Source organism: Orbus sasakiae, assembly GCF_039542345.1.
GTDB lineage: Bacteria > Pseudomonadota > Gammaproteobacteria > Enterobacterales > Orbaceae > Orbus > Orbus sasakiae.
Map to the genome: position 1 here is coordinate 1 of NZ_BAABHY010000003.1, position 57671 is coordinate 57671.

Consider the following 57671-nt stretch of genomic DNA (forward strand, 5'->3'; position numbering starts at 1 on the left):
CAGCTGCGCAAGGTAATTTGGATGCGATGAACAGTATTGGTTACATTTATGAAAATGGCTCTGGCGGTGAACCACCCAGATTATATATTTTTGATGAAAAAGGCAAAAATATTGATCCTGATTTACCCTTTATTGAAGCAAAATATGCGGCTTATGAATTTGGATTGCCAGTCAAAACGTACCCAAGAGAAATTTATCCAATGAGTGAATACGGTCAAGGGGTTGAATCGGATGTCTCATTGGCCGTCAGTTGGTATCAAAAGGCAGCAGCTCAGGGGCATGCATTGGCACAAACTAATCTGGCCTATTTTTACTTAATGGGGATTGCTGTTGATAAAGATGAGCAGCAGGCTTTTACACTTTACCAACGTGCGGCAGAGCAAGATTTTGCACCAGCATTAAGATCATTAGCGTTTATGTATATGCAAGGGTTAGGGACCAAGCAAGACATTCCTAAAGCATTTGCAGCCCTAGAACAAGCATACCGTTTACAGCCAGATAATAATATGTGGAAAACTATACGAATGACAATGAAAAGACGCTATGGGCTTAAAACAACACTAACAGAGTATAATGAAATTTTCCGTAATCAATTTGAATATGAAGATTCTAGTAATGAAGATCATCTTATTGAACGCTTTAAATTTTTCAATAAAATTTATCAATTAGATTTCTCAAATGCAAACGGCCTCACAGCACTGTTTGTTTGGACTAGGCCGACAGTAGGTATCTTATTGGGTGAGTCAGTCGGCGAAAACTCGATTTTTAAAGAACGTTATTTTATTAAGCGATCTATTCAAGGATATTATATTACGATGCGATTTTTGAGTTACTACTATATGGGTGAAGAGCTTGATATTGAGCGAGCCCAATTATGGCGAAAATATGCAATTCAAATGGGGGAAAGTCCCCATGAAAGTAATTGGCCGGATTATCCGCCTTTAACCGAGTAAAGTAATGGGCGCATAGCGCCCATTTTTAATTAGTTTTCAAGCCATTGTGTTGCTTGGTTTTGTACGTGTAATAAAATCGATTCATGTTCTAGTTGGATTTTTTCAAGTGATTGTTTGCTGAGCTCTGATATATTAATACCTGTTTTTTCTTCAATAGCGGCTTTAAATACATCAATTTGATTAAAGGCCTCCGATTGATGGTGACTATTTGAGTATTTTTGCTCACCTTTATGAATACCAAGGGCACTGTAACTTAACCATTTTTGGATATCATCATCGGCAAGCCAGTCATAAAGACATTCAATTACTAAGGCGACAATGCCGACGATGCCAGCCCAACGCAATAGCAAAACTCGTAAGGCAAAAAGGTTAAATGTTTTTTGAATTCCTTGGCTAATCACATAGTTTTTAGCCCCTTTTTCAAAAAAGATTCGAACCCATTCAAAACGATAAGTTAGTCCATATAACATACTCAGGCTGCTTGATGTAAAATAGAGGGCTGAGGAGACTAGCCCAGTAAAGCCAGCAAGTAAATTACCGCTTTTAAAATGTTCAATGGCACCGCCAGCCATTTTTATTCCTGCAAAAAAACCCACTAAACCACTAAAAACGCCAAATGCCATTTTGGCATAGTTAAATGAGTTTGTGATGATGCCTTTATTAAATGCCCGAATGCTGTACGCTGTAAAATCGGATACTGCTGCGAGTAGAGTACTAGTGGCTACCATTTTTTCCATTAAAATATCTTGATCATTAGCAAATATTGATGTTTTTTTATTCATCACATGATCCCAATTATAGATTTCAAAAGCGCCGACTAAAAAGGCTAAGCGTGCACTGCGTAAATGGATTTGTTTACGAGTAATTTTAGCCGTAGTGGCATCAGAAAAGATCATAAATGGAATATTCAATGCTTGTTTAAAGGTATGTTCAAGTTGAACTAATTGCTCGTTAAAACGACCATCCAGTAATTTTATTGCTGTGTTTAAATTATCGCGCAGCTTTTTGATTAAATACTTTGCTTGGGCAGGGTAAGCGGTTGACAGCAGTTTAAAGCCACCACCAGTATTGACGCCAGATGCAAAAGGCGCCTTAAAGGTAATCCATGCATCCATCAATTGGTACTTTGCATGAGCATATAAGACACCCGTTTTCCAGACTACCCCCGATATGGCTAAGGCGGCCACTTCAGCAATCATCGCACCTAAACTGTATAATCCATCTTTGATTGGTTCACAACGTGAAATTAGCTTATCATACAATTTTAATGTTTGATTTTTAAAAAAACCAACACTGTTATAGTTACTGAGCAATTTAATCATGAATTTTTTTTGCCCAAAGCTGGTATTCAGCGTAACCGTAGTTAATCCCTCTATTTTTTGCAGGCGCTGTAACTCCGTAATATATTCTAACATTAACGTTGCTGTGCGGAAGTTTGTTGTAATAAACGATAGCTTTTTAATTGTTATTTGTTGCAGTATGCTTAAGCTATACTCTATTTTTTTATTATTTTCAACTTGAGCAAATAGTTCTTTCAGTATTTTTAATGCATTTTCATGATCATAAAGTAATGCTCGCAATCCTATCACCCAAAATTTATTGCGAATATGGAGTTTTTGTTCAACATCGAGATCTTTTAATTGTTCAAGATCATACAGCTTATCAATAAATGCTCGCCCCTCCTCTGAGCTTTCCAAACCGTGTAAGACTTTGTTCACTAATGTATGAAAATATACGCCATTTAGATCAATTTTTGTCAATGCTTCAATATCTTCATCTTCAATTTCTTCTTGTTCTAGTGCACCTTGTAATTCTTGTTCAATCTTTGTTTTGTATGTTTGCCACAGAGCATGATCATCATCAATTTTAATATGATTTTCAAAAGAGAGATCATTAATCGTATCAAGGTAATGGCTGTTTTGTAACCATTGTGTTAAGAGTTTTGCTCGTTTTTCAGCAATGTTTGTTGTGGCATTATTTAGCTGTATTACAATCGCATCAAATTCTCCTGAATCAAGGCGTGAAGTGTATTTTTCAAGTTCTTTATCGACTTCTTTCTCAAACTGTTGGCTATATTCTTTAGTTTTTGAAGCGTATTCATCAACCAATTTTTGATAAAATTGATGTAATGTTTGAGCTGTGGATTTAATTTCATTATGTGACGCATCCTTTTCAAATGATGTATATTTTATGACTTGCTCATAAATACTGCCGATATAATAGCCTTTAGCTGGCATCCTAGGATCGTGGATCTCATAGATGTAATCTGTATCCTGCTTATATTTTAAGTAATTCATAAAACGTGCATAATATTTATGCCCGTACGGTTTACCGTAAAAGTGCTCTTTTACTAGTAAAATATAAGATTTTACAAGACCATAAAATTCGCGTTTGATCGGTGGTGTAAAATCAATATTTGTATCAATTCCCTGGTTTTTAGCCCTTTCTTCAATATCAAGATTGAAGTATTCTTGCAAAATTGGACTGTGTTTATATTTTTCAAGTTCATTATATAAAGCCGGATCTTTTTTATACATTAATGAATTAAGAATTTTGGTTTTATAATCCTGTGTATCAGGATTTAATGATTGACTTAAGATAAGATACAGATCATCTTTATATGGTGCGATATCAAAGTCTTTTTTAGCTACTTTAGATTCGGCTAATGCTCTAATTTTAGCCATATATTGTTTAACATCACATTCCATTTTAGCTTCTTTATGGAATTGCCCTAAATGCCCATGGATATCGTTATAGTAATTATTTAGATCCTCTGCAACGCCTAAGGCATCTTCTATCGCTAAAAGCATTGGAAAAGCTTGGCTATTATAATTTTTCATATTTTTAAATAAAGTATGAATATGTGTATTTTGTATCTCTTTTAGTATTGGCTTAGTATCTGTACCTGGGGCCGTCATGATTTGACCTAAATTAAATGGCGCCCACGATTGATGTGTTGTATTAAGTACTAAATATTTTTCTTGGAGTTTTAGATTGCGTTGATAGTTATCAACAGTAACACCTACCATGGTTCGAGATGTTTTGATATTTTGTTGCTCTAAAAGTCTACGACCAGGTTTTTGGGCTGCGCCGTATTTTGTATCGTGATAAACACCATTTTCTTGGTCATCTGATAACTGTTTTTCAAAAATAAAATCAAAATCAAAGTCTAAAATTTGGCTTAGTGTTTGTTCAGTTGCTACGGTTGTACTTGGCTGCTGTTGTCGATTTAGCCATGCTTGAATGTCTATTTCCTGCATTCGAGGTAATGGCGACTTGCGGTATTCTTGCATGGCCTCTACTGTCCATGGAAATTCACTATATGCAATATAAACTTTACTGTAGCGTGATGGATTTGCAATAGTAATAAATGAATTCAATGATGGATTTTGTTGTAAATTTGGGCAGCCAAAAGCTTCATCATTCTGCTCAGCCGGTTTCACTGATGCTAGTGATGTCTGTTTTACAAACCGTCCTTTCTCATCGATGCTGTAAATTAGCCAATGTTTATTTTCTAACTCTATTTTTATATCCTCGGGTAAATCCTGACTAACAGATTCAGTATCTGAGGCTGATGGTAGATAAATATAGATATATCCAGCTCTTACGCGTCTAACGTGATATTGATAATCTTCATTTAATGGGACACTTGTTACACCAGCTAGGGTTGCCCAAGATGGACGACTTTTATTGAGGTAAGTTGGTATAACGGTATAACGAGCTGGAAATATTGCCAGTCCTTCAGTGTGACAATTGCAGGTGACTAATTTATCTTTATTACTCATTCCTTTTTCCTTTTATAATGCTTGCCAGTCTTTATTAGTGAGTATTTGTAACTTATCTATAAGCGTATAATATTGCTGGCTATTTGATAATTTTTGAATTGTAGATTGTATTTTAGGGTGCATATCAAAATTATCGCCCAATTTTAAGGCCAGTTTAGCCCACTCTATCATTAATGACTCATCATCAATTTTTTTATCCATTAAGCGTTGTAGGCATGGCATTATTTTCTGTAATGACTTAAGTTCATCGATAGTTTGCGTTGGATGTATAATTTTTTGGCTATGAATAATTTGGTTGTTAATACCAATATAACGTAACTGCTGTAATTGTTGATTTGTTAGCGCTAATTGACCAGATAAAACTGGCATTGATGGTATTTTGGGCGAGTGAATGTTGAACGTTGAATCGTGATTTAGTATTACCCAATGGTCTATTTGGCCGAATAATCTTTGCTGCTGTGGTTGAGTAAGTAAAAACCGTAATTGTGACAAAACAGTAGGGTCATAAAACCGTAAAAAATAGGTTTTGTCATTAGTCCCTTTTTGTATAGCTAGTTTTGCTAAACCCGACGCGATTTTTGACGTACTAAGTTTGGTGAATAACCATGCACTATAATGTTGCCCATTACCTGAACGTTGGTAACTTGGGGTTGATTGCATTAATGCTTTACTCACAATATAGCTAAGTACATCAATTTCATATTGTATTGCTAAGTTTAGCTCAAGTAATAATGGCCTTTTGGCGGCTAAAATAGCCGCATGCATAATGGGAATTTGTTGTATTCGGCCTAATTTATCAAAATAATCGATAATGGGGTTATTGATTATCGATAAAAAGGGGTCAAGTATGATTAAACAGCGGTTTGCATAGTCTTGCGATAATGCAACAAGCTGCCCGCAAAGATCTATTGCATTTGCAGGTAGCTGGCTAATGTCGATCTTTGGTTGTTGGCTATCTAACATCACCAAACCTCACTAATCGAGCGACACGATGGCATGTTGTTTTTGTACTTGATCACTCATTGTTCGTTGACAATGTAACTCACCCGGTAGATTGGTTGAGGCCGCCATATTTGCTGGTGGCATTTTTTGCATTGCGGCACATTTTAGCGAGATATTTGATGCGGTGCCCAGTTCAATCCCTGATGGTGTGATCTTGATGTAAGCACCACCACTGGTGAGTGTAATCTCCTGTGGTGCAGTGATAGTGACATTACCATCAACACTATCAATGGTCATATCTTGTTTGGCGGCAAGATCCATGGCGGCATTTTGTGCCTGAATCTCAACCTTACCTTGGTTAGCAAACAGCTTCATACCTTGTGAATGGGCAAATACACTCACCGCATCACTGGCGGCCAGTGTCAGGTTTTTAGCACTGTTAATGTCTGTGTTACCCGCTGAGGTGGTGGTTAAGGTATTGCTGGATGATAGCTGAATGGTCTCATCACTGGTTAACGCAATGCCCTCTGGTGCATACGCTAGTATGCCCGATTGGGTTAACTGCGTTAGTGCATCTTTGAGTTGCTGTTGTGAATCGGTATCAGCCGGATGCGCCTGGGCATTATTCGCTGCATTTTGTAATGCCTTGGCAATCGATAATGCATTTTCAAGCTGGGTAATAGCCCCTTGCATGTCGAGCTGCTGACCCTGTGCTTTCGGCTCGGTTTGGGCAGTTAAGTATAGCCCTTTGTTGGCCGCAATCGCGCCCCACTCATCGGTGCGTAGCTCAAAACCCTGACCGCGGTTTTCTTTATTTTGGTCAACCAAGTGACCCATGTTAAGCTGGGTTTTACCATACTCTGTCGCCAGTTTGATGTGCTCTTGACCACGCTGGTCATCCATGCGCAGTTTGTTGTTAGCCGGCGTACGAATCACATTGCGGTGTTTATTGGCCGTCGTCACGTGGTCGGGATGTGTGCTGTCATGCATCGCATGGGCAATATAAGGCCTGTCCGGGTTACCATCAGTAAACGCTATCGCCACTTCAGTGCCATCAATTAATGGGAAGTGGAAACCATAAGTATCACCGGCATACGGCTTAGCCAGTCTCACCCATAAGCTCTCTTCACCACTGCGCCAGGTTTTTAAATCAAAGTCGAACTTAACCCGGTAGCGACCCATCGTGTCAATGTAACCATAGGTGTCATTATCCGGACTGGTGACGCGCGCTGGCAGTGTCCCGCCAATTTGTGGCCAGTCAATCGGCAGGGGTCGGTAGGGCTTTAACACATCATACGGTATCGCCGTAAACGCCAGCTCATAAGCCGCGCTGCGGTCACCGTGGCTTTGCGTACTTAAAATCATAATGCCTTCGCTCATCCCACCAAGCGGACTGCCGTCAATCACAATCCGTTGACCCGGCGCTAAGCGGTAGTCATTACACTTACCCCGGATTATCACTTTTTCACTGATGTGCTGTTGGTGGCGAATTGTGGCATACCAATGACCACTTTCAACCGACTCACCATCACCTTTGGCTTTGTAGTGCTCGCCATACCGGTAATCGGTGCCGACGGTGGTGCTGTCTTTCGGCTCGGTATTGACTAAACCATAACGGTCAGCCTCTGCATCTCGGTAGTTGTAGTCATTGACCATCACCTGACGCGTCACCGTTTTACCGGTTAACTGTAAATCCCACACACTGTGGCGGCTGTTATCACCCATGCCACTGGGCGTTTTATACACAATATGCCCAGCATTGGCCAGACCTTGTTCATAATCACTCAGGACCAACACATCGCAGTGATGCTCGGCGTGGCTTTCAAAGCGCAGCCATATTCCCACATCAGCAAGTAAACGCTGCACAAAGGCTAAATCACTCTCTTGCCACTGCGTGATAAACTCCCTTGCCGGGTAGGTCTCTTTAAGCTCTAAACGGTAATCCACACCGGTAAAGCCATGGCGGCGTAACACCGACTCCACCACACTGACCACACTTTGGTTTTGGTAAATCGCACTGGTGCAGTCGTTAGCAAGCAGCGCCAAACGTGGTGCAAGCACCACCCGATAATGCGCTTCGTCTTTGTTCACCGATAACTGACTGAATTCCGTCACCACCCCGTATAATGTGCGAGGCATGGCCGGCGTATCGAGTGAGCTGATATGCCGCAGCATGTCACTGACACTGTGTGGTTTAAAGGAGAAAGAGGCGGGTTGGGTTAATACAGAACTGACCCGAATATGCTTATCCAAACTGGTGAACGTCACCTCATAACGCCATGGCTTATCAAGCTGCTCATTAGCTTTCACTGATATTACTGAGATCTGAGAATGCACTGCCAGTTGATCGAATGAGAGTTGATATCGGTTATGTTCTATTTGATTTACCAATGCGTTAAGGCTTGCCGTCACCTGATTCATCGTATCCATCCTTAATTTTTGATTCTTATTTTAATTATTTTTAGCTTGTAAAGATAAGCGAATTCGATTCATTAAAATACGTGTTTTTAATCGATTTATCAACGATTTCTTGATGTTTTCTTTACAAATTTTCAGTATCAATCGGTTCGTGAAAGGGATGTTCATTCGACAAAAATAGTCGTATCAAATAAAAGAATAAAAAATTGAATAACTTAAGAAAGAATATGTGATGATTAGATCGAAATGATTGCGGGCTATAGCGCCCGCAACGTTTGGAAAGGATAAACATGCTTTGTTTATTTTTTTGACCACTTTAGCATTATTTAAAGTCGCCAAGTTTTTACACTATAATTGCCTAATATGACAATAATTTAACGAAAATTATAATGTTGTTGCGGCTTTCATACTTTTCACAAATTCCGTTAATTGGGCTAACATCAATGTCGGGTTGTCCTGATAGTGTTCGATGATTTTAACGGTTGCCGAACCTGCAATCGCACCTGCGGCACCCGCCTTAATGACCTCTGTGACTTGCTGTGGTGTTGAGATACCAAAACCTTGAATGGCCGGTGGTGCGGCCGCATGTTTGAGTTTGGTGAGTAAGTGACTTAATGGTTTATTTGCTTTGTTTTCTGTGCCGGTTACTCCCGCTCGTGATACTAAATAGGTATAACCTTGGCCATTGGCTGCAATACCCTCTATTACCTGATCATCCGCATTTGGTGGACAGATAAAAATGGGATCAATGCCATGTTTTAACGCTGCGGCTTTAAATGGTGCTGATTCGCTAAGCGGCACGTCTGCGACCAGTACCGAATCTACACCGGCTGCTGCGCAGCGGGCATAAAAATGGTCAATTCCACCCTTGAAGACTAAATTAGCATATACTAATAAGCCAATCGGAATCGTCGGATGCTTTTCGCGAATTTGTGTCAAAATTTCAAAGCATGTTGCGACATTAATGCCACCGGCAAAGGCTCGTAAATTAGCGTCTTGGATTGTTGGTCCATCAGCCAGTGGATCTGAAAACGGTATACCGAGTTCTAATGCGTCAGCACCCGCTGTAACGAGGGTGTCAATAATGCTGAGTGATAATGCAGGTGTCGGATCTCCGATAGCAACAAAGGGGACAAATGCACCTCGCTGTTGCTTAGCCAATGCCGCAAATAACGCATTATAACGATTGTGATGATTTAATGGGTTCATGCGACTTCTCCTCTGGCTTTTAAAATATCATAAACAGTAAAAATATCTTTATCACCACGTCCCGATAAATTAACAATCAATAGTTGTTCTTTTTGTGGATCGCGATGAATCAATTTCATGGCATACGCTAAAGCGTGGGATGATTCGAGTGCTGGAATAATACCTTCATTGCGCGATAAGGCTTTAAAAGCATCTAATGCTTCATCATCCGTAATCGAAACATAGTGTGCCCGACCAATACTGTCAAGGTAGGCATGTTGTGGTCCTACCGACGGAAAATCAAGACCCGCTGAAATTGAATAGGATTCTTCAATCTGCCCTTCATCTGTTTGCATCATTGGGGATTTCATCCCAAAATAGATGCCTAATTTACCGTGTTTTAATGATGCACCATGCTGACCTGATTCAATGCCATGACCACCGGGTTCAACGCCAATTAATTGTACTGCGGTGTCATCAATAAAGTTTGCAAACATGCCAATCGCATTTGAACCACCACCAACACAAGCAATCACGGCATCAGGCAGACGACCTTCTTTTTCAAGAATTTGTTGTTTAGCTTCGGCACTAATCATTTGTTGGAATTCACGCACAATGGTGGGGAACGGGTGAGGACCTGCTGCGGTACCGAGCATGTAATGTGCTTTTTCATAGCTACCAGACCAGTCGCGTAATGCTTCATTACACGCATCTTTTAAGGTGGCACTGCCTGATGTCACAGGAATAACTGTAGCACCCATTAAACGCATTCTAAATACATTAGGTGCTTGGCGTTGTACGTCTTTTTCCCCCATATAAATACGGCATTTTAGCCCTAACAAAGCACAGGCAAGTGCTGAAGCTACGCCATGTTGACCGGCGCCCGTTTCAGCAATAATTTCAGTTTTACCCATTCGTTTAGCGAGCAGTGCTTGACCTAATACTTGATTCGTTTTATGGGCGCCGCCATGTACTAAATCCTCACGTTTTAAGTAGAGTTTCGTTTTGGTTCCTGCCGTCAGGTTGCGGCATAACGTTAATGCTGTTGGGCGTCCAGCATAATTCTTGAGTAAATCATGAAATTCCTGCTGGAAAGCGGGGTCATTTTTAGCGTCCAAGAAAGCTTGTTCAAGTTCATCAAGTACCGGAATTAAAATTTGAGGTACATATTGTCCCCCAAATTCGCCGAAATACGGATCTAATTTTGACATAATGGTTGTTCCTTCTCATTAGTAGGTATAGGTTGATACCTGATAAATATCATTCATTATACGGTGTATTTTTGACCCGCAAAGATTCGCAAGCCTTAATAAAATCCGTGTTACTGTCTAAGCAAAAAGCCTCGGATTCATCCCTTGGTACTTTAGAACTCAAACGATACACTTGCCGCCTTACTGGCATTTAACAACCACGGCATTTGTGCGATTGATGACATCTCACCGCGAATGTCGCTATCGTGTAACAAGTGTTATTCATATTTCGTCTGTTACCACAGCATCATCATCAAAACAAAGCTAAAACCTTTATTTTGAGCGAGACTATTCATATCAATGATCTAAAAAAGAGTCAGTCCGTTTAACTATTCGGCCTGATGCATTCCCTAAAGTGGTATCGGCCGCCAGAGGCAACCGTTTTACGCCTCGGTTGCCTGAATATTTTCACTCATCTGTTTCACGGCGGTATTAAAAATAAACCGTATTCAATAATTTCATTGTCACCGATTAAGTGCGGGAATACGGATAATGTCTTAATATTGCGAATACTTGCTCTATTTTATTATGATCTTTGATACCCGGTGATATTTCAACACCAGAGTTGATATCAAGTCCGGCAACTCCCGTTTGAATCGCATGTTCTGCATTCTGCGGATTGATGCCTCCCGCTAATATCACATGATCACATTTTTGGTTGGCTAATAATTGCCAGTCAAATGGTATACCACTACCGCCAGTCCCGTGATCAAAGATATAACGGCTAACTAATGGGTTATTATGCTCAGGAATATATTCGTTAATACTGAGTGCTTGCCATATTTGACAGCACTTTGGTAGCCGTTGCCTGAGCTGTGCCAGATAGTGGTCATCCTCATTACCATGGAGTTGTACGGCATATAAATTGAGTGATTGCGCAACATGGGCGACATCTTCAATGTCTTCATCTTTAAATACACCCACCCAATTGAGTTTTGCTGCGGATAGAACTGAACGAGCTTTAATTGGCTGAATGTAACGCGGTGAATGCGTAACAAATATCAAACCGCCGTAGACGGCGCCGGCTCGATACGCTGCTGCGGCATCTTCTTTTTTGGTTAACCCACACACTTTGTTTTCACCTAACATGATTTTGCGAATGGCCAATTCAAGGTTATCTTCAGCCATTAGCGCACTGCCAATTAAAAAACCATCGGCATATTGACTTAGTTCAAGTATGTGTGGATGAGTGTGGATACCCGATTCACTGATGACAATACGATCATCTGGGATTTGTGGTGCGAGTTGTTTGACTCGATTGAGATCCACTGAAAGATCACGTAAATCACGATTATTGATACCAATCACTTTGGCATTTAGGGCAATTGCACGTTCCACTTCTTGCTGTGTGCTTGCTTCTGTCAGTACCCCCATATTTAATCGGTGTGCAATATCGCTTAAATAACGATATTCATCATCACTCAAAATCGATAACATCAATAGGATAGCATCAGCTTGATAATACCTTGCTAAGTATATTTGGTACTCATCAATAATAAAATCTTTACATAAAATCGGTTGCTGACAATGGGCTTTTACCCGTGGTAAAAAATCGAAACTGCCTTGAAAGTATTTTTCGTCAGTGAGGACTGAGATAGCATTCGCATGAGTGTTGTAGATTTTAGCGATAGCCACAGGATCGAAGTCATCACGAATCAATCCTTTAGAGGGGGAGGCTTTTTTACATTCCAAAATAAACACGCTTGATTGCTGAGTTAACGCCGAATAAAACGAACGATCACTGGGGGTAAGTTGCATTTTAAAGGTTGATAGGGGCTGAGCCTCTTTACGCGTGGCAATCCAGGTTACTTTATCAGCAACAATTTTTTTGAGTACAGTCGCCATTTCGACATTATTAACTAAAGATTCAATCGTCATTGTTTAACCTCTTTGTGCGAGTGCTGATAACAGCTGATAAGGTTTACCCGTTCGCATCATGGAGATTGCCTGTGTTGCATTGGCTTTTAAGTCATTATGCTCAAACAGTTTCATCAACATCGCAACGTTGACGGCAATCGCGGCCTCATGAGCGGTTTGTCCTTTTCCTTGTAAAATAGCGGTTAGGCTATCACGATTTTGTTCTGGTGTACCGCCTTCAATATCGTTTAAAGTGTATTGCGCTAAGCCAAAATCTTGTGGATTAACCTCATAATAATCAATTTCCCCATCAATCACTTCAGCAACATAGGTTGTACCATGTACGGCAACTTCATCCATTCCCGCTCCGTGTACCACCATTGCATGTTTATACCCTAACATACACAGTGTCTCAGCAATTGGTTTAAGCAGATCACGGTGGTAAACACCTAATAAGATTCGTTTTGGTTTGGCTGGGTTGATTAGCGGGCCTAAAATATTGAAAATAGTGCGAGTTTTAAGTTGCTGACGAATCGGGGCGGCATGACGAAAACCGGAATGGTACTGCTGAGCAAATAAAAAGCAAACGCCTAACTCATCAAGGGCCTCTCTAGCGGTGTCTGCCGACATATTCAGTTTTAACCCTAATGCAGATAAAACATCAGACGAACCCGATTTACTTGAAACGCCCCGATTACCATGTTTGGCGACTTTAAAGCCCATTGCCGCCGCAACAAAGGCACTGGCGGTTGAAATGTTAATGCTATTTGCTCCGTCACCTCCGGTTCCTACAATATCAGTAAAATCATAGTCGGGCGTGGTAAATGGATCGGCATCGCTGAGTAATGCTTGCGCAGCGCCTGCAATTTCTTGTGGTGTTTCACCACGCACTTTCATACTAATGATAGCTGTCGCTAATTTCGTTGGCTCAAGCTTACCTTGAATGATTTGGCTAAACAGTTGTTGGCTTTCAATTTGTGTTAGGACTTCACCTTGATAAAGTTTATTTAAAATCGGTTGAATCGCTATTTCGCTGGTTTGTGGTGTATGCGGGATATTGGTTTCCTGAACGCGGCGTGTATTATGCTGTGGTGCAGCTAAGGCGCATTCAATCGTTTGATTTAATAGTTGTGCACCATTGATTGTTAAAATTGATTCTGGGTGGAATTGGAAACCATATACCCGATCGTGATCATGGCGAACCGCCATGACAATATTGTCAAACATGGCATTAACCGTAAGCGTATTCGGAATATTTTCCCCTTTTAATGAATGATAACGTGCAACGGGTAAGGGGTTTGGTAAGCCTTCGAACATTAATTTACCATCATGCTTAATCAATGATGCTTTACCATGCAATATATCACCCGCCGGTACAATTAATCCGCCGTAAGACTCTACAATCGCTTGATGACCTAAGCAGATGCCTATAATCGGTAATTGGCCTTTTAGGCGTTTGAGTAATTCGGGCATACAGCCCGCTTGGCTTGGTGCACCGGGTCCCGGTGATAAAAATAAAATTGGGTCTTCAAGTTGCGAAAGTTTATCAATAATCACCTGCGCAGGGAGTGTATTACGGTATATAGTGACTTGATGACCACTGCATCTAAGTTGATCGACTAAGTTGTAAGTAAATGAGTCAATATTATCTAAAAATAGGATATTAGCCATTAGAAAGCTCCCGTTACATGATGGGCTTTAGCAATAGCTCGAATGACGGCTCGCGCTTTGTTGCGTGTCTCATCGGCTTCTGATTGAGGATTTGAATCAAGTACCACACCCGCGCCAGCTTGTACGGTTGCGATGCCATTTTCAACATACGCGCTACGAATGACAATACAGGTATCTAAGTCCCCGTTTGCCGTAAAATAACCAATTGCGCCACCATAACTGCCCCGACGTGTTTTTTCAGAATCAGCGATTAATTGCATCGCTCGTACTTTTGGTGCACCCGTCAGTGTTCCCATATTCATTGTTGCTTGATAGGCATGTAGTGCATCTAAATCATGGCGTAATTGGCCAACAACACGTGATACTAAGTGCATAACAAATGAATAGCGATCGACTTTTAATAACTCTTTGGTGTAGCGTGTGCCAGGCTGACAAATTCGTGCCAAATCATTGCGTGCTAAATCAACCAGCATTAAGTGCTCTGCCAATTCTTTTTTATCGGTGCGCATTTCTAACTCAAGGCGACTATCTAAATCATGATCAATCTCACCGTTAGCAAATAATCCGCGTGGCCTTGTTCCTGCTATTGGGTAGATCTCAACTTGATTTGATGATTGAGTGTATTTAAGTGCACTTTCTGGCGATGCGCCAAAAATCGTAAAGTCTTTATCTTGCATATAAAACATATAAGGACTTGGGTTATGTTGTTTCAATGTATGGTATGCAGCTAAGGGCTGTGGACAAGGTAATTGAAAACGTCTTGAGGGGACAGCTTGAAATATTTCACCTTGTTCAATAGCATCTTGCATCTTTTTTACAATCGTATTGAAATCATCATCGCTGAGATTACAGCTCGTCGTTAATTCCACAACTGATTGTTCTTTAATCGGTTTAAGCGGTTGGTCGAGCAGTTTAGCTAGCTCATCTAAACGGTGTTGTAAACGCTCTTGTTCTTCGCCATTCGCAACAAATACACTGGCCTTGAGTGAAGCACTTTGCGTTTTGTGGTTCATCTCCAATAATGTTTCAGCTAAATAAAAACAGTAATCATGGCAGTTTTGACTTGTTGGTAATTGAGGTAAATCTTCAAAGCTGGTAATTAAGTCATAGCCAAATAGACCCCCTAAAAATATGGCATCAGCGGGTAAGTCTTTATCGTGTGGTACTAACATCAAAATATGTCGTAACGCATCAAAAACAGACAGTGATTTTAATCGAGCATCTTCATCTTGGTGATGATCGATGACTGGAAATTCAAGTGTCAATTTATTGACATACTGGTGTTTTTTGACTGAACTTGGTAGCGATTGAGCCAGTAGTGGTAATAGTGCAGCACCATTTGGTGTTAATGCATCAACATTGACGGTACGTGCTAAGGCGGTAATACGTAATGCACTATCGATGATCATCACACTTTTTATGCCTTGTTTATTATCGATTTCGGCAGATTCTAATAGCAAGGTTGCTTGACGTTCTTGGCATAGTTGATTAAATATCTCTGTCGGATCATTATGATAACTGATGGGCTGTGTAAGTTGTTTTAGTTTAGACATTTCACCGATTCCTAATTGATTCATTATGTTCACAAGATGTGATAAAAAAACCCGCTATTGCGGGTTTTGTGAATTTTTTTGATATAGCAAAAGCACATTACCCGATAAGAGTTATGTGCCACCAAGAATTTAACATATTGATTATCTTTTTCATTTTTTGCTATTCATTGTATTCATGTTGTACTATTAAACTAGTATAGTGATTTTTTGTCAAGTGATATTGTTTATTTTTTAACAATCATGTTTACTTTCATTAATGTAAACTAAATAATTAATTTTTAGTTTACAAATTAAATATAATTGTTCATTATAGGCACCTTATCAATCAGTAAAGGTCAATTTATTATGAAACAACTCACAGCATGTTATCCGGCATTTGCCGCAACATTCATTAATCTTTCATCATGGCAGCGTAAGCTCATTGCGACATCAACGGCGACGTTGATTTTAGGTCTGGCTGCAAATATCAGTATTCCGACGTACCCAGTGCCTTTTTCCCTGCAATCACTGGCAGTATTGCTTGTTGGTGCATTTTTAGGTCGTAAGCTCGGTGCGCTGGCATTAATACAATACCTGCTTGTTGGTGCGATCGGTTTTCCTGTTTTTGCTAATGGAAATGGTGGGATTGCTGCATTAATGTCACCTTCTGCTGGCTACTTGTACGGTTATGTATTGAGTGCTTACATTGCTGGTTTTGCGGCAGAAAGAGGGTATGATCGCAAGTTATTAACCGGTGTTATTGCCTTTGCGATTGCCCATCAAGTGTTATTTATTTTTGGTGTCGTTTATTTGGCATTTTATTTCCAAACCAGTTTAATGGATGCGATCAAAGTGGGCTATTTACCGTTTGTGGGGATTGATTTTCTGAAGTTTGTACTGGCTACTATCATCATGTTTATGTTGTGGCGAGTGCGTGCAAAGACATCGTAATATGTTCGATATCGGTGATCTTATTTTCCAGAGCCTCAAGGAAGAGGCTCCATTTAATCAAGCGGTTAGCCATAGTGGCCAACAAACACCAACCGAAAGTATGATAAGTGGTATTAACCATGTTGGTATCTATATCGGGCAAAATGTAGTGATTGATTCCACACCCAAAGAGGGGGTTATCGAACAAACACTTCATGATTTTTTGGCATCAGGCCAGCGTCACATCGTGGCAAGTGTCAATGAGTCTATCGTTGCTTACCGTGCAGTTCAACGGGTTAAAACGTGCCTCGGAGCTCAATATAATCATAGTTTTTATCCTAATGATCCTGGTTTTTATTGCAGTGAATTAGTCACGTATGCATTTAAAACCGAGCATAATGAGGATTATTTTGAACAATATCCAATGAATTTTAATCATGTGACAACGAAAACATTATTACCGTTTTGGCATCATTACTACCAGTCATTACAACGTGCGGTACCACAAGGTATGATGGGCTCACACCCACAACAGCTGCTAAGACAACATCATCTGTTCCGTAGCCTTAGACAGTGGATTTAAGTGCAAATACGGACTTATAATTTACCATTAGATTTATAAAGATAATATAATTTGACGTATTTATTCATCGTATAAAAATAGTGATTAACCGATAAAATCCAGCCCAATTTTCCATCTAAAATGCCACCTTGGATGAAATAGACTTTGATAAATGCCCACAACGGTCTTAGGACAATATCTTTAAAAAAAGCGCATTTTTTATTTTTTTGTTTGTATTTTTCAGCCGATAATGTTGTGTATTTATTGAATTTATTAAAATATTGTTCCCAATTATCATAGGTATAATGATACAGGTAAGCGGATAGCTTTTGGGTTGGGTAAGGCGTCACAACTTGTTCGTGGACATAGCCTTCAACATAGGTATCTTTTTTGGGCATCAAACGACACACAAAGTCAGGACGTAAAATACCATGCGTTGCGCGATTGAATTGAAATTTGTTTTGGCGCTGTATCCAATATGCGATAGGCTGATTTGCGATAACGGCTTGTTCAATTTGTGTCGCTAGCTCAGGGGAGACGCGTTCATCGGCATCAATGAGGAATATCCAATCATAACTAGCTTGTTCAATGGCAAAGCTTTTTTGCCCACCCCAATCACCGTTAAGGGCTCGCTGAATAACTTTTGCACCGAGGCTTGTCGCGATGTTTGCTGTCTCATCTGTGCTGTAATCATCAATGATGATAATCTCTTTAGCAAATTGGCAACTTTTAATGCAATCCGCAATATTGTGTTGTTCGTTTCTAGCGACAATTAATACTGATAAATCAATCATTTTTTACCTCTGACGCATGAGTGTCAGTTAAGTGTTGGCGAATACCTGATTCACAATAGTTAACATTATTTTTAATGGCTTCAGCCAACTTCTGATCATTTTCATCAAGACTATTTCTTGCATTTTCATGATGATAGAGATGATAGGCAACACCACCAAAACGTAAATCCTGCCTTTGTACACCACTATTTAATAACCTGACCACAAATTCACTATCCTCACGTCCCCAGCCGACAAACTCTTCATTAAATCCGTTGGTTTTAATGACATCCTCTTTCCATACAGCTAAATTACAGCTACGAATTGATTGGTATGATTTTTTGGACAGTAAAGGGCTGAAAATCTGTGATAAGCAGGGTGAGCAGATTGCATTAAACTTATTTTTAACATCAGTAGAAAAAAAGGGAATAGTGAGGTTTTTAGTCTTAAACAGCTGCTCAGTAAAGGGTTTTGTTAGAATAACTCGACGACCTTGTGTAAAAAAATGTTGTTTAGCAATACGTTTATGATCGCGAATAAAGTGGCGATGCAACAGCATATCGCCATCAATCATGACGATATATTCACATTGCGATTTAGCCATCGCAAGATTACGTGAACGCGCTGCGCGAAAACCTAAATCCTCTTGCCAGCTATGAATCAACGGTACGGGAAATGAGGGTTGATAATTAGCGATTAATTGATGTGTTTCTTCTTTCGAACCATCGTCCGCGATAATTACCTCATTAGGTAGTACCGACTGTTTTTTAATTGATAATAGCACCATTTCTAATGCTTGTGGCCAGTTATAAGTTGTCACAATTAGCGTGACTGATTTTGGTTGCATAATATAATCCAGATAGTGGCGATGTTAAGGGAAATACAACGAATGTTAATAAAATTATAATGCTGCATAAATAAGCTGCATATTTGCTAACATTTCTAACTAAACTTAGGTATGATATAGCCCTTAATTTTTTTTATATCATACACAGGTTTGCAGATGAAAAAAATGCTTACGGCAATTTTTCCTGGTACATTTGATCCGATCACAAATGGTCATGTTGATCTGATATCACGCGCTGCCTTACTGTTCCCTCGCTTAATTGTCGCAGTGGCTGAAAGCCCGAGCAAAAAAACCTTATTTTCACTTAGTGAACGTGTGGCGTTGGCGACTACCGCACTGAAACAGCTATCAAATGTTGAGGTCATTGGTTATTCTAATTTAATGGCGAATTTTGCTAGACAACATGATGCGACGGTTTTAGTTAGAGGTGTTCGTACAACCTATGATTTTGAGTATGAACGGCAACTGGCTGAGATTAATCGTAATTTAAAAGCTGATTTAGATACGATTTTCTTGATGCCTTCACTCGCTACTGGATTTATCTCATCAACAATTGTCAAAGACGTTGCATTACATGACGGCGATATTTCAACATTGGTGCCTAAACATGTTGAAGTCGCACTTTTAAAACGTTTTGTTTAGTATTGGTTTATTATGGTTTTATTTTACTCTCCACCTAAAAAAGTGGTATCTTCACAAAAAACAGTTAAATTACAAGTACACAGTGTTGATGCGTTTGGACAAGGTATTGCCCATTATCAGGGGAAAACCGTATTTATAAAAAATGCTTTACCCTCAGAAGAAGTTGATGCAAAACTGATTGAAGATAAAAAGCAGTATGCTAAAGCCCATGTTGTGAAATACTATACGAAGAGTGAACAGCGTATCGCGCCTCAATGCCAGCATTATAATGTGTGTGGCGGTTGCCAAATGCAGCATATGTCAATTGACATGCAGCATGCGGTCAAAGTAGAGGCATTTACAACGTTATTTAAAAAAGAGGCGAGTTACTCACTTGCTGCTGATGATATAAAGGTTATTTCATCAAGTCCTTACCATTACCGTCGTCGAGCCCGTTTGGCCGTCATGTATGAAAATCAACGTTTGGTAGTGGGATTTAGACAACAAGAGTCTAATCAAATTGTTGATATCAAAGCCTGTCCAGTACTTGTGAACGAGTTGGAGCAGTTGTTGTTACCGTTAAAAAATAGTTTGGCCGCCATCAAAGATAAAAAAGCGTTAGGTCATGTTGAATTGATCCATGTCGATAGTGGTACGATCATTGTGGTAAGACATGTAAGACCCTTGTCGGAGAAAGATACCGCATTATTATTTACGTTAGCAAAGAATCACCATGTTAGCCTCTATCTGCATGGCACTGAACTTGTCCATGTTGTTGGCCGGCAAGACCACTATTACTGCATTAAGCAACTTAAACTGACGTTTAGTCCGCTTGATTTTATTCAAGTTAATGGTGAAATTAATTTAAACATGGTTGAACAAGCGATAGCATGGCTAGCACTTAATCAACATGATGCAGTACTCGATCTATTTTGTGGTATGGGTAATTTTAGTTTACCAATGGCGACCCTTTGCCAGTATATCTCTGGGGTTGAGGGGGTGGCTGAATTAGTCGAAAAGGCAAAATTAAATGCGACGTTAAACCGTGCTCAATTAAGTGCACAGAGCCATTTTTACGTCAGTAATCTTGATAATGTCGACAGCCAGCCTACTTGGTACCCAGAGCAGATTAATAAAGTGTTATTAGATCCAGCAAGGCCGGGTGCTTTTCAGGTAATGGATAAAATTGTTGAACGTTATCCAAGTCATGTTGTCTATATTTCGTGTAATCCGTCAACATTGGTTCGCGATAGTAAAAAATTACTGCAAGCTGGTTATACACTAGCAAAAGCTTCAGTCTTGGATATGTTTCCTCAGACTAAACATATTGAATCAATGTTATTGTTTATAAAATCAGGAACAAAATAAGATGGTATCAATAAGAGAAGCGCACCAACATGAAAATGAGCATTATTCATTAGAGCAGTTAGATGTTGAACAGTGGGCCAAACATATCTTATCTTTAAACAGTCAAAGTGCTTATGACAAGTTTAAAGCGGTTTGGGATTTCTGTTTTGAAAAAAGTGCGGGTTCTGCTGAACAAAATCATTGTTTCGAAAATGCAATCGAAATGGTTGAAATTTTATCGATGTTAAATATGGATATCGATAGTTTGTGTGCAGCATTACTTTTCCCTTTCCTTGATGCCAAAATTATTCGTCGCGAAGATCTGAGCGAAGAGTTTGACCGTGAAATATTGCATCTGGTCACCAGTATTGTGCGAATGAAAGAGATTCGCCAATTACGCGCGATTCGAAACGGCACAGCAACGGCAGAACAAATTGATAGTATTCGTCGCATGTTATTAGCTATGGTGAATGATTTCCGTAGTGTGGTCATTAAACTGGCTGAGCGTATTACTTATTTACGCGATTTAATTCATGCACCACGTGAGAAGCAAGTGTTAGCGGCTAAAGAGTGTTTCAATATTTACGCACCCCTTGCTAATCGCCTAGGAATTGGTCAGCTTAAATGGGAAATTGAAGACTTTTGTTTCCGATATTTACACCCCGATGAATACCGTTTCGTTGCGAATAAATTACACGAAAAACGCATTGATCGTGAACGTTATATCAATGATTTTGTAGCCAATTTACAAAATGTCATGAATCAAGATCATATCAGTGCCGAAGTGTATGGTCGACCAAAACATATTTACAGTATTTGGCGCAAAATGGAACGTAAAAATCTGACCTTTGAAGATCTTTATGATATTCGTGCCGTGCGTATTATTTGTGATAAAGTTGAAGATTGTTATGCCGCATTAGGTATTGTGCATAGCCAATATAAACATATTGCGCGCGAGTTTGATGATTATGTGGCAAATCCCAAACCGAATGGTTATCAATCTATCCATACTGTGATTTACGGGCCTAAAGAAAACGTTATTGAAATTCAAATTCGAACACAGCAAATGCACAATGATGCTGAGTTAGGTATTGCTGCTCACTGGAAGTATAAAGAGGGCAGTACCGATAAAATGACGGCTTATGACCAACGTATTAGTTGGTTACGTAAATTACTTGCCTGGCAGCAGGAAATGTCTGAAAGTGGTGAAATCCAAGAACAAGTACGAAGTCAGGTATTTGATGATCGTGTTTATGTTTTTACGCCAAAAGGCGATGTTGTAGATTTGCCTACCGGTTCAACGCCGCTTGATTTTGCTTATCATATCCACAGTGATGTTGGTCACCGCTGTATTGGTGCCAAAGTCGCGGGTAGAATTGTGCCTTTCACCTATCAATTGAAAATGGGTGATGAAGTTGAAGTTATCACACAAAAACAGCCTAACCCAAGTCGAGATTGGCTCAATCCAAATTCAGGTTTTGTTAATAGTAGCCGAGCTCGTGCTAAAATTCAAGCTTGGTTTAAAAAACAAGATCGTGATAAAAATATTGCGGTCGGTAAAGATATTTTAGAGGGGGAGCTTGCACCTCTTGACTTAGCCATTAAGGATGTCGAAAAACTGCTCATTAATCGTTACAATGCTCACACGTTTGACGAAGTATTGGCGGGGATTGGGAGTGGCGATGTCCGTATTAATCAGTTAGCTAATTATTTAAATGCGCAATTTAATAAGCCAACTGCTGAAGAAGAAGATCAGGCTGCGCTGAAACAGCTGACACAAAAGTCGAATACTCAAACCAAGAGCAAGAAAAACAACAGTGAAATTGTGATCGAGGGGATTGGTAATTTAATGGTCACAATGGCAAAATGTTGCAGACCCATTCCCGGTGATGACATTGTTGGCTTTGTGACGTTAGGGCGCGGGGTATCAATTCATCGCGCTGATTGTGAACAGTTGCTTGAGCTAAAAGAACATGCTCCAGAACGCATTGTTGATGCAGCGTGGAATAGTCGTAATTTTAGTAGTTACACGATGGTAATGCGAGTGATTGCAAACGATCGCAGTGGTTTGCTACGTGATATTACGACGATTCTTGCCAATGAAAAAGTCAACGTACTTGGTGTTGCAAGCCGTAGTGATACAAAGCAACAAATTGCCACTATTGATATGGATATGGAAGTCAATAATCAAGAGTCACTTAATCGAGTATTGCAAAAACTCACCCAATTACCTGATGTGATTGAAGCTAAGCGGTTATCAAATTAATATAAATGTTTATTATCAAGCGGAAACAGAGGTTTCCGCTAGTTTGATATGTCACCTCAACTATTCGACGCGTTTTAATTCATAAAAATGAATCGCATTAATATCGAGTTTAGTGAGAACTTCCCATTTATCTTTTATGTTCTCATCATGTACCGCAAGTTCTGGTACAGTATTACGATTAATATATTCGATGATCTCCTGATCATAGCCAAATTTTGTTGAAAAATAGAGATATTGTCGATAAACCGCACCGTTTTGTTGGTCGAAGGTGTATTTTTTTATTTGGTAATTACCGGGCTTAATACCCATCAACGACACCAAACGCTGTTGCTGGAAACTTTGAATTAAATGTGCTTGAATCGAAATATGGGGATTAAAAACGGATACGTTGGTCAATATCATTTGATAGCCATAGGGATTTTCTGTAATCAAGTAATCGGCAGAACGCGCAATAATTCTACCTTTTAATTTATCTAAAAATTTCAAAACATAAAAAATAGGTCGTTTTGTATTAAAAAGGTAAAATAGGGCGATACGGCTGGTATCAATATGATTGGGTTTGTTTTCTTCTTGCTGCATTTCAGTATTTAGTACAATACCAATGCCGTTAACGTATTGAAACAATGCCAACAATGTTTGGAATATTAATGCACCACGAAAGTAACTCCCATTGGTGTGTCTAGTGTTACCTGTGAATGTATTCCATTTCATTAAATAAAGCGGGACATTGATATCGTTTCTTTTCAAAAATGTACGCAATTTTTGGGCTTTGCGCTGTAAACACATTACTCTATTATCTGGTGTTACGGTTTGAGATGTCTCTTCCGATAAGGGATCTGGTGTTGATGCATAACCTAAAAAGTCAGCTTGCTGGAGTAAATCTTTTGCTCCGTATGATTCTACCTCCCCCTCGTGATTGATGATTGGGCAATATAAGCCGACTTTACATTGTGGTATACATGACTGTATTGCCTGGCGAATTTGCACAAATGAATTAAAAAATTCATGGGCTGTTTTCGGGTTAAATTCAGACTCATCAATATAATAGATAAACTGCCAACGCTGCACATAGTCAAGACCATAATGATTCACATAATTTTGTAGAAATTTTATGATTTTATTCATGTAAATGTCGTTGAACATCTTAAAACTCTTGTGATAAATCCTCACAAATAGGGCAATGTTGTGTTTGTGTAAAAAGGCGATGGCTATATCACTGTTATAATAGGGGGAATGTGTTGGCGTTGGCTCGTCGGTGATGAATTCCGGTAAAATGGTATTTCCCGATATGAGATGTGATACTTCAACATAATTAATATGAGTGGTCTCTTTGAGTAAAGCGATCTGTTGTTTGACATTTTCTTTGAGGAGTTCTTGTAATTCACCCACGAAAATAATATAGGGAGTACTTGGAATAGTATCATCAATGGTTGATTGTGTGAGGTCTATAAGTTGTTCATCATAAGAGCTATATTCATTCGAAATCAGGTCTTGCGTGTTAATAATATTGACCAACAGTGGTAATAATTCAGCGACGGCAACGGGACTTTCTGTTTGTTGGGGTTCTTTACGATAATGGTTGACGGGTGTAAAAATTATATCAGCTTGGTTTGATTGGTATTCAATGCGGTATTTTTTAGGGGTAGTTTGATACTGTAATTTAAACATTTTAGTAAACTGCTTAACATCAAAAAAACCATGTTTTTCCGCAATTCTGTAAATCGGTGATTTGGTATGAATTAAGTCATGTGTTGCCCTTTCAAATTTTATATTGTTTAAATATTCAATAAAGCCAATCCCAACCTCTTTTTTAAACAAGCGTGATAAATAAGAGATCGAAATATATTCATGTTGTGCAACTTGCTGTAGTGAAATCTGTTTGTTGTAGTTATCTTCAATAAAGCGAATCGCATTTTTTATTTTATCACTATAGGTCAGTGCTTTATGGTCGATTTTTGATGTGGGCTCTCTAAAAAAAGAGACGAGAATCAATAACAAATGCGATAAAGAGTGATTAATTTCAAGTAAAGATTGCTGACTCTCTTTAAGGTAAGAGATCATAATATTTGCCAATAATCGACGAATATTATCAACGTAGTGTTTTTTGATATCCGGTGTTTCCATTTCACCCAGTATATAGCGACTAAAGAAATAGTTTTTATAATACCTGACACAGTATGCGTCAGCGATTTCCAAGTTTAGGACGATGTTAGCTTGTAGGCTATCAAGTTGATAAGGCGTATCACGATTGATGAGTAATATGTCGTTTTTTTGCAGGGTTTGGCAATATTCATTACATGTGACATTTACTGAGCCTTTTAACACATATAAAAGTGTGATGCCTTGGTAGCCGGTATTGACGACGTGGTATTTTTGCATCGCAGTTACTTGATATTCAGCCAAACTTTTCAACGGCATCGTTAATCCCTTAATTTTATTATGGTAATTGTCTTTTTGTTATACAGTGATGACAAAATTAACCCCTATTTATTTTGCATTATATTGCGCTTTAAATTCAATTCAACAAAAATCATGATGTTTTGTGATGAAAAACAACTTATTTTAGGGGGATATTGTTGCCTATAATAAAAACTCCATTCTTCCTACAGAGGATTTCAATATGAAGCAATTAATTCAAGAAATAAAAAAAATAGAAACAGAATTTGTTGATATTCGCCATCAGATTCATCAACACCCTGAAATCGGTTTTCAAGAGGTCAAAACCAGCCAATTAGTTGAAGAAAAACTACGTGAATGGGGCTATCAAATACAAAAAGGTTTTGCTGGCACGGGTATGGTCTCGACATTAAAAGTGGGCAATGGTAATAAAATACTGGGTATTCGGGCTGAAATGGATGCTTTGCCTATTCAAGAAAATAATGGGTTAGCGTGGATGAGTAAAATTGATGGTACGGCTCATTTATGTGGCCATGACGGTCATACGACAATGTTACTGTGTGCCGCCAAATACCTTGCTCAAACTAAAAACTTTAATGGTACCTTACATCTTATTTGGCAACCTGCGGAAGAGCTACTTTGCGGTGGAAGTAAGATGCTAGAAGAGGGCTTATTCGAGCAGTTCAAATGTGATCGTATTTATGCGATGCATAATATGCCAGGTTTAAAAGCGGGTGAGTTTTACTTCAAAAAAGGTAAAGCAATGGCCTCATCAGATACTATCGAGATTACGATTACAGGTGTTGGTGGTCATGGTGCATTCCCACATAAAGCGGTTGATCCAATTGTGATTGGTTCACAAATCGTGATGGAGTTACAAACGATTGTATCACGCAATGTTGATCCTTTCTCGCCAGCGGTGGTGACGGTAGGATGCTTCAAAGCGGGTGAAGCGGCCAATGTTATTCCGAATGAGGCTCTTTTAAAATTGTCAGTTCGTACACTGGATAATCATGCGCGTCAGATCGTCTTAAAACGTATCAATGAGATAGCAAAACAAGTTGCTGAAAGTTTAGGTGGTAAGGCTGACGTCAATCATATTAATGGCAGTCCAGTATTAACAAATGGCGACGATGCAACAGAGTTTGCCTATGAAGTGGCATGTAAGTTATTTGGTAAAGAAAAATGCCATGATGGAGAACCGTATATGGCAAGTGAAGACTTTGCATTTATGCTAGAAGCGCACCCAGATGGAAGTTACTTTTTTGTGGGTAATGGTCAAGAAGGGGTTAATGGTTGCCCTGTACATAACCCGGGTTATGACTTTAATGATAAAAATATTGTTGCTGGTGGCGCACTTTGGGCTGCAATTACTGAATCCTATTTAAAATAAATAATTGAGGCTTATTATGCAAAATAAAAACTTTGTGCCTAAAGATAAGATGCTGTTAGGTTTTGTGTTTGGGGTACTGACTTTTTGGTTATTCTCGTTATCCATGAATGGTGTTGTGGATAAGTTGGTGGTGGATCAATCATTAGGTTTATCTATTGAGGAAATTAACCTTGGTATTTCAATTACAGCATTATTTTCGGGATGTTTTATTGTCGTTGCCGGTGGTATTGCTGACAAGATTGGACAGATGAAAGTCGTTTACACCGGATTTGCGTTAACGATTATCGGTTCATTATTGTTAATTTTTGCTAATTCTTTCGTGATGTTCATCTGTGCCCGAATTTTACAAGGCCTGTCAGCCGCGTGTATTATGTCAGCAACACTCGCTCTAATTAAAAATTTCTATGAAGGGGCAGCCAGACAACGTGCATTAAGTTTTTGGTCTATTGGTTCATGGGGCGGTGGCGGTTTTTGTGCTTTTTTTGGTGATATTATTGCAACTAACTATGGTTGGAGAACCATTTTTATTATTTCGATTGTTGTTGCCATTTTAGGTATTCTTCTTATTTTAGGGACTCCAGATCGCCGTAATGAAAGCAGTAATACAAAAAGTAAATTTGACTGGAGTGGTTTGGTCTTCTTTTTAATTACGCTAATTTCAATTAACTTATTTGTAACCAATGGTAATAAAATGGGGTGGTTAAGCCCACTAATTTTAAGTGTTGTTGGTGTCACTATTGTTGCATTTATTCTCTTTTATATCATCGAAAAGACCAAAAAAGAGAAAGCCTTTATTGATTTTGCACTCTTTAAAAATGGTGGATTTAATGGTGCAACATTATCTAACTTTTTGTTAAATGCCACAGTGGGTGTTATTTCAATTGTACCATTTTACGTTCGTGATGGATTAGGTTTTGAGTATTATGGTTGGCTAACGATTGGTTATGCATTAACGGTGTTGGCTATGATTCGTGTTGGGGAAGTTGTATTGCGTAAAATTGGTGCTAAAAAGCCGATGTTGCTTGGTACCACTATCACAGGAAGTGGCATTTTATTAATGGCATTAACATTTTTACCCGTTAATGTTTATATTGTTGCTGTCGTTCTTGGTTTTTTCTGTTTTGGATTGGGGCTCGGATTCTATGCGACGCCTTCAACAGATACAGCAATTTCTAACTCGCCAAATGAAAAAGCAGGTGTTGCATCAGGTATTTATAAAATGGCCAGTTCATTAGGCGGTGCGTTTGGGGCAGCGATATCGATTGCTGTGTATAACTCATTATTACCTGCAGCACCGAGTTTAGCGGATATTGAATGGGCGGCAAGTATTACATTATGGGTTAACGTGTCTTTTTGTGTGCTATCGATATTATCGATTCTTGTGCTAGTACCAAGTAAAAAATCATAACACCTATTTAATTGATGTTCTGATATAACAAAACTGCACTCTCATTATTCGGAAGTTGGATAATCAGAATTGCAGTTTTTGTATGATCATATTTCTGTATTATTCACGTCACGTTGTAAAATTTCGAATGTATATTGATATGGATTTTTGTTATCAGCTTGATGACTTTCTACGAACACTTGTTGCCATTTTTCAGGATGATATTTTGGAAAGCGAGTATCCCCATCAAGCTTTGCATCAATATGGGTGAGGTAAAGACGCGCCACTTTTGGTAAAGCTTGCAAATAAATATTGCCGCCACCAATGATAAAGACTTCTTCATTATGTTGTGTCAAGTCAAGTGCTTGCTCAAGTGACGTTACCCAAGTGATATTCTCATTATCACTGTGCTGTGGTGTACGGCTAATGATGATATTGTGTCGATTAGGTAACGGTCTGCCAATCGATTCAAACGTTTTGCGTCCCATGATAACCGGTTTATTCAACGTGTTTTTTTTGAACCACGCTAAATCGGCGGGTAAATGCCAAGGCATTTGGTTATTAAGACCAATGACACGATCATTGGCCATTGCCACAATAATACTTAACATCATTTTTTACTCGCTTTGTTATATCGCATAACCCAATGCTTTTATCTTTTGTTGCACATGACGTGGAAACACTGTTTGTTGCCATAAGCGTTTACTGAGCTCACTTAATGGCTCTTTTTGACCTGACACAATCCAATTCGCCAAATGGGTTGCGACATCAGGATAGATGACCGCTGATGGTGATGGTTGAGTTAACCAATGTTCAACCGCTTTTTTATCTAATGAATGCATCACCGTTGCTAAGTTTAGTTGACCAAGACAATCGGCATTGTAAATTTGTTCAAACTGACCTGAAACGGGTTTTGTTAAAATCTTCTTACCTAATACCAGCGCTTCAGAGATTAATGCAAAACCTGTATTGGAAATAATCCCTGAACATGATGCAACCGCCTGAGTGAAACTATCACGACTTAGGGGCCTAAGCTTTACCAAATTATTGATATCCGGTTGCTTGATATCAGGATGATAGCATTCAAATTCATAATGTTGACTAAATGGAATGAGAAGCGTGATGATATCTTCAATGGATTCAAAGGGCAGATAGACGATAATTTTACCGTTTTCTTGTTGACTCACAAGAGGATCAATCATAGGGGGAACTAGGGCATGACCAAAATGAAACCAGTGTAAGCCAACGGGTTTACTCACTGGTGCATAATACTTCATAATCGCATTGGCAAGTGGGCCATACTCTTTAGGTTTTAAGTATTGGCATACAGCTTGATTACTGATACCTAAACATTCTCTTTGCTGGTGATGTGCAGCCCATGCACTTAATGGCTCAAAGTCACTAATAATCGTGTCATATTTATCAAGTTGTAGATCTCGCACATCTTTAATTAGTCGAAAAGCACGAATACGTTGGACCGTTTTACGTAGGTTAATTTTGCCATTTTTTGTTGCAAAACTCATTCCTTCATACGTTTTGTAGTGGCCAAATGCTTGCATATCAAAATAATCTTTTGCATCGCGACCACTAAACATATAGTCAACTTGTGCACCTGCTTTATCTAATGCGTTTGCTAAGGTCCGACAGCGGCTTATGTGCCCATTACCGGTGCCTTGAATCCCAAAAAGGATCTTCATCGTGTTCCCTTGTGATATCTTACTGATATGATTATCATTGTTGTTATCATAACAGAATCTATTTTATTTTTACTATAAATGTGACAAGCAAAATGGAAATAAGTTCTCTGAAAATACGTAATGGATTATGATATGTGCAATCAACGTTGTCTGTTACTTATATTTCGTACAAAATACACATTATCTTCCTGCGTTGAAATACTGCACCTCTTAGCATTAGTAGTATATACTATGGCATATTTCACTATATGATACTCAATACTATGTTAGCTCTATTTCCTGTCAACGCGTGGATTGTATTTCCGCTTTTAATTATCTCAATTATATTGGCGTCTTTCTTTAATGCAAAAAAGGTCAAATTGACCATCATTATTTTGATGACAATTTTCATTGTGATGGAACTGATTTCAATTTATTTTAGTGGTGGCTTTATTGATTATCAGTTTTATGTGAATCTTAATATCAATGATATTATTGAAGGGTTATTTATATTTAAATTACAAGCCTTGCTCACGATTGTTGTTTTTTTTGTATTTGTGTTTCTACTCTTTAAATTAGCCAGTATTTGCCAGAGAAAACTCAATGTCATGTTGAGACTGATGGGGCTAGTTATTGCCGTTATTTCACTTAATTACGCTCATGGTCCGATTGATAAGCTCGGTGAAATATATCAAGTTACACAATCACCTAAAATCGCTTTTAATGATGCGCTACAAAAATTCAACTTAAGTGATTATCCGACCAAGGATCAGATTCAAACTGTTGCGGGAAAAAATATTATTGTGATTTCCGTTGAGTCTTTTGAACAAGGTTTTTTTGATCTTGAGCAGATTACACCCAATCTAAACAAACTTCGTCAAAAGTATGCGTTTTATCCCAATATGCCAATGAGTACCGGCAGTTCTTGGACGACAGCCTCGATGTATACCTATATGACGGGTATGCCATTTTTAATTGGCGGTATGAATACCACGCCACTAAGTGATGTCACACAGACGCAGCTTGTCAGCTTAGGTGATGTATTACATAAAGCGAATTATCAAACTAAATATATCATTGGTAGCCCGACATTTGCTGGGATCGGGCATATCATTTCTATGTTTGGTATTGACATTATCTGTGAAAAAAATTATCCCGGTGTTTACCCACCAGCACCTTTTGGTCTGTATGATAAAGATACTTTTGATATCGCGAGAAAACAGGTTGATGAACTTTCTCAAAACGATAAACCTTTTGCGCTTTTTATCTCGACCATCTCAACCCATGCACCAAACGGTTTTTATGATGAACGTATGGAAACGGTGATTAATCAACATCAAGATAATATGTCTTTTGTTGCATCATCGCTTGATTATAACTTAAGTCAATTTATTGCTTACCTTGAACAAAAAAGGATATTAGACAATACGGTATTTTATATTTTTCCTGATCATCTGATGATGGGCTCTGGTACGCAAACCATTGCAAATTTATCAAAAAATGAGCGACGGTTATACTTATTAACCAATGCTGCGGCAGCCGATTTACCTTATGCTGTAACTGATAATATTTATCAGGTTGATATGCCAAGAATCATTTTAGATGGCGCTAAGGTAAAAAGTAATGCTAAGTTCCTAACCGACTATTTAGAAAAAGGGCTTAATAAAAAAGTCTTTATTGAAGAACATAAATCAGATATTGCAACGATTAATCAATCGGCTGGAGCCGAGTAATGGGTTGGGATGCTTTTTTATTTGTTGCAACAATAAGCTTTTTAGGCATGATCTCCCCGGGTCCAGATTTTTTCTTAGTCATGAAAAATAGCCTAAGCTATCCACGTAAATATGCCATGATGAGTTGTTTTGGTGTCGTCATGGCCGTGCTGACACACATGAGTTATTGTGTTGCTGGAATAGCAGTCATTATTCAAACAACACCGTGGTTATTTACCATATTACGTTATGTCGGCGCGACCTACTTGATCTGGCTTGGTATTAAAGCATTATTGGCAAAAGCGGGCGGTTCAACTTATCTTGGTAGGGGAACCTTTACACAGGCAATTAGCTATAAAAAAGCATTTATGCAGGGATATTTGTGTAATTTACTTAATCCGAAGGCAACACTGTTCTTTTTAGCCATTTTTACACAAGTATTAGCGATTGATTCGACATTGTTTGACAAGCTTTTTGTGGCTTTTATTATTTGGATTGAAGCGGTCATTTGGTGGCCGTGTGTGGTGATCGTTTTTCAGTCTGAAATTGTTCAACGGCGCTATTTTAAAATCCAATGTATTGTCGATAAATTATTAGGTGTAATTTTGATTGCTTTAGGTATTAAGGTTGCATTGGGCATATAGTGACTGGGCACTTAATACCGTATCATTAAGGTAGCATAATCACCAAATTACGATAAACAAAACGGATTATTATTTGTTTTGTTATGGTTTGATAAAACCATGATAAAGTGCCTTTTCAAATTCAATAATGGCTGTATTTTTTGGCTCATCACTATTATCACTGACATGGTTATAGCCTGAAATAAACTGAATAAAGGCAATATAGTTATCTTCTTTCAATTTGATGAAACCCGCTAAATTATAGTTACCTTCTAAATAGCCTGTTTTTGCATAAACAATGGATTTAAGTTCATTGTTAGAAAAACTTTTACGGTATTGCAAGGTACCATCAACGCCCGCAATGGGCAACATCTCAATCATATGTAATGTATCGTTATTCGCCGCAATGTATTGTAATATTTGCATGAGCTTATTGGCATCAATAAGATTAAGGCGTGATAGGCCGGAACCATCCGCAATGACGGCATTTTCTAAATCAATTCCGGCTTTTTCACGCAAAATTAACTTTACCGCATCACTGGAATTACGCCAACTACCTGGAATATTAAAGTAGTGAGCGCCAATGGTTCTAAATACTGTGTCTGCAATCAGATTATTTGATTTTTTTAGCATAATCGTTAATAGCTCTGACAATGGGGCTGATTGGTTGATCGCTAACGGTGCCAACGAGGTCGTAATTGTATTTTTACTTTCGATAATTTTACCATTTAACTTAATCTTTTTTTGCGCTAATTCAGTTCTTAAAATAGCGGCGAAGTAATCAAAACTATCGTTTACAGCAAATTTAAAATAACTTTTTTTACTACTTTGCTTAACGCAGCCAGTGAGAAAGTATTGGTTATTAACAATAGGTACCATATCAAGCTCACAATATTTGTCTTCTAATGAGTCTGAATAGTTGCTAATTGTTCGAATATGACTGGTGATACTAACCGGGTACAGTGATGAGACAGACGTTGTCGCTTTATCTCCAATTTTTTTAGCAGGTAAAACCCCTGCATAAAAGCAGTTATCATCAATAATAATCGCAGCCGGTTTTGTATTATAGCAAGCCGTTAGATTGTTCCATGACCAACCAGAAGCCTTATCATGACCCATAAAGATAGAGGTATCAATGACAATGTTACCCGTAATTTTATCAATGCCCTTAAGTTTAAGTACTGTCAGCATTTCATTCAATTGTTTACGGGTAAATGTAGGATCGCCGCTCATTTGGATAATTAAATCACCTTTAAGTTGCTTGTCACTGATTTTACCATTAGTCTGAAAGCGCGTCATAAATCGGAAATTAGAACCAAGTTGTAGTTCTGCAGCTAAGGCGGTGACAAGTTTTTGTACACTTGCAGGTTGTTTAAACTGATCGTTTTGATAAGCGATTAATGTGGTTGGGGTTTTTTCTACGGTTTGCACCAAGATTGATAAATCAGTTCCTTTTGGTAAAAGTGGTAGATAAGGTTCAAGTTTAGCCTTATCATCAGCATAGCAATAGATAGCTGTTTGCATCATTATTGAAAAAATGATGAATTTACTGATTGTTAAAATGAATTTTTGCATATCTACCATGACTGACTAAAATGGGATTGATAAATTGCAGCGCCGATACGACACTACACCAATGCTTATCGTTTAAAATCTAATCAAAAGGCAAGATTACGCCACCTTGTTCTGTGCGTTTAATCAATTCCGGTGCGACAATTGTTGTTGACGCGGTCGGTTTACAGATATCACCTTTGTTTGCTTCCCCACTTAGCATTTCACCATAAGCAAGCACTGAACTACTATGAGTAATAAAGAGTTTACCAACAATATTTTGTTCATAACCTAATAGGCTATCGGTATAGACATCTTTCACTTTTTTACCTAAACGCATCACATCACATTGTGAACCCATTGGTAGAGGGTGATCTAGCATGATTTCATGATTTTCATTAGCGAGAATTCGGATCGGATAGATCTCATTGATAATTTCATTTTTCATGAGATCAGCAATTGATTTTAATGTGTTATTAATTGTTGTGCTAAAGGTTTCATTATTTGTCGTACTTTTTAATTGGTAACGTAATGAACGGCTAAACACAATTTTATTACTTTTTACATCAATAATTTGGTATAGCACGGTTGCTGAAACCGTTTTTTCTTCGACACCTTGGCCTGTTGCTTTTAAAATACGAACCGTTTCTTGTGTATCAAGTTGGTTTAGCGTACTTTGTAGATAAAAATCAGCGGTGGTCACTGGGGCACTTGTCGCCTCATCATGTCTTGCAGTAGCATCACTTGCTAAAATATCAAAACGATGAGTTTCATATAATGCGGTAACGATTTCATGTGATAACGTATTAGATAAGCCACTTGGTGAAATTGGAAAGGTATTTTGGGTCGTCAAATCGATTTGCGCAGGCAATACGGCCATTTTATAGCGCTCAATTTGTGTTTCACCTAAACCATTTTCATAATGACTTTGAATTTCAACAGATTGGTTTATTTCGTTAGTTGTATGAGTATCGGTTTTATGGTGATTATCCGCCTGTGAACTACAAGCAGATAACGTGATGACCGAAATAATACCTAAACTTAATGTTGTCAGTTTATTCATGACAGATTCCTTATCAATTTACCAAGCCGTTGATTTGTTACTACCTAGCTTACGTACCGTACTTTCATTTTCCCAATAAGCCAGACCACTTTTAATATCCGTTAAGGTTAATTGTAAGTAGTATTCAACCAATTGTTTGTTTTTACCCGTACGAGCAATTCGTTGTAGAATTTTACCGGTTAATGAAAAATCGGGCGCATATAATGTGCCTTTGCCCGCAATGGTATCTTGTTTAAATTCATCATTACCGCGTAGTTCACGTACATCATAAATTAAATCATCAACATTATTGCTGTTGCCTGCTATCGCTGTTGTGATGACCGCTTTTCCTGATTGTAACATACCGATACGAATTTTTTTGATTAACATGTCGGTATCAATTCGCATGGTTGTGTCATTGACCACTTTACCGATAGCAACAACATAACGCCCACCACCAGGTTTATTCAATGCATTACTGGCTAATAGTGAATTTAGCGACTCCTGTGCAGCGCGTTCAAAATCCTGACTATCTAAGCCAAAGCTGATGGCGTCATCTGCATTATCATCAGTGACATATTCGACATTGGATGAACAACCAGTAAGGGTTATTGCGAATCCTAATGCAATGATCACACTGATTTTTTTGAAAGAGTTAACTAAATTAGTCATATAAGCCTCATTAATGGTTATTTGTGCTTTTTTGGATAAGATGAATTGTATAATGATCCACGATATTTGATTTAATGTAAATAATAGCATCACGATCAGTTTGTAGTGAGTCAATTTGTGTCAATACGCTTCCATCAGGTTTATAAATTGTTAAGGGTTTATCGGTTAAATCGGTTCGTGCAACTTGTAAGCTCTTTGGCATTGCTCGCCATTGCCTTACATCCGCCGTATCGGTTGCTAATTGGTATAAAAAGCCCCACCATTTACCACCATAGTCTTCGAGATTTTTTTCGAGTGCATATTGTATCGCTGACTTGGCAATCATATTGAGCATTGCTTCCGTCATGATTGCGGGTAACTTTTTATTAAATTCTTGCTGCACGATATTATCCATGCTTGTCATTTCAGTTGTTGCTTGTTTATTAAGTAATAAGTAGGGATAAGATGCTGTGCGTTTATAGATAGTTGGTAAACTAATATCCGTTGTAACAACATTGTTGGTAAATAAATATGATGGAAAATGATAAGTAAAAGCACGTTTAATCATGCCTTGTCCATTTTCATAAATTAGCCATACATAGTGTTGTTTTCTTAGCTGACTTTGTTCTGTTAGCTTTAAATCTTGTTGGACCTGATTGTCCTTCGGTAACATTCTTGCTGTTTGCTTAAATAAGTCGCGAGCCTTCGTATAATCGTTATCTAAATAGAAGAATAAGCCACTTATGTAAGTTGCAAAAGGGTTGATAAAATTGGGATATACTTGCTCTGGTGCAATATCACCGCGGTAAGTCTGTATTTGTTGGTTTGCAGCAATCGGTTGACGAATATCTTGCATATATTGTGAACGATTATAAACGTGATAGGCCTCTGCAATTTCTTTTTCAAAAAACTCGGCAGCACGGCGTTGCCTATCTAGTACACGGTTAAATTCTACCCTTGCATTATCAAAGTCTTGTAAGGACATAAAGTTAAGTCCTTTATAGACATTCATCATGATTTTTTCGTAGTTTTCACCTTGGTATTCATTAATATTATTATTAATAAAAATCGAACCAATAGAATGACCAGCAGAACTGATCGCTAGAGCAAGTTCTTGTTGTTTAAAAATGGCTTCGGCTATATCGAAATATTCAATACTTTTTTGATAATCACCACACTGGCGAGCTAAAGCGCCACCATTTAAATTCCATAAAAGTGGGTCGCTTTTAATTTGCTCATCAATTGACTCATAGTTGCAATCACGACTATTTAGCTGTTGTTCATAATGGTCAAGTCCTTCTTGATAGCCTAAAATGGCCGAGCAACCATTTAAGGATAACAGCATTATTGTTATAAAATATAAACGAACAGTAATTTGCATAACGCGACTTATTCTATATTCACTTTCATTTTATTATTATTCACATATTGTATTATCGCAACAATAATCAATAGTGGCAGTAAGCACTCGAGGTATTCTTCTTGCGGTAGCTGAATAGCAATAAGCCAAGTTGGTGCCATCCAGCCTGTAATTTCATGAACCATATTGACAGAGCGATCAATCAGTTTAGACATAATCAATACTATAAAAAAGATAAAAAGAGTCACAGCATAGTTTTGCCCCTGTTTGAGATCAGATAACCAACGTTTAGCAGAATGGCGAATGAGTGTATACAGTGCAAAAATTAAAAATAGTAAGATCAATGCAGCTAAAATTTTATGGCATACAGTTGATTGATCCGTCAACCAGAATTTAATTTTTAGCATGCTCATGCCAAAAATTTTATGTAAATCCGCCTCTCTTGCTAGCATTGCTAACATTAAAATGGCAATTGCTATTCTTGAGGGTAAACGAATAATCTTGAGTGGATAGCATAAGGCAAATAGGGCGGCAACTAAGTAAAACAGCAATGTTAAGGTTTCAATAAAACCACCTTCATCAACAAAGCGAAATAAAACATCATAATCTAATAAAAAACTACTGAGTAAGGCTAATAAGCAGGTCAGTAGTGTAATAGATAAGCTAAAATAGCGGTGTGATAATAAGTTCATAATAGACTTAATAAAATTGGTTTTCAGCAAATATTACCATTCATTGAAAGCCTATTCATTATACTCAATATAGAACACGCATCAAAAGCGCATAAATTGTTTAATTTTTTTGTAATTTGGCATAAAAGAATCCATCACCGCCTTTCTCTGTCGGTAAGAACTGCATGGTATCACCAATGAGTTTTGCATCAGTTTGATGCAGTAAAAAGCGTGAAATTTGTGCAGTATTTTCATTCGGTAAAATGGAACATGTCGCATAAACTAAAATGCCATTTGGTTTTAAATAAGGCCAAATTTGGTTTAAAATTTGATATTGCAATTTTGCTAATTCATCAATATCACTATCACGTCTTAGCCATTTAATATCGGGATGACGGCGAATAACCCCAGTAGCTGAACATGGTGCATCTAATAAAATACGGTCAAATTGCTGGCCATCACACCATTCTTCTGGTTTGGTTCCATCACCTACTTTGACTGTGGCATGGAGTCTCAAGCGAGATAAATTTTCATTGATGCGTTTAACGCGTTGTGGGTCAATATCTACCGCCAGTACCGCTGCTTGTGGCGCAATTTCTAAGATGTGCGTTGTTTTCCCACCAGGTGCAGCACATAAATCTAGAATGGTTTCCCCATTTTGTGGTGCGAGTAAATAGGCCGCATACTGTGCAGAGAGATCTTGCACGGTTACAGAGCCTTGCTCAAATTCTGGTAGCTTATTTACCGGTACAGGATCGACTAAACAGATAGCGCTTGTCAAGTTTTGGTCACTTATCGATTCAATACTATTTTGGTGTAATAAATGTCGATATTGTTCTGTCGTATGATGTTGTTGATTAACCCGCAGCCACATTGGTGGGCGTTGATTATTTGCATCAATAATCATTGGCCAATTTTGCGGATATGCTTCTTTGATACGTTTAACAAACCAATTCGGGTGTAATTGTATATTACCCTGTTGTTCAAATTGTGTCTTTAATGGTGTTTGTTGTCTCAAAAATGAACGTAATACGCCATTTACAACCCCTTTTAGTTGTGGTTTTTTGAAACTCAAAACGGCATTAACGGTTTCGCTTGCCACTGCATGGTGTGGAATTCTGGTGTACACGATTTGATAAATACCAACGAGTAATACATAATGAATTTGACGGTTTTTACCGGTAAAGACTTTGTCCATTAATGACTGGACATAAAACTCCAATTCAGGCAACACTCGCATTACGCCAAAGCTAATTTCTTGCATTAAAGCTCGATCTTTATCTGCGACTTGCTTACTGTAAGTTATCATTGCAGTACTTAATGAATTGCCTTTTTCGATAACATCAAAAATGATTTGAGCACAAAGCGCTCGGAGATTATATGATGTGGTACGCGATGTCGTTTGTGATGTCATTGGATTTTTATCTTAGTCGTGAATAGAAATAAGCATAACCTAATCGATTATGCTGTAAAGTTTTTTATTTAGGGTCATTATAAAATGAGCGATCCTAACCAACCAGCAAAAAAGAGTGGTACATTAAAATGTAAGAAGGTTGGAATCACACTATCTCGGATGTGGTCATGTTGCCCATCAGCATTAAGTCCAGCAGTTGTTGCTAATATAGTGTCAGAAGGGGGGGAACCTGCATCACCAATTGCGCCCGATGCGCCAATTAAACATACGGTCGCCATCGGTGAAAAACCTAGCTGAACACAAAGCGGAACATAGATTGCGGCGATAACTGGTATGGTTGAAAATGAAGAACCGATACCCAAAGTAATGATTAAACCAATCAACATCATCATAAACGCTGCGACGATCTTATTACCCGCAAATAATGTCGAACTCTGTATAACTAAAGGTTCGATTTCATGTGTTGCTTTTAAGACTTCGGCGAACCCTTGAGCTGAAATCATGACAAAGCCAATCATTGCCATCATTTTTATCCCATCAGTAAATACGCCATCGGCCTCACCCCATTTTATCGTGCCAGAGCCAATAAAACAGATAAATCCTACCAATGCACCAAGAATCATTGAACCTGTTGATAGTTGAACAAGAAAAGAGAGAATAATTGCCAACAGAGAGACAATAAGTGCTTTTTTACTAATAACAAGGGGTTGATTTTGAAAGTTATTATGGTGGATAAGCTCATATTGTCTTGGTTTACGATAACTTACAAAAATTGCCCATAATAATCCTACGAACATACCAAACGCAGGGATCGCCATTGCATGCATGACATTAACATGACTCACATCCATGCCCGATGCCGTGATATTTTTTAATAAGATTTGATTTAAAAAGATATTACCAAACCCAACAGGTAAAAACATATAAGGTGTGACTAAACCAAACGTCATAATACAGGCAATCATCCGGCGGTTTAACTGTAAGCGTGACATGACATAAAGTAGTGGTGGGATTAATAATGGGATAAAAGCAATATGGATTGGAATAAGGTTTTGCGATGAAATACTGACTAACCCTATGACAATAATTAATGTCCACTTTATCCGTTGTTTTGCGCCACTTGAGCTGAGCTGTTTAATCGCTTTATCTGCTAACAGTTCAGGTAACCCTGATTTAGAAATTGCGACAGCAAAGGCGCCTAGCATTGCGTAAGATAGGGCAATATTTGCGCCATTGCTGATTCCATTATTAAATGCCGTTATGGTCTCGCTTAAACTTAAATGGCTACAGAGTCCACCGACAAAAGCACCAATAATCAGGCTAATTACAACATGGACTCGGCATAGCGATAAAATCAACATGCACATAACAGCAATCACAACAGCATTCATTCAAAGAACCTTTTATTCGGTTTATTTACATTCATCTAAAAATCGAGCACGCATTTTATGGGAGGAATGATGTGAGCGCAAATAAATGTCATCATAAAGGGGTATATTTGTGGATTTAGTTTTTTTATAAAGACCTGCTTAGCTCAAGCAGACATGGATTTGTCTGCCTTTACTTGATAACTCAATAGTTAATTAAAATTGATATCACTATGCTGATTATTTTTTTACACTATAATCATAGGTTATGATAAAAAAATAACGAAAAATACTTCTTTATAAGATACGTCCAACGGTAAACCAAGCTTTTCGAGAATTTAATATATCTTGTGCTGACATAGGTTTTTTACCCGCAGGTTGTAGCTGTGTTAAGTTTAAAATGCCCATTTTTGTCGCAATTTGAATACCTGACTTATCGGCTTGTAAAATTGTGCCCGGTATTTGGTTAGTGGCTTGTGCAATGACATTGCCTTGCCATACTTTAACTGGTTCACCTTCTATTTCAAAATAACTAACAGGCCAAGGATTGAACGCACGAATACAGCGTTCCAATTGTTCGGCAGACAAGTTCCAATCAAGTTTGGCTTCATGTTTCGATAATTTTTCAGCATAAGTGACAAGTGATTCATCTTGCTTTTGTGGTTGAGCGTGTCCTTTGCTAATTAAATCTAAGGTCTGTAATAAAGCATCTGGCCCCAATTTGGCAAGCTTATCGTACAGTGTTGCGCTTGTATCATCAGTCTCAATTTCACAGCTTGCTTTTAAAAGCATGTCACCTGTATCGAGGCCTGCATCCATTTGCATAATGGTCACGCCGGTTTGCTTGTCTCCTGCCCAACAAGCTCGTTGAATCGGAGCTGCGCCGCGCCAGCGCGGTAGCAGTGAGCCATGAACATTTAAACACCCGAGCTTTGGCATATCTAATACCGCTTGTGGTAAAATCAGGCCATAAGCAACGACAATCATAATGTCAGCATTAAGCTTTGCGATAGTATGTTGGTTTTCTTCTTTTTTTAATGTTTGTGGTTGATAAACGTCGATATTATGCTGTATTGCCAATTGTTTAACGGGACTTGCCGTTACTTTATTCCCGCGACCAGCAGGACGATCCGGTTGGGTGAACACCGCTATGACATCATGTGGTGAATCGATTAACGCTTGTAAATGTTTAGCCGCAAAATCAGGTGTGCCAGCGAAGATAATTTTTAATGGTTGATTGTTTGGTGTCAAGGACATGGTTATTCTCGCGATTTTTACTGAGTTAATATAATGGTAGTATAACGTAATTTATGACGCTAATCTTTATTAAAGGGTGGAAGGCATGAATTTATCCACAAAACCGCTATTTATTATTGGCTTGATACTTAATTTAATTGCTGGCAACGCTTTTTTTACCTATTTTGGTGTTCTTAATATGCAAACTTGGCATCAATGGGATAGCTCATTTTTAATCTCTGGCAGTATTTTTTCGTGCTTGTGCTCGCTCACCTTTTATATTGTCTTTTATAAAAGTAGGTATTATTTGCGCGGGGTAATTAGCTTATTTCTTATTTCGCTATTATGCTGCTTTATCATTACATTTTGCGGTGGTTTTTTTGTTGGTGTCGTAACCTATTTACAAACGAGTTCGGTGGAACTATTTAGCGTAGCTGATATAGGCATATTTTTGATGGTTAATGTCATATTTGGTATTGCGGCATGTTTCCTTTTTTGTTTTATTGTGATTCCTGTCGGTATTTTAAATGGCTTTTGGTTTTTGTTGATGCAACACGCTAAACGACGCGAGTTGGATGCTGTCGTTTCATCTTGATAACTAAAAAGGGAAAAATACGGGGACTAATAATAAGTCCACCAGTAAGACTAAAATTGTTAATGGAATACCGACTTTGACAAAGTCCATAAAACTATATCCTCCTGGTGCGACAATCATTGTTTTAACAGGGGATGAGACAGGGGTAATAAAAGATGCTGAAGTCGCGATAGCAACGGTCATTGCAAATGGATAAGGTGAATAACCAAAATCTAAGGCAATATTAATCGCGATGGGTGCAATTAAAATGGCGGTTGCGGTGTTGGTTAAAAATAGGCCAACAAACGAACACAGTAAAAAAATAAAGGTAAGAACAATATAAGGTCCATAACTATAGAGATGGCTTTTTAATAACTCGGAAACTAATGCTATCCCGCCCGTTTTGTTGAGCGCTAAGGCGAAAGGCATCATACCAATAATCAAAATTAAACTTGGCCAATGGATCGATTTATAAGCACTTGTCATATCAATGCAACGCGTGATGCCCATGAGCAAACAAGCTATCAGTGCCGCAACAACATTGGGGACAATGCCGCTAACCATCAAAACGATCATGATTGCTAAATTTATTAATGCCGGAATGGCTTGTGAACTAGCTGGTGCAACATCATCAATATCAGCAGGGAAATCTAACACAACAAAATCATTCGTTCGCGTTTGTAATTTACGAATCGATCCCCAGTCACCACATACTAATAACGTATCACTGACTTCCAGTTTCTCTTCAAATAAGTTGTCTGTCTCTAAAGCAGTATGGTTACGCCAGATACCAATTACCGTTAAAAAATACTGACTACGAAAATCAATTTCATTTAATGTTTTGCCATACAGGGATGATTCAGGAAGCAATGCGACCTCTGCCATACCGACTTCTTTAACCTGATCAGAGAAGTATTCACCTCTTAGGACTTTTGGCTCAAGTGAATTTGTAGTTAAAAATTGGCGATAATCAGCTTCTGAATGCGCAAAATCAAGAAGTAACACATCATTTTCAATAAACTCCGTTGCGCCATTAACAGGAATTAACACTTTACGAAATTTACGCCAACGTTCGATACCAATGACATTAACGCCTTGCTGACTACGCAAATGTAATGAGTTTAAGGTACGACCAATCAGTGGTGAGCCAGTCAAAATTTGTGCGCGATGGGCGCGGCCAGTCAATTTATAATCACGAATCAGATCGGTTATTTTTCGTCTTGATGGTGATTGCTGTGCTTGTTGCGCTTGTTTTGGCGAAATGAGCCAATTTCGACTAATAATGCAATAAATTAAACCAATCAATAAGACGCCGATGCCAATTGGGGTAATTGAGAAAAACCCAAATTCTGTAATATTGGCGCGTTCAAGTTCACTGTTGACCACCAAGTTAGGCGCTGTTGCAACTAACGTCATCATTCCACTAATGAGCGCTGCAATACACAGTGGCATCATCAACTTTTTAACGTGAATCCCCGAGCGCGATGCAATACTGATGACTACCGGAATAAAAATGGCGACAACTCCGGTTGAACTCATGACCGACCCAAGTAATGCAACACTGAGCATAATGAGCACAATGATTCTGATATCATTTTTACCCGCGATTTTTAGAATGTATTCGCTCATTTGGAAAGAGATGCCCGTTCGAACTAAACTTTCACCAATAATAAACAGCAAAGCAATCAGTACAATATTTGGATCACTAAAACCAGATAGCGCCTCTGTGGGGGATAATACACCAGTCATAATAATGGCGGTGATTGCTAAGATTGCAATGACATCCATTCTTATTTTACTAAAAGAAAAGAGAATAATGACAGCTAGCAAAAGCATGGACACCGTGATCAGTTGCCCATGCATAATTAATGTGTCAGGAAGTAAAGCCATAATATGATGATATAGCGTTTGTAATTGTTCTGTTAGCTTCACAACATGCTCTGATAACATAATTTAATGAAATATAAGTCAAAAATTCTATCATAACTATGATATGAAAATCGAATAATTTTCCATCATAGATTATTGTATATTTTTAATTTCACCTGTCTGTTGATTAATTTCAAGATAACCGCTGTCTCCTGTGAGTAAATTACCATTCACATAGCCTATTTTGCAATCGGACATTGGTCGATCATAACCCATTAAGGATATCAATAATGTTGATATTTGTTGGTGGTAAAGCACATTACATTTGTCTAATTGCTCTTTGATATTAGATTGAATGTGATAATTTGGTGAATAAATCAATGTTGGAACAGTATAGCTTGAAGCGGTAAATTGGCCATGATTAAATGTTTCATTGCTGACATTTTGACCATGATCAGAAGTAAAGACTAATATCCAATCATTTTTACCAGTACTATTTAAATAATCATAAATCGATTGCAATATTTGATCCGTTTTATGAATTGTGTTGTCATATTTATCAATAATTGTTTCTGTTCCAAAAACACGATCGTCATCATTAAGTAATGTGCCATAAGGTACGTGTGAACCTCGTTGGTGTAAAATGATAAAATTAGGCTGAGAACTATTTAAATTGACTTCTTTTAAATAATTGATCAAGTAGCTATCAGGCATATTGTCTGATTTTTTATAGCCAAGCTCAGTTGGAAACACCAATTTATCAATCCAACGTAGACCAATAATATTCATTATCATCATCTGATTTTCTGCTTGAGCAGAATAGAATTGGGTATTGTATCCCTGTTTTTTAGCAAGATAGAATAAGTTTGTTGTCCCTTTAGATATTTGTAGTGAGCCATTTGGTTTCTCTATTGCATTAAATAAAGTTGGTAACGAGATTGCTGTCATGACTGCGCCAGAAATTGTTGGTTTTATAACAGCTTGAGTGTTGTATTGATCCAAGTACGAAAGAAAAGGCGTAGTATCTCTATGATAGCCGAAAACACCCATATTATTAATATTTTGACTTTCACCAACGACAAAAATAATATTTTTAATTTTCGGTGGTGATTCTACATTCGGCTCATCAATTGAGTACGTTGGCACATCACTTAGGTCAATACAGTAATAAGGTATAATTCGCCCGATAAAATGACCCAGTGTAAAATAATTTGCTTTTAGGCGGCTATAATCAGGATTAGGTGAAATTCCGTGTTGTTGTGTTGTATAAAACGAGCGAACACAAATAAAAACCAATAACAGTATAAACACGGTATCAACTAATCTATAACCTTTTTTCGGCTTGATAACAAATGCTATCGAAGCAAACAGTAATGATTCTATTATCCCCCAGATTGTTGGAATGAACAATTTAGCGAGCATGCTATTACCTGCTGCACTGACTTCATCTAGCTCTATAAACATGAGTAGGTAATTTGTTGAATTTATCCAACTTTTATATACTTCGTAATGAATGTTGTTCGCTATAATACTTATGGTGAAAAATAGCCAAATAATGATTTTTGTAAAACGATATTTTACAAAAACCATAAATAACACAAATGATACATTGATTATATAGGCTTCAGATAAATGGCGAATGGTCGGTATATTGTAGATGTTTCGATAGAGATATTCACTAAGAAGAAAAATAGCCGCATAGCCAAAAATAAGGACGGTTTTTTTTATAATATTATGATAATTCACAGTCTATTCCATTAATTTTTTATATTAAAACAACTTATCCAAGATGCAAGCGAGGAATAATATACCAATAGAAATGAAAAACCAACTTGAATATGCCAATGCTTATTATCCATCTGGAGCTTTGATGTAACAGATGAATCAAGCATTCTTATTTCGAGTTTTAATATTTTTTATATCGCGGAATTATCAGTATAAAGAGATGCTTATAAAAAATAAGATAAAAAAACAGATTGATTCGGTACTGATTGTGGACTAATACTTTAGAACTTTGTGTTATCTATACAGTATAACTTTCTGTTGCGAAATGATTATTTTATTTCATAATATTTGGCACATAAATAAAATATTAGATAAGGATAGGTAGTCATTAAAAAAATCGTGATAGTGAGTTTTTTCGCAATACTGTTAGCTGGATGTAATACTATTGGACCTTTTGGTGAGACACAAAATATTTTAAAGGAAGAATACGTTAAGCCGAGCCCTCAAAAAATACAAACAAAAGTGACGGTAATACGTAGCGATCAGGTAGCACATTCACAATGTCCGATAAGATTTGTAATAAATGGTAATGAGGTCGCATATTTACCCGCTAATAAATACATAACAGTATATTTAGATAATGGCAGCTATTTATTTCAGGTTTTTAGTGGTTGTTTGTTAACAGGACGAAAATCATGGGATGTATTTGCTAATGGCGTAGAACAAGAATATTTTATTGAACATGGTTATTGGGGACAGCTAAGAGCTATACAGAACAAGTAACAATACAATTTGATAATCACGACAAAATTGAGAATTGTACTTGCACCGATAAATATTTTGCGTATAATAAGCTCCACTTTGCCCTTATTAGGCACTGTTATCGGTATTAATCACAACTTAATACCAATACAATACTCCCGATTTGGGGGTTACGATAAAGAACGGATTACACTCTCCTGTCAATCGAAACAGGATTTGAGGAGTAATCTTTTGTTATAACTTTTTATAATGGAGCTCTGGTCTCATGCAGAACCAAAGAATCCGAATCCGTCTAAAAGCATTCGATCATCGTTTGATTGATCAATCTACTGCGGAAATCGTTGAAACTGCGAAGCGCACAGGTGCGCAAGTTCGTGGTCCTATTCCATTACCGACGCGCAAAGAGCGTTTCACTGTATTGATTTCTCCACACGTCAACAAAGACGCGCGTGATCAATACGAGATTCGTACTCATAAACGTCTAGTCGATATCGTTGAACCAACTGAAAAAACAGTTGATGCTTTGATGCGTCTAGATCTTGCTGCTGGTGTTGACGTGCAGATCAGTTTAGGTTAGTCCTGAGCTGATAAGGATTGAGAGGTCGAAACAATGATTGGTTTAGTCGGTCGAAAAGTAGGAATGACACGAATCTTCACTGAAGAAGGTGTTTCTATTCCTGTTACCGTAATTGAAGTTGAAGCAAACCGCATTACTCAAGTTAAAACACTTGAAAATGACGGTTATCAAGCTGTACAGGTTACTACTGGTAGCAAAAAAGCTAGCCGTGTAAACAAACCTGATGCAGGTCATTTTGCTAAGGCTGGCGTTGAAGCTGGTCGTGGTCTATGGGAATTCCGTTTTGAAGATGGTGAATTCGCTGTAGGTCAAAGCATTAATGTCGATATTTTTACTGACGTTAAAAAAGTGGATGTTACTGGTACATCAAAAGGTAAAGGATTTGCTGGCGTGACAAAACGTTGGAATTTCCGTACTCAAGATGCTACTCATGGTAACTCTTTGGCACACCGTGGTCATGGCTCTATCGGTCAAAACCAAACTCCGGGTAAAGTGTTCAAAGGTCGTAAAATGGCAGGTCACCTAGGTAATGAACGTGTAACTGTTCAAAACTTAGATATTGTACGTGTAGATGCAGAACGTAACCTTTTATTAATTAAAGGTGCTGTACCTGGCGCAATCAATAGTGACGTTATTGTTAAACCAGCGATTAAAGCTTAACGTCGAGGAGAGTGAAATGGAATTAGTAGTTAAAGACGCGCAAGCGATCTCTGTTTCTGAAACTACCTTCGGACGTGATTTTAATGAAGCATTAGTTCATCAGGTTGTTGTTGCATATGCATCTGGAGCCCGTCAAGGAACTCGTGGTCAAAAAACTCGTGCAGAAGTTGCTGGTTCAGGCAAAAAGCCATGGCGTCAAAAAGGTACTGGTCGCGCTCGTTCAGGTTCTGTTAAGAGCCCAATCTGGCGTAGTGGTGGTGTTACATTCGCTGCTAAAAACCAAGACCATAGTCAAAAAGTTAACCGTAAAATGTATCGTGGTGCATTAAAGAGTATTTTCTCTGAATTAGTGCGTCAAGAGCGTTTAGTGGTTGTTGAGAAGTTCACTGTAGAAGCACCTAAGACTAAATTATTAACTCAGAAATTAAAAGATATGGATCTTAATGACGTATTGATTATTACTTCTGAAGTTGATGAGAATCTATTCTTAGCTTCACGTAATATCTACAAAGTAGACGTACGTGATGTTGCAGGTATTGATCCGGTTAGTTTAATTGCATTTGAAAAAGTTCTCATGACTGTTGATGCAGTGAAACAAGTTGAGGCTATGTTAGCAGAGGAGAAAGTAGCATGATTCGTGAAGAGCGTCTGCTTAAAGTCCTGCGTGCACCACATGTTTCTGAAAAAGCATCTCTTTCAATGGAGAAAGCAAACACATTAGTGTTAAAAGTTGCTAAAGATGCTACTAAGAAAGAGATTAAAGCCGCAGTTGAACAACTATTTGAAGTTAAGGTAAACGATGTGAATACTTTAGTTGTTAAAGGTAAAGTAAAACGTCGTGGTCAACAAATCGGTCGTCGAAGCGACTGGAAAAAAGCTTACGTCACTTTAGCGGAAGGTCAGAACTTAGACCTTGCGGGCGTCACTGAGTAATTCGGAGGAGTAAGAACAATGGCAGTTGTTAAGTGTAAACCTACATCTCCGGGTCGTCGCCACGTTGTTAAAGTGGTTAACCCAGAGTTGCATAAAGGCAAACCTTATGCACCATTGCTTGATTCAAAAAGCAAAACTGGTGGTCGCAATAATAATGGTCGTATTACTACTCGTCACATCGGCGGTGGTCATAAACAACATTATCGTATTGTTGACTTTAAACGAAATAAAGACGGTATTCCTGCAGTAGTTGAGCGTTTGGAGTATGATCCAAACCGTAGTGCGAATATTGCTTTAGTTTTATATAAAGACGGTGAACGTCGTTATATTTTAGCTCCAAAAGGCTTAAAAGCTGGAGATCAGATCCAATCTGGTGTTGATGCATCGATTAAAACAGGTAACTGTTTACCAATGCGTAACATCCCTGTTGGTTCTACCGTGCACAATGTTGAAATGAAAGCTGGCAAAGGCGGACAACTTGCTCGCTCAGCTGGTAGTTATGTTCAAATCGTTGCTCGTGATGGTTCATATGTCACTCTTCGTCTTCGTTCTGGCGAAATGCGTAAAGTATTAGCTGATTGCCGCGCTACCATTGGTGAAGTGGGTAATTCAGAACATATGCTTCGCGTATTAGGTAAAGCTGGTGCAAGCCGTTGGCGTGGTATTCGTCCTACTGTTCGTGGTACGGCGATGAACCCAGTAGATCACCCACATGGTGGTGGTGAAGGTCGTAACTTTGGTAAACATCCTGTGTCTCCATGGGGTCAAAAAGCCAAAGGATTGAAAACGCGTAGCAACAAGCGTACTGATAAGTACATTGTTCGTCATCGCAATAAAAAATAATTAAATAGAGGATTAGCTATGCCACGTTCTCTCAAGAAGGGTCCTTTTATTGACCTACACTTGCTGAAGAAGGTAGAGAAAGCGGTGGAAAGCGGTGACAAGAAGCCTTTGCGCACTTGGTCCCGTCGTTCAACGGTCTTTCCTAACATGATCGGTTTGACCATCGCTGTCCATAATGGTCGTCAGCACGTTCCAGTTTATGTTACCGACGAAATGGTTGGTCATAAATTGGGTGAATTCGCGCCGACTCGTACTTATCGCGGTCACGCAGCAGATAAGAAAGCTAAGAAGAAATAAGTAGGAGAAAGAGATGGAAACAATTGCAAAATATCGCCACGCTCGTTCTTCTGCGCAAAAAGTTCGCTTAGTTGCAGATCTTGTTCGCGGTAAGAGTGTGTCGCAAGCACTTGATATTTTAACGTACACCAATAAAAAAGCGGCTGTATTAGTTAAAAAAGTATTGGAGTCTGCTATTGCTAATGCAGAGCATAACGATGGTGCTGATATTGATGATCTGAAAGTTGCGAAAATTTTCGTAGATGAAGGCCCTAGTATGAAGCGAATTATGCCTCGTGCTAAAGGTCGTGCAGATCGAATTTTGAAGCGTACGAGTCACATTACTGTGATCGTGTCTGATCGCTAGGTCTGGAGAATAGCAATGGGTCAAAAAGTAAATCCAAATGGTATCCGATTAGGTATTGTCAAACCTTGGACATCTACCTGGTATGCAGGTACCAAAGAATTCGCTGATAACTTAGATGGCGATTTTAAAGTTCGTCAATTCTTAAATAAAGAATTAGCGCAAGCGTCAATCTCGAAAATCGTGATCGAACGTCCAGCTAAGAGCATCCGTGTGACTATTCATACTGCTCGTCCTGGTATCGTAATCGGTAAAAAAGGTGAAGACGTAGAAAAATTACGTAATGCCGTAGCTAGCATTGCAGGTGTACCTGCACAAATTAATATTGCTGAAGTTCGTAAACCTGAACTTGATGCAAAATTAGTTGCTGACAGCATCACTGCACAATTAGAACGTCGTGTGATGTTCCGTCGTGCAATGAAACGTGCTGTACAAAATGCGATGAAAGCTGGTGCTAAAGGTATTAAAGTTGAAGTGAGTGGCCGTTTAGGCGGAGCTGAAATTGCTCGCAGCGAGTGGTATCGTGAAGGTCGTGTACCGTTACATACTCTACGTGCTGACATTGACTATGGACTTTCTGAAGCACTAACTACTTATGGTATTATTGGTGTAAAAGTGTGGATCTTCAAAGGTGAGATCCTTGGTGGTATGGCTGCCGTTGAACAAGCAGAGAAACCTGCTGCTCAACCGAAAAAGCAGCGTAAAGGCCGGAAACAATAAGGAGCGTCGCTGATGTTACAACCAAAGCGTACAAAATTCCGTAAAATGCATAAGGGTCGCAATCGCGGTCTAGCTGCAGGTGCCGATATTAGCTTCGGAACTTTCGGTCTTAAGGCTGTAGGTCGTGGTCGTTTGACTGCGCGCCAGATCGAAGCGGCACGTCGTGCAATGACTCGTGCAGTTAAACGTCAAGGTAAAATCTGGATTCGTGTTTTCCCTGATAAACCAATTACTGAAAAACCACTTGAAGTGCGTATGGGTAAAGGTAAGGGTAACGTAGAATACTGGGTTGCACTGATTCAACCAGGTAAAGTCCTCTATGAAATGGATGGTGTACCGGAAGAAGTTGCTCGTGAAGCATTTGCGTTGGCAGCAGCAAAACTGCCGATTAAAACCACCTTTGTGATTAAGACGGTGATGTAAATGAAAGCAAAAGAGCTACGCGAAAAAAGCGTTGAAGAGTTAAATACTGAACTTCTAAACTTATTACGTGAACAATTTAACTTACGTATGCAGTTAGCAGGCGGTCAGTTACAACAAACTCATTTAGTTAAGCAAGTGCGTCGTGATATCGCACGAGTAAAAACGTTATTAACTGAGAAGGCGGGTGCGTAATGACTACTAATGTTCGTACTCAGCAAGGTCGTGTAATTAGTGACAAAATGGATAAGTCTATTACTGTTGCTATTGAACGTAAAGTGAAACACCCGTTATACGGTAAATTCATCAAACGTACGACTAAATTGCATGTACATGATGAGAATAATGAGTGTGGTATTGGTGATACTGTTGAAATTAAAGAGTGTCGTCCTTTATCTAAGACTAAGTCTTGGACTCTAGTTCGAATCGTTGAAAAAGCAGTTATTTAGTCTATTTGATTAAAAATTGCACATAATATAATAAACGGCTTGAAAAAGCCGTTTATTTTATACTACCCATTTTATTTGAGTGGTGTTATACTATGCGCCCTCACGTAAGTGGGATTTTTTGGTTGTCTATTCTTATCCATGGTAGTTGAGGTGGATGAAGGTAGATTAGACAATAATTTATTGATACGGAGCATTAAAATGATCCAAGAACAGACTAGGCTTGATGTTGCTGATAACTCTGGCGCACGTAGCGTAATGTGTATCAAGGTTCTGGGTGGATCGCACCGTCGTTATGCAGCGGTAGGTGATATCATCAAAGTTACCATTAAAGAAGCAATTCCACGTGGTAAAGTTAAGAAAGGTGATGTACTGAAAGCTGTTGTGGTGCGTACTAGAAAAGGGGTTCGTCGCCCTGATGGATCTGTCATTCGTTTCGATCGTAACGCTTGTGTTATTTTAAATAATAACAGCGAGCAACCGATTGGTACGCGTATTTTTGGACCGGTCACTCGTGAACTTCGTTCTGAGAAGTTTATGAAGATCATCTCATTAGCACCAGAAGTACTGTAAGGAGCGGGTAATGGCAGCGAAAATCCGTCGAGAAGATGAAGTTATCGTGTTAACTGGTAAAGATAAAGGTAAACGCGGTAAAGTAAAAAGTGTTTTGTCTACTGGCAAAGTGATTGTTGAAGGTATTAACTTGGTGAAAAAACACCAAAAACCAGTACCAGCATTAAATCAAGATGGTGGAATTGTTGAGAAAGAAGCAGCTATTAATGTTTCTAACGTGGCAATTTACAACAATGCTACAGGCAAAGCTGATCGCGTAGGCTTTCGTATGGAAGATGGCAAAAAAGTCCGCTTCTATAAGTCTACTAATGAAATAATTAAGTAATTTGGAGTGTACGATGGCGAAACTGCATGATTACTACAATGCACAGGTAGTAAATAAACTGCAAGAACAGTTTGGCTACAAATCTGTCATGCAAGTCCCTCGGATCGAAAAGATCACCTTGAATATGGGTGTGGGTGAAGCAATTACTGATAAGAAATTATTAGATAATGCGGTTGCAGATTTAGCTGCAATCAGTGGTCAAAAACCACTTGTCACTAAAGCACGCAAATCAGTTGCTGGTTTTAAAATCCGTCAAGGGTATCCTATTGGTTGTAAAGTGACTCTACGTGGCGAGCGTATGTGGGAGTTCTTTGAGCGTTTAGTCTATATTGCATTACCTCGTACTCGAGATTTCCGTGGTTTAAGCGCGAAATCTTTTGACGGTCGTGGTAATTACAGTATGGGTATTCGTGAGCAGATCGTTTTCCCTGAAATCGACTACGATAAAGTTGATCGTGTTCGTGGTTTAGATATTACTATCACCACTACAGCACAATCAGATGAAGAAGGCCGTGCATTATTGTCAGCCTTTAACTTCCCATTTCGTAAGTAAGGTAGGGTAAACTAATGGCTAAACAATCAATGATTGAGCGTGATAAAAAACGCGTAAAGCTAGCAAATAGATACTTTGCAAAGCGTCAAGAATTAAAAGCGATTATTTCTTCTGTTGATGCAACAGACGAAGATCGTTGGAATGCGGTGCTTAAACTGCAAACGCTTCCTCGAGATTCTAGTCCATCACGTCAACGTAACCGTTGTCGTCAAACGGGTCGTCCACATGGCGTCCTTCGTAAGTTTGGTCTAAGCCGTATTAAGGTTCGTGAAGCTGCTATGCGCGGCGAAATCCCGGGTCTTAAAAAGGCAAGTTGGTAATCAGAGGAGTGTTATAGATGAGCATGCAAGATCCTATCGCAGATATGTTGACCCGAGTTCGTAATGGTCAAGCTGCGAACAAAGTTGCGGTCACCATGCCTTCCTCTAAGTTAAAAGTGGCTATTGCCAACGTGCTAAAAGAAGAAGGTTATATTGAAGACTACAAAATTATAGGCGACACTAAACCTGAATTGGAAATTACTTTAAAATATTTCCAAGGTAAGGCAGTCGTAGAAACTATTAAACGTGTTAGCCGTCCTGGTTTACGTATTTATAAACGTAAAGACGAATTACCAAAAGTAATGGCAGGATTAGGTATCGCGGTTATTTCTACTTCTAAAGGTGTTATGACTGATCGAGCAGCACGCCAAGCAGGTCTTGGTGGTGAAATTATCTGCTACGTAGCGTAAGGGAGAAAAAAATGTCTCGTGTTGCTAAAGCACCTGTCGTTGTTCCTGCTGGCGTAGAGGTAAAACTCAACGGTCAGGAAATTACGATTAAAGGTAAAAATGGCGAGTTATCTCGTTCAATTAACAACGCTGTTGTAATTAGTCAAGAAGATGGTGTAATTAAATTTGCTCCACGTGAAGGCGCTGCTGATGCTTGGGCTCAAGCAGGTACAGCTAGAGCATTGATTAATTCAATGGTGATTGGTGTTACTGAAGGATTTACTAAAAAACTTCAGCTCGTTGGTGTTGGTTATCGTGCACAGCTTAAAGGTAATGCTGTTGGTTTATCTCTTGGGTTTTCACACCCGATTGAACACAAATTACCTGCAGGTGTGACCGCTGAATGTCCTACTCAAACTGAAATCATCCTGAAAAGTGCTGATAAACAGTTAATCGGACAAGTAGCAGCAGATATCCGCTCTTATCGTCGTCCTGAACCTTATAAAGGTAAAGGTGTTCGTTACGCAGACGAAGTCGTGCGTACTAAAGAAGCTAAGAAGAAGTAAGGTAACACTATGGATAAGAAATCAGCTCGTATCCGTCGTGCCACAAAGGCTCGTAGTAAAATGCGTGAGTTATTGGCAACTCGTCTTGTTGTCCACCGTACTCCACGTCATATCTACGCGCAAATTATTGCACCAAACGGATCTGAAGTACTGGCAGCAGCTTCTACATTAGAAAAAGCTATCAGTGAAAATTTAAAATATACCGGAAACATAGATGCTGCTAAAGCTGTAGGTAAAGCTATTGCTGAACGCGCGCTGGCAAAAGACATCAAAGATGTATCTTTTGACCGTTCTGGTTTCCAATATCATGGTCGAGTTCAGGCGCTAGCAGATGCTGCTCGCGAAGCTGGCCTACAGTTCTAAGGTAGGAGTTAAAGATGTCAAACATCGAAAAACAAGCTGGTGAACTGCAGGAAAAACTAATCGCAGTTAACCGCGTTTCAAAAACTGTTAAAGGTGGCCGAATTTTTAGTTTTTCTGCACTAACAGTGGTTGGTGACGGTAATGGTCGTGTCGGTTTTGGTTATGGTAAAGCTCGTGAAGTGCCAGCTGCTATCCAAAAAGCGATGGAAAAAGCACGCCGTAATATGATTAACGTAGCATTAAATAACGATACTTTACAGCATCCAGTTAAAGGGGCTCATACAGGTTCTCGTGTTTATATGCAACCAGCGTCAGAAGGTACTGGTATTATTGCTGGTGGTGCAATGCGTGCCGTTCTTGAAGTTGCCGGTGTTCGCAACGTTCTTGCTAAAGCATATGGTTCTACAAACCCAATTAATGTGGTTCGTGCAACTATTGATGGATTAGAAAATATGAAATCACCAGAAATGGTCGCTGCAAAACGTGGTAAAACCGTCGACGAAATTTTGGGGTAACTAGCCATGGCAAAAACGATTAAAATTACACAAACTCGTAGTTCTATTGGTCGCTTACCGAAGCATAAAGCTACGTTACGTGGTTTAGGATTACGTGGAATTGGTCATACTGTTGAGCGTGAGGATACTCCTGCGATGCGCGGTATGGTTAACCAAGTATATTACATGGTTAAAGTTGAGGAGTAATAAGTTATGCGTTTAAATACTTTATCTCCTGCTGATGGTTCAAAGCATGCATCTAAACGTCTAGGCCGAGGTATCGGTTCTGGTTTAGGTAAAACAGGTGGTCGTGGTGTTAAAGGTCAAAATTCTCGTTCAGGCGGCGGTGTACGTCGTGGTTTCGAGGGTGGTCAAATGCCATTGTATCGTCGTTTACCAAAATTCGGTTTTACTTCGCGAAAATCATTAGTCACTACAGAAGTTCGTCTTTCAGATTTAATGAAAGTTGAAGGTGATGTTGTTGATCTAAATTCGCTTAAAGCCGCAAACATTATTAGTGCACAAATTGAATTCGCGAAAATTATGTTAGCAGGTGAAATTAGCAAACCGGTAACAGTTCGTGGTATGCGTGTAACTAAAGGTGCTAAAGCTGCTATTGAAGCTGCTGGCGGAAAAATCGAGGAATAATTAGAAAGATGGCAAAGCAACCAGGATTAGATTTCCAAAGTACAAGAGGCGGAAGTGGTGAGCTAAAAAGACGTTTATTATTTGTTCTTTTAGCCCTTATTGTTTTCCGTATTGGTTCTTTTATTCCGGTTCCTGGTATCGATACTGAGGCATTGACCAAATTACTTTCACAAGCTGCAAGTGATAATGGCATTATTGGCATGTTCAATATGTTCTCAGGCGGTGCGTTAAGCCGAGCTTCAATTTTTGCATTAGGCATCATGCCGTATATTTCTGCATCTATTATCGTGCAGTTATTAACGGCAATTAGTCCTAAACTTGCAGAGTTGAAAAAAGAAGGTGAGTCAGGCCGTAAAAAAATCAGTCAATACACTCGTTATGGTACATTAGTACTTGCGATTGTACAGGCTGTTGGTATTGCGACAGGATTGCCTCAGATTCCAGGATTTGGTCAAGTTGTTATTAATCCTGGTTTCTCTTTCTATTTTATCGCCTCAGTAAGTTTAGTTACTGGTACTATGTTTCTTATGTGGCTAGGTGAACAAATCACCGAGCGGGGTGTTGGTAATGGTATCTCAATTATTATCTTTGCAGGTATCGTTGCTGGACTTCCTCACGCTATCGGGGAAACCATTGAACAAGCTCGTTCAGGACAATTGCATCCACTTATTTTATTAGTTGTTGCTGCATTAGTTATCGGTATTACTTACTTTGTTGTATTTGTTGAACGTGGTCAACGACGTATTGTTGTTAACTATGCGCAACGTCAGCAAGGTCGCCGAGTTTATGCTGCACAAAGTACTCATTTACCATTGAAGATAAATATGGCTGGTGTTATTCCTGCTATTTTTGCTTCAACAATTGTTATGCTACCAGCAATGATGGCATCATGGTTGCAAGGTGATGGGCAAGGTTGGCGTTATATTTTTGTTGTAATTGGACAGTATTTTTCACATGATCAGCCGTTGTATCTTATTTTTTATGCAGCAGCGATTATTTTCTTCTGTTTCTTCTATACAGCATTAGTATTTAATCCTCGTGAAACAGCTGACCAACTAAAAAAATCAGGTGCATTTATTCCAGGAATTCGTCCAGGTGAACAAACTGCGAAGTATATTGATAAAGTCATGACTCGTTTAACACTTGTTGGTGCTTTATATATTACCTTTGTTTGTTTAGTTCCAATGTTTATGACTTCAGCGATGAAAGTTCCAGTCCAGTTTGGTGGAACATCGTTATTAATCGTTGTCGTAGTAATCATGGATTTTATGGCACAAGTACAGACTCTAATGATGCCAAATCGTTATGAGTCAGTTTTAAAGAAAGCGAATCTTAAAGGCTATGGTCGTTAAGATCGCCCGAAGTTACGGAGAATAAAATGAAAGTTCGTGCTTCAGTCAAGAAATTATGTAGAAATTGCAAAATCATCAAACGTAATGGCGTAGTTCGCGTTATTTGTATTGAAGGTAAGCATAAACAACGTCAAGGTTAATTAATTTACCTTTAAGTTGTACTTTTTACATATTTTACTTGCCAAAGTATAGTAAAGCTGGCTAGAATAGCCAGCCTATAATTTTTGTGGTCCCTTTATTTGAGTATCCTGAAAACGGGCTTTTCAGAATAAAGGTGACTAAATTATATTTTATTTAAGACATAGGAGTGCATAGTGGCCCGTATCGCAGGCATTAACATTCCTGATCAACAACATGCAGTTATTGCTTTACAAGCGATTTATGGCATCGGTAGTACCCGTGCTAAAGTCATCTGTGAAGCTGCTGGTATCCCAGAGCATGTGAAGATCAGAGAACTATCTGAAGATCAGATTGAACAGTTACGTGAACAAGTTGCA

59 protein-coding genes (1 of these 59 running past the window's edge) are annotated in these 57671 nt (G+C 38.6%); 36 read left to right on the top strand and 23 right to left on the bottom strand.

Annotated elements, in window-relative coordinates:
• Window positions 1–953 (top strand): tetratricopeptide repeat protein (locus ABEA36_RS08610; protein ID WP_345491106.1); only part of this gene is annotated, 953 nt, incomplete at its 5' end.
• A 29-nt stretch (window positions 954–982) separates the two neighbouring features.
• On the opposite strand, the gene ABEA36_RS08615 is transcribed toward ABEA36_RS08610, so the two are convergent.
• The 8 genes from ABEA36_RS08615 to ABEA36_RS08650 all read right to left on the bottom strand — a co-directional run bounded on the left by ABEA36_RS08615 (window position 983) and on the right by ABEA36_RS08650 (window position 15617).
• Window positions 983–4738: a T6SS effector BTH_I2691 family protein gene (locus ABEA36_RS08615; RefSeq protein WP_345491108.1), complete on the bottom strand. Its 3756-nt coding sequence runs from the start codon at window positions 4736–4738 to the stop codon at window positions 983–985.
• 12 nt (window positions 4739–4750) lie between these two features.
• On the bottom strand, window positions 4751–5701 hold the full coding sequence (locus ABEA36_RS08620; protein ID WP_345491110.1) for a DUF4123 domain-containing protein: 951 nt from the start codon (window positions 5699–5701) through the stop codon (window positions 4751–4753).
• A gap of 12 nt (window positions 5702–5713) precedes the next feature.
• Window positions 5714–8101: a type VI secretion system Vgr family protein gene (locus ABEA36_RS08625; RefSeq protein WP_345491112.1), complete on the bottom strand. Its 2388-nt coding sequence runs from the start codon at window positions 8099–8101 to the stop codon at window positions 5714–5716.
• Between the two features lie 381 nt (window positions 8102–8482).
• Window positions 8483–9307, bottom strand: a complete 825-nt coding sequence (gene trpA / locus ABEA36_RS08630; protein WP_345491116.1) for a tryptophan synthase subunit alpha — start codon at window positions 9305–9307, stop codon at window positions 8483–8485.
• Window positions 9304–10497 carry a tryptophan synthase subunit beta gene (gene trpB, locus ABEA36_RS08635; RefSeq protein WP_345491118.1) on the bottom strand — a complete coding sequence of 398 codons (1194 nt, stop codon included), beginning with the start codon at window positions 10495–10497 and terminating at the stop codon, window positions 9304–9306. The genes trpA and trpB overlap by 4 nt, the downstream gene beginning before the upstream one ends.
• Window positions 10498–11007: 510 nt before the next feature.
• Window positions 11008–12381 (bottom strand): bifunctional indole-3-glycerol-phosphate synthase TrpC/phosphoribosylanthranilate isomerase TrpF, encoded by a 1374-nt coding sequence (gene trpCF, locus ABEA36_RS08640; protein ID WP_345491356.1) that lies wholly within the window; start codon window positions 12379–12381, stop codon window positions 11008–11010.
• A 36-nt stretch (window positions 12382–12417) separates the two neighbouring features.
• On the bottom strand, window positions 12418–14064 hold the full coding sequence (trpD, locus tag ABEA36_RS08645) for a bifunctional anthranilate synthase glutamate amidotransferase component TrpG/anthranilate phosphoribosyltransferase TrpD (RefSeq protein WP_345491121.1): 1647 nt from the start codon (window positions 14062–14064) through the stop codon (window positions 12418–12420).
• Window positions 14064–15617, bottom strand: a complete 1554-nt coding sequence (locus ABEA36_RS08650; RefSeq protein ID WP_345491123.1) for an anthranilate synthase component 1 — start codon at window positions 15615–15617, stop codon at window positions 14064–14066. The genes trpD and ABEA36_RS08650 overlap by 1 nt, the downstream gene beginning before the upstream one ends.
• Window positions 15618–15962: 345 nt before the next feature.
• On the opposite strand from ABEA36_RS08650, the gene ABEA36_RS08655 reads away from it, so the two are divergent.
• Complete coding sequence (locus ABEA36_RS08655) at window positions 15963–16547, top strand: biotin transporter BioY (RefSeq protein ID WP_345491125.1); 585 nt, start codon at window positions 15963–15965, stop codon at window positions 16545–16547.
• A complete protein-coding gene (locus ABEA36_RS08660) occupies window positions 16531–17109 on the top strand; it encodes a YiiX/YebB-like N1pC/P60 family cysteine hydrolase (protein ID WP_345491127.1) in 579 nt (192 codons plus the stop codon). Before ABEA36_RS08655 ends, ABEA36_RS08660 begins: the two co-directional genes overlap by 17 nt.
• A 14-nt stretch (window positions 17110–17123) precedes the next feature.
• On the opposite strand, the gene ABEA36_RS08665 is transcribed toward ABEA36_RS08660, so the two are convergent.
• Both ABEA36_RS08665 and ABEA36_RS08670 read right to left on the bottom strand, forming a co-directional pair.
• A complete protein-coding gene (locus ABEA36_RS08665; RefSeq protein WP_345491129.1) occupies window positions 17124–17882 on the bottom strand; it encodes a glycosyltransferase family 2 protein in 759 nt (252 codons plus the stop codon).
• Window positions 17875–18708 (bottom strand): glycosyltransferase family 2 protein, encoded by an 834-nt coding sequence (locus ABEA36_RS08670; protein WP_345491131.1) that lies wholly within the window; start codon window positions 18706–18708, stop codon window positions 17875–17877. Before ABEA36_RS08670 ends, ABEA36_RS08665 begins: the two co-directional genes overlap by 8 nt.
• Window positions 18709–18873: 165 nt before the next feature.
• Between ABEA36_RS08670 and coaD the strand changes: the two genes are divergently transcribed.
• From coaD to relA, 3 genes are read left to right on the top strand one after another with little or no spacing between them, the layout of a single operon-like run.
• Window positions 18874–19350, top strand: a complete 477-nt coding sequence (coaD, locus tag ABEA36_RS08675) for a pantetheine-phosphate adenylyltransferase (RefSeq protein WP_345491358.1) — start codon at window positions 18874–18876, stop codon at window positions 19348–19350.
• Between the two features lie 12 nt (window positions 19351–19362).
• Complete coding sequence (rlmD, locus tag ABEA36_RS08680) at window positions 19363–20697, top strand: 23S rRNA (uracil(1939)-C(5))-methyltransferase RlmD (RefSeq protein ID WP_345491134.1); 1335 nt, start codon at window positions 19363–19365, stop codon at window positions 20695–20697.
• 1 nt (window position 20698) lies between these two features.
• A complete protein-coding gene (relA, locus tag ABEA36_RS08685) occupies window positions 20699–22942 on the top strand; it encodes a GTP diphosphokinase (protein WP_345491136.1) in 2244 nt (747 codons plus the stop codon).
• Window positions 22943–23002: 60 nt separating this feature from the next.
• On the opposite strand, the gene ABEA36_RS08690 is transcribed toward relA, so the two are convergent.
• Window positions 23003–25360: a helix-turn-helix domain-containing protein gene (locus ABEA36_RS08690; RefSeq protein WP_345491138.1), complete on the bottom strand. Its 2358-nt coding sequence runs from the start codon at window positions 25358–25360 to the stop codon at window positions 23003–23005.
• A 202-nt stretch (window positions 25361–25562) separates the two neighbouring features.
• Between ABEA36_RS08690 and ABEA36_RS08695 the strand changes: the two genes are divergently transcribed.
• Together ABEA36_RS08695 and ABEA36_RS08700 are read left to right on the top strand one after the other, a co-directional pair.
• Window positions 25563–26732 (top strand): M20 aminoacylase family protein, encoded by a 1170-nt coding sequence (locus ABEA36_RS08695; protein ID WP_345491140.1) that lies wholly within the window; start codon window positions 25563–25565, stop codon window positions 26730–26732.
• A gap of 16 nt (window positions 26733–26748) precedes the next feature.
• Complete coding sequence (locus ABEA36_RS08700) at window positions 26749–28140, top strand: MFS transporter (protein WP_345491143.1); 1392 nt, start codon at window positions 26749–26751, stop codon at window positions 28138–28140.
• A gap of 86 nt (window positions 28141–28226) precedes the next feature.
• Here ABEA36_RS08700 and folA read toward each other — a convergent pair whose 3' ends face one another.
• A complete protein-coding gene (gene folA, locus ABEA36_RS08705; RefSeq protein ID WP_345491145.1) occupies window positions 28227–28733 on the bottom strand; it encodes a type 3 dihydrofolate reductase in 507 nt (168 codons plus the stop codon).
• A 15-nt stretch (window positions 28734–28748) separates the two neighbouring features.
• On the bottom strand, window positions 28749–29816 hold the full coding sequence (locus ABEA36_RS08710) for an MJ1255/VC2487 family glycosyltransferase (RefSeq protein ID WP_345491147.1): 1068 nt from the start codon (window positions 29814–29816) through the stop codon (window positions 28749–28751).
• Between the two features lie 263 nt (window positions 29817–30079).
• Here ABEA36_RS08710 and ABEA36_RS08715 point away from each other — a divergent pair, with 263 nt between their 5' ends.
• Both ABEA36_RS08715 and ABEA36_RS08720 read left to right on the top strand, forming a co-directional pair.
• Complete coding sequence (locus ABEA36_RS08715; RefSeq protein WP_345491149.1) at window positions 30080–31528, top strand: LTA synthase family protein; 1449 nt, start codon at window positions 30080–30082, stop codon at window positions 31526–31528.
• Window positions 31528–32151, top strand: a complete 624-nt coding sequence (locus ABEA36_RS08720) for a LysE family translocator (protein ID WP_345491151.1) — start codon at window positions 31528–31530, stop codon at window positions 32149–32151. The genes ABEA36_RS08715 and ABEA36_RS08720 overlap by 1 nt, the downstream gene beginning before the upstream one ends.
• 81 nt (window positions 32152–32232) lie before the next feature.
• Here ABEA36_RS08720 and dacB read toward each other — a convergent pair whose 3' ends face one another.
• The 8 genes from dacB to fmt all read right to left on the bottom strand — a co-directional run bounded on the left by dacB (window position 32233) and on the right by fmt (window position 41443).
• The gene (gene dacB, locus ABEA36_RS08725) at window positions 32233–33705 is read right to left on the bottom strand and encodes a serine-type D-Ala-D-Ala carboxypeptidase (protein WP_345491153.1); all 1473 of its coding nucleotides are present in this window, start codon (window positions 33703–33705) and stop codon (window positions 32233–32235) included.
• A 79-nt stretch (window positions 33706–33784) separates the two neighbouring features.
• On the bottom strand, window positions 33785–34744 hold the full coding sequence (locus ABEA36_RS08730) for a hypothetical protein (RefSeq protein ID WP_345491155.1): 960 nt from the start codon (window positions 34742–34744) through the stop codon (window positions 33785–33787).
• A gap of 18 nt (window positions 34745–34762) precedes the next feature.
• Entirely contained in the window at window positions 34763–35395 is a 633-nt protein-coding gene (lpoB, locus tag ABEA36_RS08735) for a penicillin-binding protein activator LpoB (protein WP_345491157.1), read from the bottom strand.
• A 10-nt stretch (window positions 35396–35405) separates the two neighbouring features.
• Window positions 35406–36755 (bottom strand): COG3014 family protein, encoded by a 1350-nt coding sequence (locus ABEA36_RS08740; RefSeq protein WP_345491159.1) that lies wholly within the window; start codon window positions 36753–36755, stop codon window positions 35406–35408.
• Window positions 36756–36763: 8 nt separating this feature from the next.
• Window positions 36764–37426: a hypothetical protein gene (locus ABEA36_RS08745; protein ID WP_345491161.1), complete on the bottom strand. Its 663-nt coding sequence runs from the start codon at window positions 37424–37426 to the stop codon at window positions 36764–36766.
• A gap of 100 nt (window positions 37427–37526) precedes the next feature.
• Entirely contained in the window at window positions 37527–38819 is a 1293-nt protein-coding gene (gene rsmB / locus ABEA36_RS08750; RefSeq protein WP_345491163.1) for a 16S rRNA (cytosine(967)-C(5))-methyltransferase RsmB, read from the bottom strand.
• A 77-nt stretch (window positions 38820–38896) separates the two neighbouring features.
• Window positions 38897–40210, bottom strand: coding sequence for a Na+/H+ antiporter family protein (locus ABEA36_RS08755; protein WP_345491165.1), 1314 nt, complete (start codon window positions 40208–40210; stop codon window positions 38897–38899).
• 273 nt (window positions 40211–40483) lie between these two features.
• Window positions 40484–41443: a methionyl-tRNA formyltransferase gene (gene fmt / locus ABEA36_RS08760; protein WP_345491167.1), complete on the bottom strand. Its 960-nt coding sequence runs from the start codon at window positions 41441–41443 to the stop codon at window positions 40484–40486.
• 85 nt (window positions 41444–41528) lie between these two features.
• On the opposite strand from fmt, the gene ABEA36_RS08765 reads away from it, so the two are divergent.
• On the top strand, window positions 41529–42017 hold the full coding sequence (locus ABEA36_RS08765) for a hypothetical protein (protein WP_345491169.1): 489 nt from the start codon (window positions 41529–41531) through the stop codon (window positions 42015–42017).
• Window positions 42018–42020: 3 nt separating this feature from the next.
• Here the strand turns inward: ABEA36_RS08765 and ABEA36_RS08770 are convergent, their stop codons facing one another.
• Both ABEA36_RS08770 and ABEA36_RS08775 read right to left on the bottom strand, forming a co-directional pair.
• Window positions 42021–43886, bottom strand: coding sequence for an SLC13 family permease (locus ABEA36_RS08770; RefSeq protein WP_345491360.1), 1866 nt, complete (start codon window positions 43884–43886; stop codon window positions 42021–42023).
• Between the two features lie 132 nt (window positions 43887–44018).
• Window positions 44019–45329: a phosphoethanolamine transferase gene (locus ABEA36_RS08775; RefSeq protein ID WP_345491171.1), complete on the bottom strand. Its 1311-nt coding sequence runs from the start codon at window positions 45327–45329 to the stop codon at window positions 44019–44021.
• 666 nt (window positions 45330–45995) lie between these two features.
• On the opposite strand from ABEA36_RS08775, the gene ABEA36_RS08780 reads away from it, so the two are divergent.
• The 25 genes from ABEA36_RS08780 to rpsM all read left to right on the top strand — a co-directional run.
• Entirely contained in the window at window positions 45996–46373 is a 378-nt protein-coding gene (locus ABEA36_RS08780) for a hypothetical protein (RefSeq protein WP_345491173.1), read from the top strand.
• 244 nt (window positions 46374–46617) lie between these two features.
• Window positions 46618–46929 carry a 30S ribosomal protein S10 gene (gene rpsJ / locus ABEA36_RS08785; RefSeq protein WP_001181005.1) on the top strand — a complete coding sequence of 104 codons (312 nt, stop codon included), beginning with the start codon at window positions 46618–46620 and terminating at the stop codon, window positions 46927–46929.
• A 33-nt stretch (window positions 46930–46962) separates the two neighbouring features.
• Window positions 46963–47589: a 50S ribosomal protein L3 gene (rplC, locus tag ABEA36_RS08790; protein ID WP_345491186.1), complete on the top strand. Its 627-nt coding sequence runs from the start codon at window positions 46963–46965 to the stop codon at window positions 47587–47589.
• 16 nt (window positions 47590–47605) lie between these two features.
• Window positions 47606–48223, top strand: a complete 618-nt coding sequence (gene rplD, locus ABEA36_RS08795) for a 50S ribosomal protein L4 (RefSeq protein ID WP_345491188.1) — start codon at window positions 47606–47608, stop codon at window positions 48221–48223.
• The gene (rplW, locus tag ABEA36_RS08800) at window positions 48220–48522 is read left to right on the top strand and encodes a 50S ribosomal protein L23 (RefSeq protein WP_345491190.1); all 303 of its coding nucleotides are present in this window, start codon (window positions 48220–48222) and stop codon (window positions 48520–48522) included. Before rplD ends, rplW begins: the two co-directional genes overlap by 4 nt.
• A gap of 18 nt (window positions 48523–48540) precedes the next feature.
• Window positions 48541–49365, top strand: a complete 825-nt coding sequence (gene rplB / locus ABEA36_RS08805; protein ID WP_345491192.1) for a 50S ribosomal protein L2 — start codon at window positions 48541–48543, stop codon at window positions 49363–49365.
• Between the two features lie 18 nt (window positions 49366–49383).
• On the top strand, window positions 49384–49662 hold the full coding sequence (rpsS, locus tag ABEA36_RS08810; protein ID WP_345491194.1) for a 30S ribosomal protein S19: 279 nt from the start codon (window positions 49384–49386) through the stop codon (window positions 49660–49662).
• Window positions 49663–49675: 13 nt separating this feature from the next.
• Window positions 49676–50008, top strand: a complete 333-nt coding sequence (gene rplV, locus ABEA36_RS08815) for a 50S ribosomal protein L22 (protein ID WP_345491196.1) — start codon at window positions 49676–49678, stop codon at window positions 50006–50008.
• A 15-nt stretch (window positions 50009–50023) separates the two neighbouring features.
• A complete protein-coding gene (gene rpsC, locus ABEA36_RS08820; RefSeq protein WP_345491198.1) occupies window positions 50024–50725 on the top strand; it encodes a 30S ribosomal protein S3 in 702 nt (233 codons plus the stop codon).
• 12 nt (window positions 50726–50737) lie between these two features.
• The gene (gene rplP, locus ABEA36_RS08825; RefSeq protein WP_039103321.1) at window positions 50738–51148 is read left to right on the top strand and encodes a 50S ribosomal protein L16; all 411 of its coding nucleotides are present in this window, start codon (window positions 50738–50740) and stop codon (window positions 51146–51148) included.
• The gene (gene rpmC, locus ABEA36_RS08830) at window positions 51149–51340 is read left to right on the top strand and encodes a 50S ribosomal protein L29 (RefSeq protein ID WP_121145069.1); all 192 of its coding nucleotides are present in this window, start codon (window positions 51149–51151) and stop codon (window positions 51338–51340) included. It begins immediately after the preceding gene.
• Window positions 51340–51594: a 30S ribosomal protein S17 gene (gene rpsQ, locus ABEA36_RS08835; protein ID WP_345491204.1), complete on the top strand. Its 255-nt coding sequence runs from the start codon at window positions 51340–51342 to the stop codon at window positions 51592–51594. The genes rpmC and rpsQ overlap by 1 nt, the downstream gene beginning before the upstream one ends.
• Before the next feature lie 198 nt (window positions 51595–51792).
• Window positions 51793–52164 (top strand): 50S ribosomal protein L14, encoded by a 372-nt coding sequence (gene rplN / locus ABEA36_RS08840; RefSeq protein WP_025314392.1) that lies wholly within the window; start codon window positions 51793–51795, stop codon window positions 52162–52164.
• A gap of 10 nt (window positions 52165–52174) precedes the next feature.
• Window positions 52175–52489, top strand: coding sequence for a 50S ribosomal protein L24 (gene rplX, locus ABEA36_RS08845; RefSeq protein WP_345491217.1), 315 nt, complete (start codon window positions 52175–52177; stop codon window positions 52487–52489).
• A 13-nt stretch (window positions 52490–52502) separates the two neighbouring features.
• A complete protein-coding gene (gene rplE, locus ABEA36_RS08850) occupies window positions 52503–53042 on the top strand; it encodes a 50S ribosomal protein L5 (protein WP_039103328.1) in 540 nt (179 codons plus the stop codon).
• Between the two features lie 14 nt (window positions 53043–53056).
• Window positions 53057–53362, top strand: coding sequence for a 30S ribosomal protein S14 (gene rpsN, locus ABEA36_RS08855; RefSeq protein WP_345491221.1), 306 nt, complete (start codon window positions 53057–53059; stop codon window positions 53360–53362).
• Window positions 53363–53379: 17 nt separating this feature from the next.
• The gene (rpsH, locus tag ABEA36_RS08860; RefSeq protein ID WP_345491223.1) at window positions 53380–53772 is read left to right on the top strand and encodes a 30S ribosomal protein S8; all 393 of its coding nucleotides are present in this window, start codon (window positions 53380–53382) and stop codon (window positions 53770–53772) included.
• Window positions 53773–53783: 11 nt separating this feature from the next.
• Window positions 53784–54317 (top strand): 50S ribosomal protein L6, encoded by a 534-nt coding sequence (gene rplF / locus ABEA36_RS08865; protein ID WP_345491225.1) that lies wholly within the window; start codon window positions 53784–53786, stop codon window positions 54315–54317.
• Window positions 54318–54326: 9 nt separating this feature from the next.
• Window positions 54327–54680: a 50S ribosomal protein L18 gene (gene rplR / locus ABEA36_RS08870; protein ID WP_345491226.1), complete on the top strand. Its 354-nt coding sequence runs from the start codon at window positions 54327–54329 to the stop codon at window positions 54678–54680.
• A 14-nt stretch (window positions 54681–54694) separates the two neighbouring features.
• Entirely contained in the window at window positions 54695–55195 is a 501-nt protein-coding gene (gene rpsE, locus ABEA36_RS08875; RefSeq protein WP_345491228.1) for a 30S ribosomal protein S5, read from the top strand.
• A 6-nt stretch (window positions 55196–55201) separates the two neighbouring features.
• Window positions 55202–55381, top strand: a complete 180-nt coding sequence (rpmD, locus tag ABEA36_RS08880) for a 50S ribosomal protein L30 (RefSeq protein ID WP_039103338.1) — start codon at window positions 55202–55204, stop codon at window positions 55379–55381.
• A gap of 6 nt (window positions 55382–55387) precedes the next feature.
• Entirely contained in the window at window positions 55388–55822 is a 435-nt protein-coding gene (gene rplO, locus ABEA36_RS08885; RefSeq protein WP_345491232.1) for a 50S ribosomal protein L15, read from the top strand.
• 8 nt (window positions 55823–55830) lie between these two features.
• A complete protein-coding gene (secY, locus tag ABEA36_RS08890) occupies window positions 55831–57174 on the top strand; it encodes a preprotein translocase subunit SecY (protein WP_345491234.1) in 1344 nt (447 codons plus the stop codon).
• Window positions 57175–57200: 26 nt separating this feature from the next.
• The gene (gene rpmJ, locus ABEA36_RS08895) at window positions 57201–57314 is read left to right on the top strand and encodes a 50S ribosomal protein L36 (protein ID WP_345491237.1); all 114 of its coding nucleotides are present in this window, start codon (window positions 57201–57203) and stop codon (window positions 57312–57314) included.
• A 174-nt stretch (window positions 57315–57488) separates the two neighbouring features.
• A protein-coding gene (gene rpsM / locus ABEA36_RS08900; protein WP_345491239.1) for a 30S ribosomal protein S13 crosses the window boundary here: on the top strand, window positions 57489–57671 show its 5' portion. It continues 174 nt past the right edge of the window; the window shows 183 of its 357 coding nt (coding positions 1–183); its start codon is at window positions 57489–57491; its stop codon lies off the right edge, out of view.

Coding starts and splice junctions, on each gene's coding strand:
- ABEA36_RS08615 (WP_345491108.1), bottom strand. CDS start 4,738: ATGAGTAATAAAGATAAATTAGTCACCTGCAATTGTCACACTGAAGGA.
- ABEA36_RS08620 (WP_345491110.1), bottom strand. CDS start 5,701: ATGTTAGATAGCCAACAACCAAAGATCGACATTAGCCAGCTACCTGCA.
- ABEA36_RS08625 (WP_345491112.1), bottom strand. CDS start 8,101: ATGAATCAGGTGACGGCAAGCCTTAACGCATTGGTAAATCAAATAGAA.
- trpA (WP_345491116.1), bottom strand. CDS start 9,307: ATGAACCCATTAAATCATCACAATCGTTATAATGCGTTATTTGCGGCA.
- trpB (WP_345491118.1), bottom strand. CDS start 10,497: ATGTCAAAATTAGATCCGTATTTCGGCGAATTTGGGGGACAATATGTA.
- trpCF (WP_345491356.1), bottom strand. CDS start 12,381: ATGGCGACTGTACTCAAAAAAATTGTTGCTGATAAAGTAACCTGGATT.
- trpD (WP_345491121.1), bottom strand. CDS start 14,064: ATGGCTAATATCCTATTTTTAGATAATATTGACTCATTTACTTACAAC.
- ABEA36_RS08650 (WP_345491123.1), bottom strand. CDS start 15,617: ATGTCTAAACTAAAACAACTTACACAGCCCATCAGTTATCATAATGAT.
- ABEA36_RS08655 (WP_345491125.1), top strand. CDS start 15,963: ATGAAACAACTCACAGCATGTTATCCGGCATTTGCCGCAACATTCATT.
- ABEA36_RS08665 (WP_345491129.1), bottom strand. CDS start 17,882: ATGATTGATTTATCAGTATTAATTGTCGCTAGAAACGAACAACACAAT.
- ABEA36_RS08670 (WP_345491131.1), bottom strand. CDS start 18,708: ATGCAACCAAAATCAGTCACGCTAATTGTGACAACTTATAACTGGCCA.
- coaD (WP_345491358.1), top strand. CDS start 18,874: ATGCTTACGGCAATTTTTCCTGGTACATTTGATCCGATCACAAATGGT.
- rlmD (WP_345491134.1), top strand. CDS start 19,363: ATGGTTTTATTTTACTCTCCACCTAAAAAAGTGGTATCTTCACAAAAA.
- relA (WP_345491136.1), top strand. CDS start 20,699: ATGGTATCAATAAGAGAAGCGCACCAACATGAAAATGAGCATTATTCA.
- ABEA36_RS08690 (WP_345491138.1), bottom strand. CDS start 25,360: ATGCCGTTGAAAAGTTTGGCTGAATATCAAGTAACTGCGATGCAAAAA.
- ABEA36_RS08695 (WP_345491140.1), top strand. CDS start 25,563: ATGAAGCAATTAATTCAAGAAATAAAAAAAATAGAAACAGAATTTGTT.
- ABEA36_RS08700 (WP_345491143.1), top strand. CDS start 26,749: ATGCAAAATAAAAACTTTGTGCCTAAAGATAAGATGCTGTTAGGTTTT.
- folA (WP_345491145.1), bottom strand. CDS start 28,733: ATGATGTTAAGTATTATTGTGGCAATGGCCAATGATCGTGTCATTGGT.
- ABEA36_RS08710 (WP_345491147.1), bottom strand. CDS start 29,816: ATGAAGATCCTTTTTGGGATTCAAGGCACCGGTAATGGGCACATAAGC.
- ABEA36_RS08715 (WP_345491149.1), top strand. CDS start 30,080: ATGTTAGCTCTATTTCCTGTCAACGCGTGGATTGTATTTCCGCTTTTA.
- ABEA36_RS08720 (WP_345491151.1), top strand. CDS start 31,528: ATGGGTTGGGATGCTTTTTTATTTGTTGCAACAATAAGCTTTTTAGGC.
- dacB (WP_345491153.1), bottom strand. CDS start 33,705: ATGCAAAAATTCATTTTAACAATCAGTAAATTCATCATTTTTTCAATA.
- ABEA36_RS08730 (WP_345491155.1), bottom strand. CDS start 34,744: ATGAATAAACTGACAACATTAAGTTTAGGTATTATTTCGGTCATCACG.
- lpoB (WP_345491157.1), bottom strand. CDS start 35,395: ATGACTAATTTAGTTAACTCTTTCAAAAAAATCAGTGTGATCATTGCA.
- ABEA36_RS08740 (WP_345491159.1), bottom strand. CDS start 36,755: ATGCAAATTACTGTTCGTTTATATTTTATAACAATAATGCTGTTATCC.
- ABEA36_RS08745 (WP_345491161.1), bottom strand. CDS start 37,426: ATGAACTTATTATCACACCGCTATTTTAGCTTATCTATTACACTACTG.
- rsmB (WP_345491163.1), bottom strand. CDS start 38,819: ATGACATCACAAACGACATCGCGTACCACATCATATAATCTCCGAGCG.
- ABEA36_RS08755 (WP_345491165.1), bottom strand. CDS start 40,210: ATGAATGCTGTTGTGATTGCTGTTATGTGCATGTTGATTTTATCGCTA.
- fmt (WP_345491167.1), bottom strand. CDS start 41,443: ATGTCCTTGACACCAAACAATCAACCATTAAAAATTATCTTCGCTGGC.
- ABEA36_RS08765 (WP_345491169.1), top strand. CDS start 41,529: ATGAATTTATCCACAAAACCGCTATTTATTATTGGCTTGATACTTAAT.
- ABEA36_RS08770 (WP_345491360.1), bottom strand. CDS start 43,886: ATGGCTTTACTTCCTGACACATTAATTATGCATGGGCAACTGATCACG.
- ABEA36_RS08775 (WP_345491171.1), bottom strand. CDS start 45,329: ATGTTTATAGAGCTAGATGAAGTCAGTGCAGCAGGTAATAGCATGCTC.
- rpsJ (WP_001181005.1), top strand. CDS start 46,618: ATGCAGAACCAAAGAATCCGAATCCGTCTAAAAGCATTCGATCATCGT.
- rplC (WP_345491186.1), top strand. CDS start 46,963: ATGATTGGTTTAGTCGGTCGAAAAGTAGGAATGACACGAATCTTCACT.
- rplD (WP_345491188.1), top strand. CDS start 47,606: ATGGAATTAGTAGTTAAAGACGCGCAAGCGATCTCTGTTTCTGAAACT.
- rplW (WP_345491190.1), top strand. CDS start 48,220: ATGATTCGTGAAGAGCGTCTGCTTAAAGTCCTGCGTGCACCACATGTT.
- rplB (WP_345491192.1), top strand. CDS start 48,541: ATGGCAGTTGTTAAGTGTAAACCTACATCTCCGGGTCGTCGCCACGTT.
- rpsS (WP_345491194.1), top strand. CDS start 49,384: ATGCCACGTTCTCTCAAGAAGGGTCCTTTTATTGACCTACACTTGCTG.
- rplV (WP_345491196.1), top strand. CDS start 49,676: ATGGAAACAATTGCAAAATATCGCCACGCTCGTTCTTCTGCGCAAAAA.
- rpsC (WP_345491198.1), top strand. CDS start 50,024: ATGGGTCAAAAAGTAAATCCAAATGGTATCCGATTAGGTATTGTCAAA.
- rplP (WP_039103321.1), top strand. CDS start 50,738: ATGTTACAACCAAAGCGTACAAAATTCCGTAAAATGCATAAGGGTCGC.
- rpmC (WP_121145069.1), top strand. CDS start 51,149: ATGAAAGCAAAAGAGCTACGCGAAAAAAGCGTTGAAGAGTTAAATACT.
- rpsQ (WP_345491204.1), top strand. CDS start 51,340: ATGACTACTAATGTTCGTACTCAGCAAGGTCGTGTAATTAGTGACAAA.
- rplN (WP_025314392.1), top strand. CDS start 51,793: ATGATCCAAGAACAGACTAGGCTTGATGTTGCTGATAACTCTGGCGCA.
- rplX (WP_345491217.1), top strand. CDS start 52,175: ATGGCAGCGAAAATCCGTCGAGAAGATGAAGTTATCGTGTTAACTGGT.
- rplE (WP_039103328.1), top strand. CDS start 52,503: ATGGCGAAACTGCATGATTACTACAATGCACAGGTAGTAAATAAACTG.
- rpsN (WP_345491221.1), top strand. CDS start 53,057: ATGGCTAAACAATCAATGATTGAGCGTGATAAAAAACGCGTAAAGCTA.
- rpsH (WP_345491223.1), top strand. CDS start 53,380: ATGAGCATGCAAGATCCTATCGCAGATATGTTGACCCGAGTTCGTAAT.
- rplF (WP_345491225.1), top strand. CDS start 53,784: ATGTCTCGTGTTGCTAAAGCACCTGTCGTTGTTCCTGCTGGCGTAGAG.
- rplR (WP_345491226.1), top strand. CDS start 54,327: ATGGATAAGAAATCAGCTCGTATCCGTCGTGCCACAAAGGCTCGTAGT.
- rpsE (WP_345491228.1), top strand. CDS start 54,695: ATGTCAAACATCGAAAAACAAGCTGGTGAACTGCAGGAAAAACTAATC.
- rpmD (WP_039103338.1), top strand. CDS start 55,202: ATGGCAAAAACGATTAAAATTACACAAACTCGTAGTTCTATTGGTCGC.
- rplO (WP_345491232.1), top strand. CDS start 55,388: ATGCGTTTAAATACTTTATCTCCTGCTGATGGTTCAAAGCATGCATCT.
- secY (WP_345491234.1), top strand. CDS start 55,831: ATGGCAAAGCAACCAGGATTAGATTTCCAAAGTACAAGAGGCGGAAGT.
- rpmJ (WP_345491237.1), top strand. CDS start 57,201: ATGAAAGTTCGTGCTTCAGTCAAGAAATTATGTAGAAATTGCAAAATC.